Source organism: Streptomyces sp. NPDC026062, assembly GCF_055568375.1.
This window is the reverse complement of record NZ_JBVHOQ010000025.1, coordinates 68,841-126,511: the sequence shown is the minus strand read 5'-3', so window position 1 is coordinate 126,511 and position 57,671 is coordinate 68,841. Positions and strand designations below refer to the sequence as shown.

Annotated in this window: 47 protein-coding genes and 1 tRNA gene (1 of these 48 only partly in view); 29 read left to right on the top strand and 19 right to left on the bottom strand. The window is 70.8% G+C overall.

All coding sequences use genetic code 11. The features are described 5' to 3' along the window. Positions 1–620, bottom strand: partial view of a TetR/AcrR family transcriptional regulator gene (locus ACZ4LX_RS23040; protein WP_467647745.1) — the 5' portion only. 112 nt of this gene lie to the left of the window's left edge; 620 of the gene's 732 nt are visible here — the first part of the coding sequence; the start codon lies at positions 618–620; its stop codon lies beyond the left edge, outside the window. A gap of 101 nt (positions 621–721) precedes the next feature. Between ACZ4LX_RS23040 and ACZ4LX_RS23035 the strand changes: the two genes are divergently transcribed. The 4 genes from ACZ4LX_RS23035 to ACZ4LX_RS23020 all read left to right on the top strand — a co-directional run bounded on the left by ACZ4LX_RS23035 (position 722) and on the right by ACZ4LX_RS23020 (position 5,813). Further along, on the top strand, positions 722–2,251 hold the full coding sequence (locus ACZ4LX_RS23035) for an APC family permease (RefSeq protein ID WP_467647747.1): 1,530 nt from the start codon (positions 722–724) through the stop codon (positions 2,249–2,251). Between the two features lie 76 nt (positions 2,252–2,327). Then, on the top strand, positions 2,328–3,965 hold the full coding sequence (locus ACZ4LX_RS23030) for an amidohydrolase (RefSeq protein ID WP_467647750.1): 1,638 nt from the start codon (positions 2,328–2,330) through the stop codon (positions 3,963–3,965). Between the two features lie 133 nt (positions 3,966–4,098). Further along, positions 4,099–5,184 (top strand): S-(hydroxymethyl)mycothiol dehydrogenase, encoded by a 1,086-nt coding sequence (locus tag ACZ4LX_RS23025; protein WP_467647753.1) that lies wholly within the window; start codon positions 4,099–4,101, stop codon positions 5,182–5,184. Continuing rightward, positions 5,184–5,813 (top strand): MBL fold metallo-hydrolase, encoded by a 630-nt coding sequence (locus ACZ4LX_RS23020; RefSeq protein WP_467647758.1) that lies wholly within the window; start codon positions 5,184–5,186, stop codon positions 5,811–5,813. The genes ACZ4LX_RS23025 and ACZ4LX_RS23020 overlap by 1 nt, the downstream gene beginning before the upstream one ends. Positions 5,814–5,828: 15 nt before the next feature. Here ACZ4LX_RS23020 and ACZ4LX_RS23015 read toward each other — a convergent pair whose 3' ends face one another. The 3 genes from ACZ4LX_RS23015 to ACZ4LX_RS23005 form a co-directional block, all read right to left on the bottom strand. Then, positions 5,829–6,764 carry a pseudouridine synthase gene (locus tag ACZ4LX_RS23015; protein ID WP_467647761.1) on the bottom strand — a complete coding sequence of 312 codons (936 nt, stop codon included), beginning with the start codon at positions 6,762–6,764 and terminating at the stop codon, positions 5,829–5,831. 119 nt (positions 6,765–6,883) lie between these two features. Then, the gene (locus ACZ4LX_RS23010) at positions 6,884–8,182 is read right to left on the bottom strand and encodes a hypothetical protein (RefSeq protein ID WP_467647768.1); all 1,299 of its coding nucleotides are present in this window, start codon (positions 8,180–8,182) and stop codon (positions 6,884–6,886) included. A gap of 14 nt (positions 8,183–8,196) precedes the next feature. Further along, entirely contained in the window at positions 8,197–9,273 is a 1,077-nt protein-coding gene (locus ACZ4LX_RS23005; protein WP_467647771.1) for a hypothetical protein, read from the bottom strand. 238 nt (positions 9,274–9,511) lie between these two features. Here ACZ4LX_RS23005 and ACZ4LX_RS23000 point away from each other — a divergent pair, with 238 nt between their 5' ends. Continuing rightward, entirely contained in the window at positions 9,512–10,600 is a 1,089-nt protein-coding gene (locus ACZ4LX_RS23000; RefSeq protein ID WP_467647775.1) for a rhamnogalacturonan acetylesterase, read from the top strand. A 57-nt stretch (positions 10,601–10,657) separates the two neighbouring features. On the opposite strand, the gene ACZ4LX_RS22995 is transcribed toward ACZ4LX_RS23000, so the two are convergent. Both ACZ4LX_RS22995 and ACZ4LX_RS22990 read right to left on the bottom strand, forming a co-directional pair. Continuing rightward, complete coding sequence (locus ACZ4LX_RS22995) at positions 10,658–13,543, bottom strand: glycoside hydrolase family 2 TIM barrel-domain containing protein (RefSeq protein WP_467647778.1); 2,886 nt, start codon at positions 13,541–13,543, stop codon at positions 10,658–10,660. A 351-nt stretch (positions 13,544–13,894) separates the two neighbouring features. Further along, a tRNA-Leu gene (locus tag ACZ4LX_RS22990) sits at positions 13,895–13,979 on the bottom strand. A 184-nt stretch (positions 13,980–14,163) separates the two neighbouring features. Between ACZ4LX_RS22990 and ACZ4LX_RS22985 the strand changes: the two genes are divergently transcribed. The 3 genes from ACZ4LX_RS22985 (at position 14,164) to ACZ4LX_RS22975 (ending at position 16,775) form a co-directional block, all read left to right on the top strand. After that, positions 14,164–15,498, top strand: a complete 1,335-nt coding sequence (locus tag ACZ4LX_RS22985; protein ID WP_467647780.1) for a M20/M25/M40 family metallo-hydrolase — start codon at positions 14,164–14,166, stop codon at positions 15,496–15,498. 149 nt (positions 15,499–15,647) lie between these two features. Continuing rightward, the gene (gene chpH, locus ACZ4LX_RS22980; RefSeq protein WP_123528131.1) at positions 15,648–15,881 is read left to right on the top strand and encodes a chaplin ChpH; all 234 of its coding nucleotides are present in this window, start codon (positions 15,648–15,650) and stop codon (positions 15,879–15,881) included. A gap of 138 nt (positions 15,882–16,019) precedes the next feature. Then, a complete protein-coding gene (locus ACZ4LX_RS22975) occupies positions 16,020–16,775 on the top strand; it encodes a chaplin (RefSeq protein WP_467647785.1) in 756 nt (251 codons plus the stop codon). A 58-nt stretch (positions 16,776–16,833) separates the two neighbouring features. Here the strand turns inward: ACZ4LX_RS22975 and ACZ4LX_RS22970 are convergent, their stop codons facing one another. Next, positions 16,834–17,022 (bottom strand): DUF5703 family protein, encoded by a 189-nt coding sequence (locus ACZ4LX_RS22970; RefSeq protein ID WP_136328229.1) that lies wholly within the window; start codon positions 17,020–17,022, stop codon positions 16,834–16,836. A 47-nt stretch (positions 17,023–17,069) separates the two neighbouring features. Here ACZ4LX_RS22970 and ACZ4LX_RS22965 point away from each other — a divergent pair, with 47 nt between their 5' ends. Further along, complete coding sequence (locus ACZ4LX_RS22965; protein WP_467647794.1) at positions 17,070–17,729, top strand: hypothetical protein; 660 nt, start codon at positions 17,070–17,072, stop codon at positions 17,727–17,729. Between the two features lie 149 nt (positions 17,730–17,878). On the opposite strand, the gene ACZ4LX_RS22960 is transcribed toward ACZ4LX_RS22965, so the two are convergent. Both ACZ4LX_RS22960 and ACZ4LX_RS22955 read right to left on the bottom strand, forming a co-directional pair. Then, positions 17,879–20,215, bottom strand: a complete 2,337-nt coding sequence (locus ACZ4LX_RS22960) for a helix-hairpin-helix domain-containing protein (RefSeq protein ID WP_467647797.1) — start codon at positions 20,213–20,215, stop codon at positions 17,879–17,881. Next, positions 20,212–21,195 carry an aldo/keto reductase gene (locus tag ACZ4LX_RS22955; protein ID WP_467647800.1) on the bottom strand — a complete coding sequence of 328 codons (984 nt, stop codon included), beginning with the start codon at positions 21,193–21,195 and terminating at the stop codon, positions 20,212–20,214. The genes ACZ4LX_RS22960 and ACZ4LX_RS22955 overlap by 4 nt, the downstream gene beginning before the upstream one ends. Positions 21,196–21,335: 140 nt before the next feature. Between ACZ4LX_RS22955 and ACZ4LX_RS22950 the strand changes: the two genes are divergently transcribed. Together ACZ4LX_RS22950 and ACZ4LX_RS22945 are read left to right on the top strand one after the other, a co-directional pair. Continuing rightward, positions 21,336–22,385 carry an LLM class F420-dependent oxidoreductase gene (locus ACZ4LX_RS22950; RefSeq protein WP_467647805.1) on the top strand — a complete coding sequence of 350 codons (1,050 nt, stop codon included), beginning with the start codon at positions 21,336–21,338 and terminating at the stop codon, positions 22,383–22,385. 241 nt (positions 22,386–22,626) lie between these two features. After that, the gene (locus ACZ4LX_RS22945; RefSeq protein WP_467647808.1) at positions 22,627–23,415 is read left to right on the top strand and encodes a ferritin-like domain-containing protein; all 789 of its coding nucleotides are present in this window, start codon (positions 22,627–22,629) and stop codon (positions 23,413–23,415) included. Positions 23,416–23,448: 33 nt separating this feature from the next. Here ACZ4LX_RS22945 and corA read toward each other — a convergent pair whose 3' ends face one another. Next, positions 23,449–24,435, bottom strand: a complete 987-nt coding sequence (gene corA / locus ACZ4LX_RS22940; protein ID WP_467647811.1) for a magnesium/cobalt transporter CorA — start codon at positions 24,433–24,435, stop codon at positions 23,449–23,451. 66 nt (positions 24,436–24,501) lie between these two features. Between corA and ACZ4LX_RS22935 the strand changes: the two genes are divergently transcribed. The 4 genes from ACZ4LX_RS22935 to mshC all read left to right on the top strand — a co-directional run bounded on the left by ACZ4LX_RS22935 (position 24,502) and on the right by mshC (position 28,103). Beyond that, positions 24,502–25,224: a histidine phosphatase family protein gene (locus ACZ4LX_RS22935; protein ID WP_467647815.1), complete on the top strand. Its 723-nt coding sequence runs from the start codon at positions 24,502–24,504 to the stop codon at positions 25,222–25,224. A gap of 106 nt (positions 25,225–25,330) precedes the next feature. Further along, on the top strand, positions 25,331–25,921 hold the full coding sequence (locus ACZ4LX_RS22930; protein WP_467647818.1) for a DUF3090 domain-containing protein: 591 nt from the start codon (positions 25,331–25,333) through the stop codon (positions 25,919–25,921). Next, positions 25,885–26,724 (top strand): SCO1664 family protein, encoded by an 840-nt coding sequence (locus ACZ4LX_RS22925; RefSeq protein ID WP_467647821.1) that lies wholly within the window; start codon positions 25,885–25,887, stop codon positions 26,722–26,724. Before ACZ4LX_RS22930 ends, ACZ4LX_RS22925 begins: the two co-directional genes overlap by 37 nt. Before the next feature lie 149 nt (positions 26,725–26,873). Next, positions 26,874–28,103 carry a cysteine--1-D-myo-inosityl 2-amino-2-deoxy-alpha-D-glucopyranoside ligase gene (gene mshC / locus ACZ4LX_RS22920; RefSeq protein WP_467647824.1) on the top strand — a complete coding sequence of 410 codons (1,230 nt, stop codon included), beginning with the start codon at positions 26,874–26,876 and terminating at the stop codon, positions 28,101–28,103. Between the two features lie 330 nt (positions 28,104–28,433). Here mshC and ACZ4LX_RS22915 read toward each other — a convergent pair whose 3' ends face one another. After that, complete coding sequence (locus ACZ4LX_RS22915) at positions 28,434–29,525, bottom strand: PAC2 family protein (protein ID WP_467647828.1); 1,092 nt, start codon at positions 29,523–29,525, stop codon at positions 28,434–28,436. A gap of 255 nt (positions 29,526–29,780) precedes the next feature. Here ACZ4LX_RS22915 and ACZ4LX_RS22910 point away from each other — a divergent pair, with 255 nt between their 5' ends. The 5 genes from ACZ4LX_RS22910 (at position 29,781) to ACZ4LX_RS22890 (ending at position 35,648) form a co-directional block, all read left to right on the top strand. Further along, a complete protein-coding gene (locus tag ACZ4LX_RS22910; RefSeq protein WP_467647834.1) occupies positions 29,781–31,124 on the top strand; it encodes an enolase C-terminal domain-like protein in 1,344 nt (447 codons plus the stop codon). Next, entirely contained in the window at positions 31,121–31,900 is a 780-nt protein-coding gene (locus ACZ4LX_RS22905; protein ID WP_467647839.1) for an SDR family NAD(P)-dependent oxidoreductase, read from the top strand. The genes ACZ4LX_RS22910 and ACZ4LX_RS22905 overlap by 4 nt, the downstream gene beginning before the upstream one ends. A 138-nt stretch (positions 31,901–32,038) precedes the next feature. Continuing rightward, positions 32,039–33,079 carry a sugar ABC transporter substrate-binding protein gene (locus ACZ4LX_RS22900; RefSeq protein WP_467647844.1) on the top strand — a complete coding sequence of 347 codons (1,041 nt, stop codon included), beginning with the start codon at positions 32,039–32,041 and terminating at the stop codon, positions 33,077–33,079. A gap of 2 nt (positions 33,080–33,081) precedes the next feature. Further along, positions 33,082–34,599 carry a sugar ABC transporter ATP-binding protein gene (locus ACZ4LX_RS22895; protein WP_467647848.1) on the top strand — a complete coding sequence of 506 codons (1,518 nt, stop codon included), beginning with the start codon at positions 33,082–33,084 and terminating at the stop codon, positions 34,597–34,599. Continuing rightward, positions 34,596–35,648, top strand: coding sequence for an ABC transporter permease (locus tag ACZ4LX_RS22890; RefSeq protein ID WP_467647852.1), 1,053 nt, complete (start codon positions 34,596–34,598; stop codon positions 35,646–35,648). Before ACZ4LX_RS22895 ends, ACZ4LX_RS22890 begins: the two co-directional genes overlap by 4 nt. 81 nt (positions 35,649–35,729) lie before the next feature. On the opposite strand, the gene ACZ4LX_RS22885 is transcribed toward ACZ4LX_RS22890, so the two are convergent. The 5 genes from ACZ4LX_RS22885 to ACZ4LX_RS22865 form a co-directional block, all read right to left on the bottom strand. Next, positions 35,730–36,401 carry a FadR/GntR family transcriptional regulator gene (locus ACZ4LX_RS22885; protein WP_467647855.1) on the bottom strand — a complete coding sequence of 224 codons (672 nt, stop codon included), beginning with the start codon at positions 36,399–36,401 and terminating at the stop codon, positions 35,730–35,732. Positions 36,402–36,677: 276 nt separating this feature from the next. Next, positions 36,678–38,291, bottom strand: a complete 1,614-nt coding sequence (locus ACZ4LX_RS22880) for a glycerol-3-phosphate dehydrogenase/oxidase (protein ID WP_467647857.1) — start codon at positions 38,289–38,291, stop codon at positions 36,678–36,680. Positions 38,292–38,296: 5 nt separating this feature from the next. Further along, the gene (glpK, locus tag ACZ4LX_RS22875; protein WP_467647859.1) at positions 38,297–39,838 is read right to left on the bottom strand and encodes a glycerol kinase GlpK; all 1,542 of its coding nucleotides are present in this window, start codon (positions 39,836–39,838) and stop codon (positions 38,297–38,299) included. Positions 39,839–39,894: 56 nt separating this feature from the next. Further along, positions 39,895–40,686 (bottom strand): MIP/aquaporin family protein, encoded by a 792-nt coding sequence (locus ACZ4LX_RS22870; protein WP_467647862.1) that lies wholly within the window; start codon positions 40,684–40,686, stop codon positions 39,895–39,897. 229 nt (positions 40,687–40,915) lie between these two features. Continuing rightward, entirely contained in the window at positions 40,916–41,680 is a 765-nt protein-coding gene (locus tag ACZ4LX_RS22865) for an IclR family transcriptional regulator (protein WP_467647864.1), read from the bottom strand. A gap of 239 nt (positions 41,681–41,919) precedes the next feature. Between ACZ4LX_RS22865 and metH the strand changes: the two genes are divergently transcribed. From metH to ACZ4LX_RS22850, 3 genes are all read left to right on the top strand, one after another. After that, the gene (metH, locus tag ACZ4LX_RS22860) at positions 41,920–45,432 is read left to right on the top strand and encodes a methionine synthase (protein ID WP_467647868.1); all 3,513 of its coding nucleotides are present in this window, start codon (positions 41,920–41,922) and stop codon (positions 45,430–45,432) included. 118 nt (positions 45,433–45,550) lie between these two features. Next, positions 45,551–46,252, top strand: a complete 702-nt coding sequence (locus ACZ4LX_RS22855) for an HAD family hydrolase (RefSeq protein ID WP_467647871.1) — start codon at positions 45,551–45,553, stop codon at positions 46,250–46,252. A gap of 342 nt (positions 46,253–46,594) precedes the next feature. Beyond that, positions 46,595–48,193, top strand: coding sequence for an ABC transporter substrate-binding protein (locus ACZ4LX_RS22850; RefSeq protein WP_467647873.1), 1,599 nt, complete (start codon positions 46,595–46,597; stop codon positions 48,191–48,193). A gap of 31 nt (positions 48,194–48,224) precedes the next feature. Here the strand turns inward: ACZ4LX_RS22850 and ACZ4LX_RS22845 are convergent, their stop codons facing one another. Both ACZ4LX_RS22845 and ACZ4LX_RS22840 read right to left on the bottom strand, forming a co-directional pair. After that, a complete protein-coding gene (locus ACZ4LX_RS22845; RefSeq protein ID WP_148016141.1) occupies positions 48,225–48,896 on the bottom strand; it encodes a response regulator in 672 nt (223 codons plus the stop codon). A 9-nt stretch (positions 48,897–48,905) separates the two neighbouring features. Continuing rightward, positions 48,906–49,751: a RecB family exonuclease gene (locus tag ACZ4LX_RS22840; protein WP_467648116.1), complete on the bottom strand. Its 846-nt coding sequence runs from the start codon at positions 49,749–49,751 to the stop codon at positions 48,906–48,908. A gap of 172 nt (positions 49,752–49,923) precedes the next feature. Here ACZ4LX_RS22840 and ACZ4LX_RS22835 point away from each other — a divergent pair, with 172 nt between their 5' ends. From ACZ4LX_RS22835 to ACZ4LX_RS22825, 3 genes are all read left to right on the top strand, one after another. After that, positions 49,924–51,174, top strand: a complete 1,251-nt coding sequence (locus ACZ4LX_RS22835; RefSeq protein ID WP_467647878.1) for a site-2 protease family protein — start codon at positions 49,924–49,926, stop codon at positions 51,172–51,174. A 61-nt stretch (positions 51,175–51,235) separates the two neighbouring features. Further along, a complete protein-coding gene (locus ACZ4LX_RS22830) occupies positions 51,236–52,141 on the top strand; it encodes a tRNA (adenine-N1)-methyltransferase (RefSeq protein WP_467647881.1) in 906 nt (301 codons plus the stop codon). A gap of 265 nt (positions 52,142–52,406) precedes the next feature. After that, entirely contained in the window at positions 52,407–52,994 is a 588-nt protein-coding gene (locus ACZ4LX_RS22825) for a hypothetical protein (protein ID WP_467647885.1), read from the top strand. Between the two features lie 85 nt (positions 52,995–53,079). Here the strand turns inward: ACZ4LX_RS22825 and ACZ4LX_RS22820 are convergent, their stop codons facing one another. Next, complete coding sequence (locus ACZ4LX_RS22820) at positions 53,080–53,385, bottom strand: ferredoxin (protein WP_467647891.1); 306 nt, start codon at positions 53,383–53,385, stop codon at positions 53,080–53,082. A 246-nt stretch (positions 53,386–53,631) separates the two neighbouring features. On the opposite strand from ACZ4LX_RS22820, the gene arc reads away from it, so the two are divergent. The 3 genes from arc (at position 53,632) to ACZ4LX_RS22805 (ending at position 57,488) form a co-directional block, all read left to right on the top strand. Next, the gene (gene arc, locus ACZ4LX_RS22815) at positions 53,632–55,398 is read left to right on the top strand and encodes a proteasome ATPase (protein WP_467647895.1); all 1,767 of its coding nucleotides are present in this window, start codon (positions 53,632–53,634) and stop codon (positions 55,396–55,398) included. Between the two features lie 239 nt (positions 55,399–55,637). Next, a complete protein-coding gene (gene dop / locus ACZ4LX_RS22810) occupies positions 55,638–57,149 on the top strand; it encodes a depupylase/deamidase Dop (RefSeq protein ID WP_467647898.1) in 1,512 nt (503 codons plus the stop codon). Between the two features lie 120 nt (positions 57,150–57,269). Beyond that, the gene (locus ACZ4LX_RS22805; RefSeq protein ID WP_467647902.1) at positions 57,270–57,488 is read left to right on the top strand and encodes a ubiquitin-like protein Pup; all 219 of its coding nucleotides are present in this window, start codon (positions 57,270–57,272) and stop codon (positions 57,486–57,488) included. Positions 57,489–57,671 lie beyond the last annotated feature (183 nt).

The window sequence follows — 57,671 nt, the reverse complement described above, 5'->3', positions numbered from 1 at the left end:
ACGGGCGCGGTCGCCGCGATGTTGGGGTGGGTGTGCGCCGGCTGCCGGGCGTAGATCTCCGGCCAGGCCTTTGCCTCCAGGGTCCTGGCCTGATCCGACAGCACCAGCGTGGACGCGTCCAGCGCCGCGAACGACAGCGTCTGGTCGACGAAGACGTGATAGATCCGCACCGCCTCCGCGTCCGGGAATCCCGCACCCCGCAGCACACCCAGGATCGCCTCCACGGACCGGATCTCGTGGGTCCGGCCGGTCACCCGGGCACAGGTCAGCATCGCCGCGTGAGGGTGGGCCAGATAGTCCGCGTGCATCCGCAGCCCCAGCGACCGCAGATCGGCCCGCCAGTCACCCGTGGGCCGCCAGCTCCGCAGCGTCCGCCCGATCAGCTCGTCGGCCACCGCCAGCAACAGCTCGTCCGTGTCCCTGAAGTACCGGTAGAGCGCGCTCGGATCGCAGCCCAGGGCCGCACCGAGCCGGCGCACGGTGAGCGCGGCCGCCCCGTGCTCGCCGATGAGCCGCAGCGCCGTCTCCACGATCAGCTGCTCGGACAGCACGGTGCCCTGTTTGGTGGGACGTCTGCGGCGCCGCGCGCCCTCCGGCACCACCCGCTCGCTCGCGTTCATGGCGGGACCTTATGACAACAGCGTTGACGTGCGGAAGCCCCGGGGAGTTCGATGTGCCGCCAGCGGGCCGAAAAGGGCCCCTCGGCCAAGGAGCGACCGCGATGTCCTCTCGTAACCCCAACGGCGAGCCACCAGGAACGGCGCCGTCCCCGGCTGCCCTGCGCAAGAGCCTCGGTGTGGTCGACGGGGTCGCCATCGCGGCGTCGTCGACCGCGGCCACCACCAGCATCGGCATCGGGCTCGGCGTCACCGCGAGCGCGGTCGGACTGCACCTGCCGGTCATCATGCTGATCGCCTTCCTGCCGATCCTCGGCATCGCGAGCGCCTACTCCCGGCTCAACAGGGTCGAGCCCAACATGGGCAGCGGATACGTCTGGGTCGGCCGCTCGCTCAGCCCCTGGCTCGGCTTCCTCGTCGGCTGGATCGGCATCGTCTCCACGATCGTCTTCCTCGCCTACACCACCACCGTCACCGGCTCCGCCCTGCTCCAACTCGCCGTGGAGGGAGGGCTGGACCGGGTCGCCGGAGTCCGGATCGACCCCGACTCCACCGCCCAGTCGACCGGGCTCGGCATCGTCGTCCTCGTCGCCGTCACCTTCACCGCGGTGACCGGCCTGCGGTCGGCCGCCACCTTCCAGAAGTACCTCCTGGTCTTCGAGTACGCCGTCCTGCTCGGCTTCTGCGGATACGGACTGTTCGCCGGCACCCACCCCTTCAGCCTCGACTGGATCAACCCGTTCGCCATCCCCTCCGTGGAGCAGCTCGCCCAGGGGCTCCTGCTCTCGGTCTTCTGCTTCTGGGGATTCGAGTCCACCTTCAGCGTCACCGAGGAGATCCGGGACCCGCAGGACGCCTCCAAGGCCGGGTTCATCACGCTCTTCACGATGCTGGGCCTGTTCCTGCTCGGCTCCTTCGCCTTCCAGCGCGTCCTGTCGCTCGACGAGCTGACCGCCCACGGAGCCCAGGGGCTCACCTACTTCGGAGACCGGCTGGCCGACCAGCCCCTGGCCGCACTCCCGTTGATCGCCCTCACCCTGTCCGCCGTCGCCTCCCTGCAGTCCGGGGTGATACCGACCGTGCGCGGCATGTTCGCCATGGGCCGCGACCGTACGCTCGGACCCCTCTGGACCAAGGTCAGCCCCCGGTACGGCACACCCGCGGCCGGTACCGTCGTGGTCGGCTGCATCGCCGCCGCCATCGCCGTGCTCTCGCTCGTCATCCCGAAGGTCGGCGATCTGATCCTGGCCTCCGTGAACGCGATCGGCGTCGTCGTCGCGGTCTACTACGCGCTCACCGCGCTGGCTGCCGCCGCGCGCTTCGGCGGCGCGTTCCGGGAGAGCCCCTCGGCGGCCCTGCGCGCGGTGGTGCTCCCCGTGATCAGCGCCCTCGTCCTGCTCGCGCTCGGCGGATACCTCTGCTGGACCTTCGCCACCTCGGCCGACCACTTCGAGGTCAGCCCGGACAACGGCTGGTTCATGCTTCTCTGCCCGGCCGTCATCCTGCTGACCGGCTTTGCCGCGGCCGGGTGGGCCAAGTGGGGCCGGAAGTCCCCGTACTTCGTCACCGGCCGCTCCGTCGCCCCGGACGGACTGCCCGCCCCGCTCCCGGAGACCGCCCCCGACCCGGCCTGACCCTCGCGCACACCCCCGCCCGGCCCCATGCGCGTGGCCCGCCCCGAACCCCGCCCCACCGCAGAACGGATCACCCATGCACCACACCCGCGCCGACCTCGTGTTCACCGGCGGCCCCGTCCACACGACCGACGCCGCCCGCACCCGTGCTACCACCGTGGCCGTCACCGGCGACCGGATCACCGCCGTCGGCCACGACGAGGTACGCGCGCTCATCGGCCCGCGCACCGAGGTGGTCGATCTCGCCGGGCGCCTCCTGCTCCCCGGCTTCCAGGACGCCCACATCCACCCGGTCGCCGCCGGCCAGGAGCTCGCGCAGTGCGACCTCACGAACGCCGGCGATGCCGCCGCCACCATCGCCGCCGTACGGGCCTACGCCGACGCGAACCCGGACCAGGAATGGATCACCGGCGGCGGCTGGTCCATGGACGCCTTCGAGGGCGGCGCCCCCACCCGGGAGCAGCTCGACACCGCCGTGCCCGGCCGCCCCGCCTGCCTGGTCAACCGCGACCACCACGGCGCCTGGGCCAACAGCAGGGCCCTCGCCCTCGCCGGGATCACCGCGCGGACGCCCGACCCCGCCGACGGCCGCATCGAGCGCGACAGCCGGGGCGAACCCACCGGGCTCCTCCAGGAGGGCGCCATGGACCTGGTCGCCCGCCACACCCCGCGCTCCACCGCCGCCGACCGGCTCGCCGGCCTGCTCCGCGCCCAGCGCCTGCTGCACGCGTACGGCATCACCGCCTGGCAGGACGCCATCGTCGGCTCCTACGGCTCGATGGACGACGTGTCCGACGCCTACCTCACCGCGGACCGCGACGGATCGCTCACCGCCCGCGTCACCGGAGCCCTGTGGTGGGACCGCGAAAGCGGCACCGAGCAGATCCCCGGACTCGTCGCCAGGCGTGCGGAACTGAGCGGCCGGAACTTCCGCGCCGGATCCGTGAAGATCATGCAGGACGGGGTCGCCGAGACCGGCACGGCCGCCCTGCTCGCCCCGTATCTCGACGCCTGCGGCTGCGCCACCGCCAACAGCGGCACCAGCTTCATCGACCCCGTCGACCTGCGCGGATACGTCACCGAACTGGACGCCCTCGGCTTCCAGACCCACTTCCACGCGCTGGGCGACCGGGCGGTGCGCGAGGCACTGGACGCCGTCGAGGCCGCCCGCGCCGCCAACGGCCGCACCGACACCCGGCCCCACCTCGCCCACCTCCAGATCGTCCACCCCGACGACATCCCCCGCTTCCGCGCCCTCGGCGCCACCGCCAACATCCAGCCGCTCTGGGCCGCCCACGAACCCCAGATGGACGAGCTGACCATCCCCTTCCTCGGCGGTGAACGGGCCGCGCTCCAGTACCCGTTCGCCGCACTCCTGCGCTCCGGCGCCACGGTGGCGGCGGGCTCCGACTGGCCCGTCAGCAGCGCCGACCCGCTGCACGGCATCCACACCGCGGTCAACCGCGTCGTCCCCGGCGGCGAAGGCCCCGTCTTCCTCCCGGAGCAGCGCATCTCCCTGACCGACGCGCTGGCCGCGTACACGGCGGGCTCGGCGTACGTGAACCACCTCGACGACACCGGCACGATCCGGGCCGGCGCCCTGGCCGACCTGGTGGTCCTGGACCGCGACCCCTACGCCGCGCCGCCCGGGGAGATCGCCGACGCGAGGGTGCTGGCCACCTATGTGGGCGGCCGCCGGGTGTACGGGGACTGAGCGCGGCTTCCGCCGAGGGGGCGCGCGGGCGGTACGGCGGTGCGCGGGCACCGGGTGCTCCCGCCGCCCCCTCGCACCGCGTACGGTTGTTCGTGATCGATCGCGGAAATGTCGGAAAAGGGAGACCACGGGAATGGCGCAGCACGTACAAGGGGTCATCGCACCGGGAAAGAACGAGCCGGTACGGGTCGAGACGATCGTGATTCCGGACCCCGGCCCCGGTGAGGCCGTGGTGAAGATCCAGGCGTGCGGTGTCTGCCACACCGACCTGCACTACAAGCAGGGCGGCATCAACGACGAGTTCCCCTTCCTCCTCGGCCACGAGGCCGCGGGCGTCGTGGAGTCCGTGGGCGACGGTGTCACCGACGTCGCGCCCGGCGACTTCGTCGTCCTCAACTGGCGTGCGGTGTGCGGACAGTGCCGGGCCTGTCTGCGCGGCCGCCCGTGGTACTGCTTCGACACGCACAACGCCAAGCAGAGGATGACCCTGCTGGACGGCACCGAACTCTCCCCGGCCCTCGGCATCGGCGCCTTCGCCGAGAAGACCCTCGTCGCCGCCGGCCAGTGCACCAAGGTCGACCCCGAGGTCTCCCCGGCCGTCGCCGGCCTCCTGGGCTGCGGCGTGATGGCGGGCATCGGCGCCGCGATCAACACCGGTCAGGTCGGCCGGGGCGACTCCGTCGCGGTCATCGGCTGCGGCGGAGTCGGCGACGCGGCGATCGCGGGCGCACGGCTGGCCGGCGCGGCGAAGATCATCGCGGTGGACATCGACGACCGCAAGCTGGAGACCGCGAAGAAGATGGGTGCCACGCACACCGTCAACTCCCGCAGCGGCGACCCGGTCGAAGCCATCCGCGCGCTCACCGACGGCAACGGCGCCGATGTCGTCATCGAGGCGGTCGGCCGCCCGGAGACGTACAAGCAGGCCTTCTACGCCCGGGACCTTGCGGGCACCGTCGTCCTGGTCGGCGTCCCCACTCCGGAGATGCAGCTCGAACTGCCGCTCCTCGACGTCTTCGGCCGGGGCGGCTCGCTCAAGTCGTCCTGGTACGGCGACTGCCTGCCCTCGCGTGACTTCCCGATGCTCGTCGACCTGCACCAGCAGGGCCGGCTCGACCTCGGCGCGTTCGTCACCGAGACCATCGGCCTCGGCGACATCGAGCAGGCCTTCGCCCGGATGCACGACGGCGATGTCCTTCGTTCCGTGGTGGTCTTCTGATGGCCGCCCGCATCGACCACCTCGTCACCTCCGGCACCTTCGCCCTCGACGGCGGCGAATGGGACGTCGACAACAACGTCTGGATCGTCGGCGACGACGCCGAGGCGGTCGTCATCGACGCCGCCCACGACGCAGCCGCCATCGAGGCCGCGCTCGGCGGCCGTACGCTGCGCGCCATCATCTGCACGCACGCGCACAACGACCACATCGACGCGGCCCCGGCACTCGCCGCCGCCACCGGCGCACCGATTCTGCTCCACCCCGACGACCTGCCGCTGTGGAAGCAGACCCATCCGGACCGGGCCCCGGACGGTGAACTGACCGACGGCCAGGAGATCCGGATCGCGGGTACGGCCCTCACCGTCCTGCACACCCCGGGCCATGCCCCGGGCGCGGTCTGCCTGTACGCCCCCGAGCTGTCCACCGTCTTCACCGGTGACACGCTCTTCCAGGGCGGTCCCGGTGCCACCGGACGGTCGTTCTCGCACTTCCCGACGATCGTCGCCTCGATCAGGGACCGGCTGCTCACCCTGGATCCGGCGACCACCGTCCGCACCGGACACGGCGACTCCACGACCATCGGCGCGGAGGCCCCGCAGCTCGGTGAGTGGATCGCCCGCGGCCACTGAGGCCCGGCACTCGGTTCATCCCTCCGGCCACGCGGAGAGCCGCAGCCCGCTCTCGAAGCGGCGCGGCTCTCCTGTGACCGGATCGGTGAACTCCAGCACCCCGGCCAGGAGCTGCAACGGGTGCGTGAAGTCGTCGGGCGCCCCCTCCGCCTCGACCACGGGGTAGACCGGGTCGTGGAGGAGCGGCAGCCCGAGACTGTTCATATGGAGCCGTAGCTGATGCGTCCGCCCGGTGGCCGGCAGCAGCCGGTAGCGGCCGAGCCCGTCACGGTGCTCCAGCAGCTCGATCCGGCTCTCGCTGTTCGGCTCGCCGGGCTCCTCACGGGCGGCGATCACCCCGCGCTCCTTCACGATGCGGCTGCGCACGGTGCGCGGGAAAGCCAGCCGGGGTTCGTACGGTGCCACCGTCTCGTACTCCTTGCGTACGAGACGGTCCCGGAACAGCGTCTGGTACGCGCCCCGTTCCTCCGGCCGCACGACGAAGAGGACGAGCCCGGCGGTCAGCCGGTCCAGCCGGTGGGCGGGCTGGAGCAGGGGCAGCGTCAGCTCGCGGCGGAGCCTGGCCACCGCGGTCTCGGTGATGTGCCGACCGCGCGGTGTCGTCGCCAGGAAGTGCGGCTTGTCCGCGATGACCAGATGCTCGTCCCGGTACACCACACCGACCGGGAAGGGCACCGGCTCCTCCGGTGCGAAGTCCCGGTGGAACCAGATGTACCGGCCGGCCGCGTACGGCTCCTGGCCCGTCACCGCGCCCTGGACGGAGACGAACCGGCCCCCGGCCAGCATGGCGTCCACCCGCTCCGCGCCGATCGCGTCGGCGAACCGGGCCAGCAGATGATCACGGACCGTCGGCCACCGCCCGTCCGGATCCTCCGGGAGCCGCACCCGGACCGGATCGACTCCGTCGCGCTGGGGCAGTGGTGACGGCGGAGGCTTGGCGCGCCCTCTCACCGGGACTCGCGGGCCGGACGGCCGGGGGTGCCCGAGGTGCCCGAGGTGCCGGTGCCCGGCGTGCTGGTTCTCATGGTTCCGGGCATCCTTCCACAGCGAGCGGCGTCCACGGGCACGGCTCAGCCCTTGGGGAACGTGAGCTTCAGGGGCCCGCAGCCGATCCGTTCGGCCTCTGCCGCGGCGTAGCCGGGCAACAGGTCACGGGTGAGTGTGAAACCCCCGTCGCCCGTCTGCCGCAGCTGCTCCGCCACGAAAATCACCGGGCCGGTCTGGCAGATCGCCCGGAACACCGCCCGGTTCCCGCCGGCCTTCCCGTACCCCGTGGTGCCCTTGACGGACTCCCCGGAGCGGAGCACGTCCCAGGAGTAGATCTCCGCCAGCGCCGGGTCCACCACCGTGGTCAGCCGCACCGCGGTCTCCCTGTCGCTGCTGCCCGCCTCGCAGACCCGGGCAGGGCCCCCTTCGCCACCGATCCGGGTGCGCCGCAGATCCGCGCGGTACGCGGTGGGAAGGGCGAAGCCCTTGACGCCGCAGAGGGCCGCCGGCCTCACGTCCTTCCAGGTCACCACGGCGGGCAGGGCGCGAGGCGCCGGGTAGGTGCCGGAACAGCCGAAGGACCGGATGACGCCGTTGGCCGTCTCGACGAGGGCGCCGGCCAGGGCGGAGCGGTCCGCCCGGTCGTACTCCGGCGAGATGCTCAGGGCCGCCTGGCCCATGCCGATGTCCACCACGGTCGGGCCGCTGAACTCGCCCCGTCCGGTGCAGCTCTGCGGCAGTGCCAGCCAGCCGCGCGACGACGACACCATGCCGGGCAGTCCGTCGCCGAGCGACACCATGCCGGCCGAGAGGAACTCCTGCGGCCACCGCTGTCCGTCGGTGCCCCGGAGCCCGTCCAGCCGGTGCACCCTGAGCGTGACCTGGCGGCGGGCACGGTCGTCCCGATAACTGGTGACGCGGCACTGGCCGATGGACAGACCGTCCCCTTGCGGATCGCTCCGCAGGGCCTGCTCCTCGGCCTCGGTTCTGCGGTCGCCGAACAGCTCCGACAGGGTGGAGTCGCCGAGCGAGTCCCAGCAGGGCGCGGGCCCGAGCAGGGGGAGCGTGTCCGTACGCCAGGCCACGGTGCCGGCTCCGACGAGCGCCCCGGCGAGCGCGGCCGAGGTGGCGGCGCGTGCGGTACGGCTCCGGAGCAGGCGGCGCACGAAGGAAGGCCTGGCCTCTGCGGCGGGCGCCGGGCTCTCGGGGGAGGTGCTGGCAGGGGCTGGTGTGTGGGGGCCGGTGTTCTCGGGGGAGCCGCTGCCGGGGGCAGCGGCTGGGGGCACGCCGTTCTCGGGGGCGACGCCGCCCGGGGCAGCGGCTCGCGACCCGTTCTCCGTTCCGGCGTCCTTGGCCGCACCGGCGTCTCCGACGTCCGTCATGGACTGCTCCTCGCTCACGCGTCCTCACCGCTTCCGGTTTCGCATCCGACGCGCTTGCCGACGGACTCGGCGAAACGGTCGAACACCTGCCGGTCGCCCGGACGGCCCCGGTCCTTGAGGCCGGTGTCGACGTGTCCGTAGAACACCGTCTGCCGTCCGCCGCAGGTGGTGCGCAGCAGCCCCTGGGCAGGCCCCTCCGGGAGGCCGTCGAACAGTGCGACCATGCGCGGCCGGCGTGCCATCACGTACTGCGCGGACGGTTCGTCGGGCATGCGCAGCGTCTTCCACACCACGGAACACGTCTGGAGTTCATCGGTGACCACGCCCACCTGCTCCTCGTACCGCGAACCCTTGCCGAAGTCGAAGGCCATCCCCGGGATCCGGCACAGCGGTGACCGCGCCGCTTCCCCGTCCTCGGCCACCGTCACGATCGGAGAGGTCATCCGCAGCGGCCGGTCGGGCGCGCACCCCGCCCGCTCCATCCCGGTACCGGCGGCGTCGAGCAGCATCCGGCCGACATCCTCGATATTGCCGATCGTGAACGGCATGGCCACCTTGCCGAGATGGCCGTCGCCCGTGCTCTCGCTCCGGATCGTCACGGCGGAGGGCCTGCCGTCCTTCCCGTCGCACGACTCGGGCAGCACCAGCATGGCGCGGTCACCGGCGACCAGTCCGTCGAGTCCGTCCGGCAGCGGCGAGGCCGAACCATCGAAGTACTGGGATATCCAGGCCCTGCGCTCCTTGGCCCCGGCGGGCACGGGGCCGTACTCCAGGGTTACCTGCTCCTTGAAGGTGAGGGGCTGATCCGAATCGTCGTCCTTGATCTCCGAGTTCACGGCCACCGTGCACGAGGCGTGCTCCCGCCCGGCCGAGGGCGGAGCGGACTCGGTGGCCTTCCGCTCCGATCCGTCCTTGCCGAGGGCCCCCTCGCCGAGGAAGGACGGGCCGCTGTTCTGCTCCCACGCGCCCCAGCAGTAGCTCTCCCGGAAAGGCCAGCTGTCCGTCGCCCACAGGACGGTGCCGGATACGAGCACCGCCCCGGCGACCACCCCGGCGAGGATCGTGGTCCGTCGTCTGCCGCCGCTGCCCATGTCATTCCCCCTTGCGAACCGCGGAGATCACAGCAAAACGCCGATGCTACGTCGTCACCGCCCTTGACGGGACCGGGGGTTGGGGCGCGGGCGCGAGAGAAGGGCAGCGGACCGGTAGCTGACCGCCTGGGGAAATGAAAGGATTCAACGCCTGGGGAGTCGGGGTAGAAAGCGCTTGCGCCGTGCACGGGGACGGCCCGTGCGCGCATCGCACCCGCAGCTACGAAGGAGTCCCGCCGTGCCCTCTGTACGCAGAACCGGACCAGCCCTGCTGACCGCCCTGGCGGCCGTGACCGCCCTCGCCACGCCCGCCGTTGCCGGCACGGTGACGCCCGCTCCGGCGCCCGGCGTGCCTGTCCCGGTGTCCGGTTCGCCCGCCCTCGCCGCCTGTACGGGCACCACCCCCGTCGTCTGTCACTTCGACGTGGCCCCCGGCACCTATCGCGTCACCGCGCGCATCGGCGGTGCCGTCGAAGGGCGTACGACGGTCACCGCCGAGACGCGGCGCACCATGCTGGGCGAGACACCGACCGCCGCCGGCCGGACGGCGGTCCGCTCCTTCACAGTCGATGTGCGCGAGCCGGAGGGCGAGCCCACCGGGGCGAGCGGCAGCCCCGGTCTCGACCTCACCTTCGGGGGGCCGGCCCCGCTCCTCGCCGACCTGCGTGTGACCCCGGCGCCGCGCACCCCGCAGCTCTTCCTGATCGGCGACTCGACGGTCTGCGACCAGCTCGGCAGCCCGTACACGGGGTGGGGCCAGGAGCTCCCGCAGTTCCTCCGGGCGGGCATGTCCGTCGCCAACTACGCCGACTCCGGGGAGAGTTCACAGAGCTATCTCGACCAGCCCCAGCTCTTTCCCACCGTCCGCCCGCTGATCCGCCGGGGCGACACCGTACTCATCCAGCTCGCCCACAACGACAAGCAGACGACCGAGGCGGACTACCGCGCCAACCTCACCACCATGATCGAGGGGATCCGTGCCGAAGGGGGACGGCCCGTCCTGGTCACCCCGGTCGTCCGGCGCTGGTTCAACGCCGACGGCACGCTGGACAACGGCACCGCGCTCCTGGTCAACGGCCTCGGGGTCGACCTGCCCGCGCAGATACGTCTTCTCGCCGCCGAACGGGACGTGCCGCTCGTCGATCTGACCGCTCTCACCCGGCACCGCGTCGAGGAGCTCGGCCCCGACGGTTCCAAGGCGCTCTACCTCACCGACGAGAAGCGCGACAACACGCACACCTCCGAGCGTGGAGCCACGGAGTACGCCGGCCTGGTCCGCGACCAGCTGCGTGACCAGCACCTGCTGCCGGGACGCCTCTTCCGCTGACCGAAGCCGCCCCGTTCCGTCCCGGCGGGAGCCGCCGGGACGGAACGGGGCGCGGGATCAGCCCAGTGCCGAGAACAGATACGAGAACTCCGCCGGTGCCGCGTCGAGCCGGTGCTCCGGCAGCACGCCCGGCCCGCAGGACTGCGAGCCGATGCCCTGCATCGCATGGTCCAGGTTGACCCAGACGCGGTCCCCGGCCACCAGGTCCGGCAGGTGCTCCGCCGCGTCCAGCTGCTCGCTCGTCCAGCGCCGCGCGGTGAACCAGAACGGCGCACCGCCCTCCGCCCGCAGTCCGTTGCCTCCGGTGTCCGTCAGCTCCGCCCACCGGACGTCGGCCCGCGCGCCGTTCTCCTGGGGCCTGACGTACGGGGTCTGGAGCGCGTCCACCTCCCTCTGCCATGGCCCGAGCATCGCGGCGGCCCGGGTGTCCGGGTACGCCTCACCCGGCCCGCCGCCGAACCACCGCGCACCGCCGTACGACGCGGGCAGCCCGAACCGGATGCCCAGCCGAGGCAGTGGCACCCGCCAGTCGCCCTCCGGCACCACGGAGACCGTCAGCCCGAGCCGGTCCCCGGCGGCCGTCCACCGGTACGTGGTGCGCAGCCCCAGGTCCCAGCCCGCCGGCGCCACCCGGGTCCGTACCGTCAGCGCCTCCCCGTCCGTCTCGACCGCGTCGAGACGGTGCCGCATCCGGTGCAGCCCCAGCTCCCGCCAGCGCAGCCCGTACCGCTCGTCCGGCTGCCAGGCCGCCCCGTTGTCGTTGTCGGTGGGCGCCCGCCACACATCCAGCCGCAGCCCCTCCACCGGAACGTCCCCGATGCGCACCGGAGCGCCGGTCGCCGCGTCGAAGACGCCGGGCCCGAGCGTGATCACGCCACCGGACCGAACCGGCCGCTCACCGGCCGCCGGCGCCGGAGCGGCCGGTGTGCCCGTCTCTACCTGGCCCCATGCCACCACGTGCCCGCGTTCGGCCCAGGCGGTGTCCTCGGCGAGTACGGCCCGTACCGTCCACAGGCCGTCGCCCCCGGCATCGGGTGTCACTTCCGCCGAGGCGCCCGGTGCCAGCTCCGGCACCGCCAGGGTGCCCGAGGCGACCAGTGCGCCGTCCACCTCGTGCGACCAGAGGAACTCCAGATGCCCCAGCCCGGCGAAGTCATGGCCGTTGGTGACCGCGAACGAACCGGGAGCCCGTCCCGGGCCGATCCGCACGGGCTCGATGACCTTCTTGTACTCGACGAGCCCGGGGGAGGGCGTACGGTCCGGGAAGAGCAGCCCGTCGCAGACGAAGTTGCCGTCGTGCAGTTCCTCGCCGAAGTCCCCGCCGTAGGCGAAGCCGTGCTCCGGATGTGCGAAGCCGTGGTCGATCCACTCCCAGACGAAGCCGCCCTGGCAGCGCTCGTACCGCTCGAAGAGCCGCTGGTACTCGCTCAGACCGCCCGGCCCGTTGCCCATGGCGTGCCCGTACTCGCACATGATGAAGGGCATCGCCCGCCGCCGGGCGTCGAGTTCCGCGTCGTCCCAGGGTTCCTCCGCCCGCTTGCCGATGAGTTCGACCTCGGCGTGCGTCGGATACATCCGCGAGTACAGGTCGACATCCTTGCAGGAGAGGTCGCCCTCGTAGTGCACCAGCCGCTCCGGATCCCGCCCCCTGATCCACTCGGCCATCGCGGTCAGCCCCCGGCCCGAACCGCACTCGTTGCCCAGTGACCAGATGATCACCGAGGCGTGGTTCTTGTCGCGCTCGACCATGCGGGCCGCCCGGTCGAGCAGCGCCGGGGTCCACCGCTCGTCGTCGACCGGATTGCGCCGCCACTCCAGGTCCACGAAGCCATGGGTCTCCAGGTCGCACTCGTCGATCACCCAGAGCCCGAGCTCGTCGCACAGGTCGAGGAAGGCGGGGTGCGGGGGATAGTGGCTGGTCCGCACCGCGTTGATGTTGTGCCGCTTCATCAGCACCAGATCGCGCCGCATCGTCTGCGCGTCGACCGCCCGGCCCGTCTCCGGGTCGAACTCATGCCGGTTCACCCCGCGGAACAGCAGCCGCCGGCCGTTGACCTTGATGACGCCGTCCTCGACCTCGACCGTGCGGAAGCCGATCCGCAGAGGCGTCCGCTCGCCGGGCGTGACCAGCTCCGCGTCGTACAGCCGGGGCGTCTCGGCGGTCCACGGCTCGACGGGCAGGGTCACGGACTCGCCCGCGGCCATGTCGACACCCAGCTCGGGCACCAGGACCCGGCCCTCCGCGCCCTCGCACTCCACGCGCAGCGTCCCGGAGCCCGCTCGGTGGTCGTAGCCCGCGTGCACGAAGAAGTCCCGGGCGGCGCCCCGGGGGCGGTGCAGCAGGGTCACGTCACGGAAGATGCCCGGCAGCCACCACTGGTCCTGGTCCTCCAGATAGCTCCCCGACGACCAGGCGTGGACCCGCACGGCCAGGACGTTCTCGCCGGAGCTCAGCAGATCTCCCACGGCGAACTCGTGCGGCAGCCGGGACCCCTTGAAATCACCCAGCTCCTGCCCGTTGAGCCAGACCCGGGCGCAGGACTCCACACCGTCGAACCGGAGCACGAACTCGCCGTCCAGGGGGCGGTCCCCGGGCAGCGTGAACGTCCGCAGATGGTCACCCGTCGGGTTCTCGGACGGCACCCGCGGTGGATCCACGGGGAAGGGATAGACGACGTTCGTGTACGCGGGAGCGCCACCGGCCCCCTGGAGCACCCAGTGACCGGGCACCGCGACCGTCCCCCACGCGGAGGCGTCGAACTCCGGCCGAGCGAACGACTCGTCCTCGTCACCCGCCCCGGCCGAGAGCCGGAAGCCCCACTCGCCGTTCAGGGACATCCGCCAGGCATCGGACGCCCCGGACCAGGAGCGCGGCGCGAGCCCACCGGAACCCGGGCTCGGATCCTCGTACCAGGGCAGCGTGTCGGTGTCGGTGCGGCTCATGCTTCTCCTCGCTCGGAAACACCCCTTGTCGAAGCTGACGTTAACCAGCAATGAACCGTTTCAACAAGAGGTGGCGGCGCGTACGGCGAAGCAGGACGGGAGGACGGCGAGCGGCCGCCGGACCGGCTTGCGGGTCGTCCGGCCGGGAGCCGGGCAGAGCGCAGAGCGCCGGAAGGCCCGCGCCGGCCGTGCGCCCCGTATCCGGTGCGGTGGCCGACGGGGCGATCCGGCCGGGCACCTGCCGGTGAGGGATCCCGGTCCCGGACGATTCGTTGCACCGCTCCCCAGGCCGCGGCGGCCCCGGCAACGCAAAGTGCCGACCAGGATCTCTCCTGATCGGCACGTGCCTTGTGTCCGAGGGGGGACTTGAACCCCCACGCCCGATAAAGGGCACTAGCACCTCAAGCTAGCGCGTCTGCCATTCCGCCACCCGGACTAGGTGTCTGTCTCGCGGGCCTTGCCCGTTCCGACGTGGAAAACCATAGCAAACATTGGAGGGTGCTCGATCACGCCCCGTTCGGTGTGACGTGCGTGTGACGACGGGTGGGCGGCCTTGGGTACGCGGGCCGGGCGCGGGAGGATGAGGGGGAGCACCACAGCGACAGTGGAAGGGAACCAGCGTGAGCGAGACCAAAGGGGCCAGGACCGGCTCGGGCGAGAGCGCCGAGAACGAGGTCGTCGACCTCTGTCGTGACCTGATCCGGATCGACACCAGCAACTACGGGGACCACTCCGGGCCGGGCGAGCGGGCTGCCGCCGAGTACGTCGCGGAGAAGCTCGCGGAGGTGGGACTCGAACCGCGGATCTTCGAGTCCCACAAGGGCCGCGCCTCCACGGTGGCGCGCATCGAGGGCGAGGACCCCTCCAAGCCGGCCCTGCTGATCCACGGCCACACCGACGTCGTTCCCGCCAACGCCCACGACTGGACGCACCACCCCTTCTCGGGGGAGATCGCGGACGGCTGCGTGTGGGGCCGGGGCGCGGTCGACATGAAGGACATGGACGCGATGACCCTGGCGGTCGTACGCGACCGGATGCGCAGCGGCCGCAAGCCGCCGCGCGACATCGTGCTCGCCTTCCTCGCGGACGAGGAGGCGGGCGGTACGTACGGTGCCCGGTACCTCGTCGACAAGCACCCGGACCTGTTCGAGGGCGTCACCGAGGCCATCGGTGAGGTCGGCGGCTTCTCCTTCACGGTCAACGAGAACCTGCGGCTCTATCTCGTCGAGACCGCGCAGAAGGGCATGCACTGGATGCGGCTGACCGTGGAAGGCACGGCCGGCCACGGTTCGATGACCAATGACGACAACGCGATCACCGAGCTGTGCGAGGCCGTCGGGCGGCTGGGGCGGCACAACTGGCCGGTCCGGGTGACCAAGACCGTGCGCTCCTTCCTGGACGAGCTGTCCGACGCGCTGGGCACCCCGCTCGACCCGGAGGACATGGACGCCACGCTGGCCAAGCTCGGCGGCATCGCCAAGATGGTCGGCGCGACCCTGCGCAACTCCGCGGCCCCCACCATGCTCGGCGCCGGCTACAAGGTGAACGTCATCCCGGGACAGGCGACCGCGCATGTGGACGGCCGCTTCCTGCCGGGGTACGAGCAGGAGTTCCTGGCCGATCTCGACCGGATTCTCGGCCCGCGCGTCAGGCGCGAGGACGTGCACGGCGACAAGGCTCTGGAGACGGACTTCGACGGCTCGCTCGTGGACGCGATGCAGATCGCGCTCAAGGCCGAGGACCCCATCGCGCGCGCGGTCCCGTACATGCTCTCCGGCGGTACGGACGCCAAGTCCTTCGACGACCTCGGTATCCGCTGCTTCGGATTCGCTCCGCTGAAGCTTCCGCCGGAGCTCGACTTCGCGGGCATGTTCCACGGAGTGGACGAGCGCGTTCCGGTCGAGGGCCTGAAGTTCGGCGCACGGGTGCTCGACCGTTTCATCGACCACAGCTGAACCGGCGACATTCCGTCGACAATCGCCAGCCTGTACGTATCTAACCGGAACGAGTGAAAGGGAGGGATCGCTCGTAGCCCGATTACTTCTTCCTCGTTACAAGTCATGCGGTCCGCGGCTGGGGCCGCACTTGCCAACTAGGAGGAATAATGATCAAGAAGATCGTCGCAGCTGCGGCTGTCACCGGTGGTCTGGTGCTCGCGGGCGCCGGCATGGCCGTTGCCGACTCGGGCGCCCAGGGTGCCGCCATCGGTAGCCCCGGTGTGCTCTCGGGCAACGTCGTTCAGGTTCCCGTCCACGTTCCCGTGAACGTGTGCGGCAACACGATCTCCGTGATCGGGCTGCTGAACCCGGCCTTCGGCAACACCTGCGTCAACGCCTGACGTTGTGCGTCAACCCGTAAGGGTTTGAGCCCGCTCGGCCCCGGAGTGCTCGCCATGTGCTTCGGGGCCGTCGGGTCCTTTGCCTCCGCACGGTCAAGTCCGGGGGTATTCCGGAAGGCAGAAGGCAGGAAACAACCTATGCGACAGGTCACGCGTAAAGGCCTGATCACCATGGCGGCTGCGGGCGGTGTGCTCGCGCTCAGTGGCGGTTACGCGCACGCCGACGCGGGAGCGGCCGGCGGCGCATCGAATTCCCCGGGGGTGCTTTCAGGGAATTCGGTACAGATTCCGGTCGAGGTGCCGGTCAACGTCTGCGGCAATTCCGTGAGCGTGGTGGGACTGCTCAACCCGGCAGCGGGCAACGCCTGCGGGAACGGTGCGGCCGCAGGCCACCACGGTTCGGCCGCCGGGGCCTCGGGCAGTCACGTCTCGGACGGCCGCGGCCAGGGGGTGCGGGCGGGGACCGGCAAGCACCGGGCCGTCAGCAGTGAAAACGGGGGCGGAGCCACCGCGGAGGGGACCGCGAAGGGATCGCCCGGGCTGCTCTCGGGCAACCAGATCCAGGCACCCATCGACATCCCCGTGAACGCCTGCGGGAACAGCGTCACCATTGCCGGCCTGCTGAACCCGGCCACCGGCAACACATGCGAGAACGACAGCACGCCGCCGGTCGATCCGGTGGTTCCGGTCACCCCGGTGACCCCCGAGGTGCCGCCGGCGCCCGGACCTCGCACCATCCCCAACGCGCCCGAACCGCAGACCCTGCCGGCGAGCACGCCGCAGCTCGCGCACACCGGAGGGGGCGGGCTCGACCTGCTCATCCCGGCGGGCGCGGGTCTGCTGCTCGCGGGCGCGGGCGCAGTGCTCTACCGCCGCGCCAAGGCCGCCGCCTGACGGCAGCAGGCAGCACGGCGAAGGGAACGGGCCCCGCGGCAGCGGGGCCCGTTCCGTGTTACCAGGTGGCTCGCAGCTGGCGGATGATCCGTCGCCGCAGCCGCACCCGGCGGCTGCCGTCCAGGCGCAGCGTGAGTCGGTCCAACTCCCAGTGCCCGTACTCGGCATGGTCGGTCAACAGGCGGGCTGTCTCCTTCCGGGACACCCCGCGCGGCACGTACACATCGACAAATTCGTATTCCGGCATCGCATCTATTGTGCGGGCAGAGCCCGTGTACGGATAGCGTCTGCCCTATGTCTGATGCTGCGCAGCCCACCGCTGCCGAGGTACGCGCCGCCGCCGATGCGGTCAAAGCCGCGATCGACCACCACCTCGCGGCGGTCGAACGCCGGTCCGGGGACGACGACCCCGCTGTCTACGACGCGTTCAACGCACTGGCGGCCGCGGCGGAGGTCTACGACGAACTCCTCTACGACCGTCATGACGAGGTCACCCCGTTCGAGATTCCGGGTGTGGAGGACTCCCTGCCGCCGTACAGCGGTCCGGAGGAGCCGAACGCGCTGAGCGTGCTGATCCGCCGCGATTACGCGGTGGTGGAGCCGCAGCGGCTGCTCGCGCAGGCGCAGCGCCTTGCCGACGTGGATCCGGATGACCGAGGCAGCGAGACCGCGGCCGTGGTCGGCGGCAGCGTCCACGCGGCTCTGGGCGTGCTCTTCGGGGAGTACGAGGCGGACGAGATCGCCTCCCGGCACACCGAGTTCGGTCTGGAGGAGGGTGACTCGACTCTCTGGGTCGCGGCCGCGGACGAGCTGCCCGAGCCGGGGGAGTGGCTCGGCGCCCCGTTCGACGACGCGGATCCGCAGCTGGTGGTCTGCCGCTTCGATGTCAGCGCCGTCTTCGACGAGGACGACCTGGACGAGGAACTGGACGGTCTGGCGAAGGGCAGGAGCTGATCTCCCGCTTCTGGTCCTGGTTCCGCTCCTGGTCCTGGTCCTGAACGAGCTGTACCGGAGGGCTGGGCGGGCGCGTGACGCGCCCGCCCAGCCCTCCGCGGCTTTTCGGGGCGGCCCGGGGCAGCCAAGGCCGCTGCGGGCCCCGGAGGTCAGCCGTCGGACGCCTCCAGCAGCGTGCGCAGCCGGGTGGTGCGGTCCTGGGCGGGGGACTCGGCCACGGCGCGGGGCAGGGCCTGGTCGACGCCGTGCACCACGGACAGGTGCTGCTCCGCCCGGCCGAACGCGGTGTAGACCCAGGGACGGCTCAGCCCCTGGGCGGCGTCACCCGGCAGTACGACGACGACCGCGGGCCACCGCATCCCCGCCGCCTGGTGGGCACTGAGCGCCCAGGCGTGCCGGACGGAGGCCGCGACCAGCTCCTGCGGTACGACGACGGGGCTCCCCGCACAGTCCAGATGCAGTCCCTCGGCGTCGGCCGAGACGACGACACCGGGCACGGTCCTGCCCGGCGCGGGGACATGGGCCACCCTGTCCCCGGGATCGAAACCGGCGAAGCGGCCGGGGCCCGGGTTGAGCCGCTGCTTCAGCGCCTCGTTCAACGCCCGGGTGCCGGCCTGACCGCCGTGGCCGACGGTGATGACCTGGGTGTCCGAGGACGGTACCCCGATGGCGCGCGGCACGGAGTCGGCGACCAGCTGCACGGTGCGGTGAACGGCCTCGCCCGCGTCACGCACGGGGACGATCACGACCTCCTTGCCGGGCGCCTCCACCTGGTTGAGCTCACCGATACCGATGCCGGAGACCAGCTCACCGATCGGCCCCGGGTCCGGGGTGCGGGAGACGACCTGGGGGCACGCGCGGGCGGCCAGCACATCGGCGAACACCCGCCCCGCGCCTGCCGATCCGAGCACGCCGGGATCTCCGCTGAGCACCAGACGGGTGCCGTCGGCAAGGGACTCCACCAGCATGGCGCCGGTCTCGACGTCCAGCTGCGGGGCGTCCAGCACGACGAGCAGGTCGAGGGCGAGAGCTCCGTCCTCGTCCCGCCCGGGGCCCTCCGCGCCCGAAAGGAGCCCGGCGAGCGTGACGGCGGACAGCGGATCGCCGGAGCTGCCCGTGGCCGCGGCGAGGCGCTGCCGGCCGTCCACGCTGTGCGTGGCGCCCAGGGCTCGCAGGCCGAGAGCGCCGGCGGCGGCGATCAGCTCCGCGGGTTCGGCCTTCGCCGCCTCGCCGCCCGTGTGGGCGACCAGGCCGTGGGCCGCGGCGGTGCGGATCAGTTCGGCGGCCGAGGGGGAAGGCGCCGCAGCGGCGGCATCCGACCAGTCGGCGTCCTTCTCGCAGGCGTTGACCAGCCGGGCGAGCCCGTCGGCGAGGCTCTCCTCCGCCAGTGCGTACCGGTCGAGGCCGAGGAACACCTGCACCGGCTCCCGCTCGGCCGCAGGCTCCGCGCCCTCCCCGGTTCCGCCGTGCTCACCGGCCTCCCCGTCCCCGCCGCTCTCCCCGTCCTGCGGGCCTTCCTGCTCGGGGCCGTCCTGGAAGACCAGGACGACACCTTCGGCGACGGCGTGCTGGACCGCCGCGTCGGGGTCGGTCACCGCCCGCTCGGCGAGCGCGGCGCGGACCCGCTCCGCGTCCAGCGCGGTGTGGCCCCGCAGCGCGGCGCGCTCCAGCAGCCAGCCCACCAGGGCCGCGGTGCGCCGCTCGTCGTCGGGTCCGCAGCCGGGGCCGAGGAGTGCGCGGGCGAAGGCGTCGGCCTGTTCGGGGCTGACGCGCGGCAGGGACAGCAGCTGCCACGGGTCCTCGCGCAGGACCTCGTCCGCGCGGGCGCCCAGGGTGCCGGCCGCAGGACCGGCCAGCGCATCCGGAGCGCCTCCCCGGGCCAGCACGGCCGCCACGGCCGCGACAGCCTCCGCGGACGCGCTCGGGGACGCGTGGACGGGTTCGGGGGCCCGCTCACGCACGGGCGCCGGTGCGGGGGCGGTCCGGCGGGCGGGGGAAGGGGCGGGGGAGTCGAAGAACGCGGCGCCCGGCTTCTCCCCGCTCTCCACGGCCCGCACCGCGGCCAGCAGATCGGCCGCCGGGCCGCTCAGCTTGGAACCGGCGGCGATGGGACCCTCCTTCTCGGCCTTCCGCTTCTCGATCCGCTTCCGCAGCTCGCGCTGGGCCGCCAGCTCCGCCTCGGCCTCGGAAGGAGCCCCGGCAGCGGCCTCGCCGCCCTCGGCGCTCCCGTCCGCGTCCGCGACGGCGTCCGCCTCCGACGCGGCCTCGGCCCCGTCGCTCTCCTCCGCTCCGCCCGCCTCCTCGGGGCTGCCGGAAGCTCCGTGACCGCCGGGAGCACCGGCTCTCTCCCCGGCGGCGGGCGTCCCCCCGTCACAGGCCCCCGCAGCGGCCTCCTCGGCGGGCGCGGTGGCGGGCTCGTCCGCGACGACGCTGTCGTCGTCGGTGGCCGGGGAGCCGGGGGATTCCCCCCGGGGAAGCGCAGTCACAGCGTGCTCCAGTCCTGGTCCGGATAGCGGTGCACGGGCGCCGACACATCGTCGAGCGCCTGGCAGATCTCGTCAGGAAGACTAAGCGCCTCCACTGACAATGCCTCCGTGAGCTGCCGCGCGTTGCGCGCGCCGACGATCGGGGCCACCACCCCCGGCCGGTCCCGCACCCAGGCCAGTGCCACCTGGAGCGCCGTGGTGGCCAGCCCTTCGGCCGCGGTCGCCACGGCGTGCACGATGCGGCTCGCCGGGTCGTCGAGATACGGCTCGACGAAGGGGGCCAGCAGCTCCGACGCGCCCCGCGAGTCCGCCGGGGTGCCCGTGCGGTACTTCCCGGTCAGTACGCCCCGGCCCAGGGGTGAGGACGGCAGCAGCCCCACACCGAGGTCGAGCGCGGCCGGCAGCACCTCGCGCTCCACGCCGCGTTGCAGCAGCGAGTACTCCATCTGCGTACTGGCGAGCCGGGTCCGCGCCCCGGGCGAGGCGAGCTGCCAGGTCGCGGCCTTCGCCAGCTGCCAGCCGCAGAAGTTGGACACCCCCGCATAGCGGGCGCGTCCGCTGGAGACCGCTATGTCCAGCGCCTGGAGCGTCTCCTCCAGCGGGGTCATGGGGTCGAACGCGTGGACCTGCCACAGATCCACGTAGTCCGTGCCGAGCCGTGCCAGCGAGTCGTCCAGGGCGGCCAGCAGATGTCCGCGCGAGCCGTTGAACCGGCGGTACGGATCGGCCACGCTGCCCGCCTTGGTCGCGATGACCAGATCGTGCCGGGGCACCAGGCCCCCGACGAGCTGCCCGAGCAGATACTCGGCCTCCCCGCCCCCGTACACATCCGCCGTGTCGACCAGGGTGCCGCCCACCTCCCAGAAGGCCTTCAGCTGCTCGGCAGCGTCGTGCTCGTCGGTGTCCCGGCCCCAGGTGAGGGTGCCGAGCCCGATCCGGGACACTCGAAGGCCGGTGCGGCCGAGATGCCTCTGCTCCATGGGCGCTGAGATTACTGGCCGGAGCCCCGGGCGTCGCAGGCCCGGGGACAACCGGGGCCCGGGTGGCCCCTGCCGTATCGCCCTCCCGCGCGCTAGAGTCCGGAACACAGGGACGTTACTGATCAGTAAGGGGAGCGGCTATGCGGCTCGGCATCAATCTCGGTTACTGGGGCGCGGGAATGGACGGCGACAATCTCGCCGTCGCGCAGGAGGCCGACCGGCTCGGCTATGACGTCTGCTGGGCGGCCGAGGCGTACGGCTCCGACGCGCCGACCGTGCTGACCTGGGTCGCCGCGCAGACCGAGTCCATCGACGTCGGCTCCGCGATCATGCAGATCCCGGCCCGTCAGCCCGCCATGACGGCGATGACCGCAGCCACCCTCGACTCCCTCTCCGGCGGCCGCTTCCGCCTCGGCCTGGGAGTGTCCGGACCGCAGGTCTCCGAGGGCTGGTACGGCGTCAAGTTCGACAAGCCGCTCGCCCGCACCCGCGAGTACGTCGAGATCGTCCGCAGGGCGATGTCCCGGGAGCGCCTCTCGTACGAGGGACAGCACTGGACGCTCCCGCTGCCGGACGGACCGGGCAAGCCGATCAAGCTGACGGTGCACCCCCAGCGCGAGCACATCCCGCTGTACATCGCCGCGATCGGCCCCAAGAACCTGGAGCAGACCGGCGAGATCGCCGACGGGGCCCTGCTGATCTTCCCCTCCGCGGACCACCTGGAGGAGACCGCGGTGCGGCATCTGCGGGCCGGCCGGGAGAAGGCCGGGCTGACCATGGAGGGCTTCGACGTCTGCCCCACCCTGCCGCTCGCGGTCGGCGACGACGTCAACGGCCTCGCCGACATGTTCCGGCCCTACACCGCGCTGTACGTCGGCGGGATGGGCAGCCGCAAGCAGAACTTCTACAACCAGCTCGCCCAGCGCATGGGGTACGAGAAGGAGGCCGCCGAGATCCAGGAGAAGTACCTGTCCGGCGACAAGGCCGGTGCGGCCGCCGCCGTACCGCATCAGCTGATCGACCAGACCACGCTGCTGGGCTCGGTGGAGCGGATCGCCGACCGGATGCGGGCGTACGCCGCCGCGGGCGTCACCACCCTGACCCTGGCTCCCGCGGGGTTCACGCTCGACGAGCGGATCGCCGCGCTGCGGGCCGGGACGGACGCGCTGGAGCGGGCCGGGCTCGCGTAGCGCGTCCCGGGGCATGACTACGGCCGTGGTGGGGGCTCGGGGATCTTCCCCTCCACGGCCGTCACCGGGAACAACGCGGCCGGGCCCGATCGGGTTACGGGCTATGCGGAAACGGTTCGCCAGAACAGGTCCGCCAGGAAGCCGGTACCCGATCGGAGCAGTGCGGGACCCGTCGTGTTGCCCGCCGGGACCGGGCGCATTTGACTGTCGCTCGGCGGATGCCGGTACGGAGGTGGCAGTGATGCTCTCGGCAAGGAACCTGTTCCAGGAGATTCTCGACGACGACGAGTCGTTCCGGCTGTTCTGTTCCATCGCTGCCAGCGGGGAGTCGCAGGGCGGCTGGGAGAACGGCCGCATCGCGGCCCTCGTACCCGCGAGCCAGCGTGCGCTCGCACCCAAGATCGCCCGGCACGGCGCCGACGAGGACAAGCACGGGCGGATCTTCAACGCCCTGCTGAGGAAGCGCGGTCTGACCGCGGTCCCGGTCCCGTCCGAAACCGACTACACGATGCTGCTGGAGAAGCACGGCATCGGCCTCGCCCATGAGCAGCTGGGGCGCGAGGAACCGCTCACCGAGCGCGACATCATCACCTATCTCGCCCACAGCCGGGTGACGGAGCAGCGCGCGTCCGAGCAGATGCGGCTGCTGCGCAGGTACTTCGCCGACCATCCCGTGGTGGGCCGTGCGGTCAGGATGATCTCGAACGACGAGGACAACCACCTGGCGTACTGCCACGAGGAGCTGCTGCGCTTCGCCGCGGCCGGGCACGGACGGACGATCCAGCACATCCTGCGCGAGTGCGCCCTCGCCGAGATCCGGGTGTACCGCGACGTCAGCCTCGCCGTGATGGATCACATGGGCCGCGTCCTCGGCTGGTCCCGGGCGAAGGCCGCGGTACTGGCGGCGGGGATCCACGCGGTCTACGCGTACGAGCGGCTCATCGGCTGGCGGCGCATGGTCAGCCTGACGCCCCCCGAGCGGCGCGACGCGCTGGGCGGGCCCGCTGCTGCGGCCCCCGAGTTCGCCTGAGCGGGCCGGCGGCCGGGCCGCGGGCCGGGCGCGTCAGAGCCAGCCGCGCCGCTTGAACTGGCGGTACAGGCCGACGACGGCGCCCGCCATCAGCAGCACGACCGCCGGATAGGCCCAGATCCAGTCGAGCTCCGGCATGTGGTGGAAGTTCATGCCGTAGATCCCGGCCACCATCGTCGGCACGGCGGCCATCGCCGCCCAGGCCGAGATCTTGCGCATGTCGTCGTTCTGCCGCACCCCCATCTGCGCCAGATGCGCGGACAGGATGTCCGAGAGCAGCCGGTCCAGCCCCTCCACCTGCTCGTTGGCGCGTGTCAGATGGTCCTGGACGTCCCGGAAGAACGGCTGCGACTGCGCGTGGACGAAGGGCACCCCGGCGCTCGCCAGCCGGGCCATCGGCACCGCCAGCGGCACCGTCGCCCGGCGGAACTCCAGCACCTGGCGCTTGAAGGTGTAGATGCGGGCCGCGGTGTTCTTGGAGTCGCCGGTGCCGTTCGGGGCGAATACCTGCGTCTCCAGCTCCTCCAGGTCGACCTGGAGCTCGCCCGCGACATCGATGTAGTGGTCCACGACCGCGTCACTGATCGCGTACAGGACGGCCGTGGGCCCGTGCTTCAGGACCTCGGGCTCGGCCTCCAGACGGCGGCGGACCGCGGCCAGGGGCGCTCCCTCGCCGTGGCGGACCGTCACCACGAACGAATCGCCTATGAACACCATCAGCTCGTCCGCGCTGACCGCGTCGCTCTCGTGCTCGTACACGATCGGCTTGATCACCGCGAACAGCGAGTCGTCGTACACCTCGAGCTTCGGCCGCTGGTGTGCCGCCAGCGCGTCCTCCACCGCCAGCGGGTGCAGTCCGAACTCGCTGCTGACCAGGTCGAACTCCTTCTCCGTGGGCTCGTGCAGGCCGATCCACAGGAACGCGTCGCCGGCGGCCCGCGCCTGTGCGAGGGCGTCGGAGAGGTCGGCGGGGCCGTCGGTGCGGCGTCCGTCCCGGTAAATGGCGCAGTCCACGATCACGCGCGCATTCTCCCCCGCACCGGTCCCTGGCGCACCTTCGCGGGGCGTCGGCCTACGCTGGCCGGTATGCCGACCCTGATCCTCGTCCGTCACGGACGCTCCACCGCCAACACCTCCGGGGTGCTCGCCGGCCGCACCCCCGGTGTCGCACTCGACGAGCGCGGCACCGAGCAGGCCGCCGCTCTCCCCGGGCGGCTGGCCGCCCTGCCGCTCGTCGCCGCCGTCAGCAGCCCGCTGCAACGCTGCCGGGAGACCCTCGGGCCGCTGCTCGCCGCCCGGCCGGAGCTGCCGCTGCACACCGAGGAGCGGATCAGCGAGTGCGACTACGGCGACTGGTCCGGACGCAAGCTCGCGGAGCTCGCCGACCAGCCGCTGATGACGGTCGTGCAGCAGCACCCCTCGGCGGCGGCGTTCCCCGGCGGTGAGTCGATGCGGTCGATGCAGGCACGTGCCGTGGACGCGGTACGGGACTGGAACGCGAGGATCGAGGCGGAGCACGGCGAGAACGCCGTCTACGTGATGTGCTCCCACGGCGACATCATCAAGTCGCTCGTCGCCGACGCCCTCGGCATGCACCTGGACCTCTTCCAGCGCGTGCAGGCCGACCCGTGCTCCGTCACCGCGATCCGCTACACCAGGCTGCGTCCGTTCCTGCTGAGGCTCGGCGACACCGGCGATCTGGCCTCGCTGGCGCCCCGCGAACCGGGACCGGACGCGAGCGCCGGCACGGGGGCGGCGGCCGGCGGCGAAGGGAACGCGGCGGTCGGCGGCGGCGCTGGGGCGCCGTGATCGCTCCGCACAGTAGGGTGGACGCGCCGTAGACGCCTTTCCGGGAGACTCTTCCGGACCGGCCCGGCCGACCCTCATATACCGTCGATATCAAGGGAGACAGGACGTGTCCCGTCAGGTGTTCCTCTACGACCCCCCGGACCGTTTCGTGGCGGGTACGGTCGGTCTGCCTGGACGTCGTACGTTCTTCCTCCAGGCATCCTCGGGCGGACGCGTCACCAGCGTGGCCCTGGAGAAGACCCAAGTCGCCGCGCTCGCCGAGCGGGTGGACGAGCTGCTCGACGAAGTGGTGCGGCGCACCGGCGGGAACTCGCCCGTGCCGGCCATGGCCCCGATGGACGTCACCGACACCGCCCCCCTCGACAACCCCGTCGAGGAGGAGTTCCGGGTCGGCACCATGGCCCTGGCCTGGGACGGCGAGGAACAGCGCATGATCGTCGAGGCGCAGGCCCTGGTCGAGCTGGACGCGGACTCCGTCGAGGACCTCGCGGAGGCCGAGGAGCGGCTGCTCCAGGACGAGGAGAACGGCCCGCCGATGCTCCGCGTCCGGCTCAGCGGCGCGCAGGCCAGGGCATTCGCCAAACGAGCCCTGAACGTCGTGAACGCCGGCCGCCCCCCGTGCCCCCTGTGCAGCCTGCCGCTCGATCCGGAAGGACATGTATGCCCGCGCCAGAACGGATACCGTCGCGGGGCCTGACCGGCGACGGGCTGCTCACCCTGCTCGGCAAGGGTGAGCTCAGCGTCCTGGGGCAGGTCCGCGGGGCGTCCAACGCGGTGCTCTACTGCTCGGTGGCGTACGAGGGCGAGCAGGCCCACTGCGTCTACAAGCCGGTGGCCGGCGAGCAGCCCCTGTGGGACTTCCCCGACGGCACCCTCGCCCAGCGCGAGGTCGCCGCCTATGAGGTCTCCGAGGCGATGGGGTGGGGCCTGGTCCCGCCGACCGTGCTGCGGGACGGCCCGTACGGGCAGGGCATGTGCCAGCTCTGGATCGAGGCGGCCCCGCAGGACGAGGACGCCCCCGGGCTGCTCGCCCTCGTCGAGGAGGAGGAGCCGGGCGAGGGCTGGAAGCCCGTGGCCCTCGCCGAGGTGGGGGAGGGGAGGACGGCCCTGCTGGTGCACGCGGACGACCCCCGGCTGCGCCGGCTCGCGGTGCTCGACGCGGTGATCAACAACGGCGACCGCAAGGGCGGGCATCTGCTGCCCGCACCCGACGGCCGGCTGTACGGCATCGACCACGGTGTGACCTTCAACGCGGACGACAAGCTGCGCACGCTGCTGTGGGGCTGGGCGGGCGAGCCGCTGACGGCGGAGGCCGTCGAGGTGCTGGACCGCCTGGCCGCGGAACTGGAGCCCGGGGCCGCGCTGACCACCCGGCTGGGCGAACTGATCACCACCGCCGAGATCGATGCCCTGCGGGACCGGGTGGCGGCGCTGCGCAGCACGGGACTGCACCGGGAACCCAGCGGCGAGTGGCCGGCCATCCCCTGGCCGCCGGTGTGACGCGGCCCGTGTGACCGTCCCGGGTCCACCGGTGGCCCCCGGTCCTCCCGGGGGCAAGCACCTTCCGGCCCCGGACGCAAGAGTGCGACTTCGGACAGGATCCCCCCTCCGGTTCGTATCCGGAAGCCGCGTCCGGTTACGCTCGTGGCATGCATGCCTGGCCCGCTTCTGAGGTCCCCGCCCTGCCTGGCAAGGGCCGCGACCTTCGGATCCACGACACCGCGACCGGCGGACGGATCACCCTTGACCCCGGTCCCGTCGCCCGCATCTATGTCTGCGGCATCACGCCGTACGACGCGACCCATATGGGTCATGCGGCGACCTACAACGCGTTCGACCTCGTTCAGCGCGTGTGGCTCGACACCAAGCGGCAGGTCCACTACGTCCAGAATGTGACGGACGTGGACGACCCGTTGCTGGAACGGGCCGTGCGCGACGGACAGGACTGGACCGAGCTCGCCGAGCGCGAGACGGCCCTGTTCCGCGAGGACATGACCGCCCTGCGCATGCTCCCGCCGCAGCACTACATCGGAGCCGTCGAGGCGATACCCGGCATCGTGCCGCTCGTCGAACGGCTGCGGGACGCGGGTGCCGCCTACGAGCTCGACGGCGATGTGTACTTCTCCGTCGACACCGACCCGCACTTCGGCGAGGTCTCCCACCTCGACGCCGAGGCGATGCGGCTGCTCTCCGCCGAACGTGGCGGCGACCCGGACCGCCCCGGCAAGAAGAACCCGCTCGACCCGATGCTCTGGATGGCCGCCCGCGAGGGAGAGCCGAGCTGGGACGGCGGCTCGCTCGGTGCCGGCCGGCCCGGCTGGCACATCGAATGCGTGGCCATCGCCCTGGACCACCTCGGCATGGGCTTCGACGTCCAGGGAGGCGGCTCCGACCTCGCCTTCCCGCACCACGAGATGGGCGCCTCGCACGCCCAGGTGCTGACCGGTGAGCACCCGTTCGCCCAGGCGTACGTGCACGCCGGCATGGTCGCCCTGGACGGCGAGAAGATGTCCAAGTCCAGAGGCAACCTGGTCTTCGTCTCGGCGCTGCGCCGCGACGGCGTGGACCCGGCGGCGATCCGTCTCGCGCTGCTCTCGCAACACTACCGCTCCGACTGGGAGTGGACCGACCAGGTGCTCGCCGACGCGGTGGAGCGGCTCGCGCGCTGGCGCGCCGCCGTGTCCCGGCCCGACGGGCTGTCCGCCGACGCGCTGGTCGAGGAGGTCCGCGCGGCCCTCGCCGACGACCTGGACGCCCCGGCGGCGCTGGCCGCGGTGGACCGCTGGGCCGAGCGGCAGACCGCCGACGGCGGATCGGACGAGGGAGCGCCGGGGCTCGTCTCGCGCACCGTCGACGCCCTGCTCGGTGTCGCGCTGTAACCGACCCCCGTACAAAGTCCGTTCACCGGCCCCGAACTTCCTGGCGGAGTTCGGGGCCGGTCCCGTTTTGTCCGTGGTCAAATGCTCGGTGCTGCGCTAAAAGCTCTCTATGCAATCACCAACGCGCATCAGAGGGGCAGTAGTTGCCACGCTGCTGGGGCTGCTCGCGACGGTCTCGGGACCGGGCGGCGCCCAGGCGGCCGGCCCGGCCGGACCCACCGGCACCATGGTCGGCGGGCGAGTCCCGCGCGGCGCCGCACCGTTTCGCCACGGCCGGTGACGCCGGGGAGCCGGGCGGGTGCGCACCTGCCCGGCTCCGGGCTGCCCGGATCAGTCCTCCGAGGAGTCGTCCCGGGAGTCCTCCGACGAATCCGGCGGGGGAGCGCTCGTCCCTGGACCGCCTGCCGGGCCGGAACCCTCGCCGGAGCCGGTCACGGAACCCGACCCGGTCCCGCCCACCGGCCCGGGGCCGGAATCCGGCCTGGGCGGCTTGGGCGGCCTGGTCCGGCCGCTCGACGGATCCCGCAGATACGGGCCCTCGCCGCTCTCCGTGGCGTGCCCGCCGGGCGTCTGGCCGGCGCCGGGATCCCGGCGCCGCAGATAGCGCTCGAACTCGCGGGCGATGGCCTCGCCGCTCGCCTCGGGAAGCTCCGCGGTGTCCCGGGCCTCCTCCAGCGTCTGTACGTATTCCGCCACTTCGCTGTCCTCGGCGGCCAGCTGGTCGACGCCGAGCTGCCAGGCGCGTGCGTCCTCGGGCAGTTCACCCAGCGGGATGCGCAGCCCGAGGAGGTCCTCCAGGCGGTTCAGCAGCGCCAGGGTGGCCTTCGGGTTGGGCGGCTGCGACACGTAGTGCGGCACCGCCGCCCACAGGCTCACCGCGGGTACGCCCGCGTGCGTGCACGCTTCCTGGAGGATGCCGACGATGCCGGTCGGCCCCTCGTACTTGGTCTCTTCCAGGTCCATGGTCCGCGCCAGATCCGGGTCGGACGTGACGCCGCTGACCGGCACCGGGCGGGTGTGCGGGGTGTCGCCGAGCAGCGCACCGAGCACCACCACCATCTCGACGCCCAGTTCATGGGCGAAGCCCAGGATCTCGTTGCAGAACGAGCGCCAGCGCATCGACGGCTCGATGCCTCTGACCAGGACGAGATCGCGGGGCTTGTCACCGCCGATACGGACCACGGAGAGCCGGGTGGTCGGCCAGGTGATCTTGCGCACCCCGCCGTCCAGCCAGATCGTGGGGCGGTTGACCTGGAAGTCGTAGTAGTCCTCGGCGTCCAGCGCCGCGAACACCTCGCCCTTCCATTCCCGGTCCAGATGCGCGACCGCCGTGGAGGCGGCGTCACCGGCGTCGTTCCACCCCTCGAACGCGGCCACCATGACCGGGTCGATCAGCTCGGGAACCCCTTCGAGCTCGATCACCCAGGCCTCCTTCCGAAGTTCCCTTGCGTACGGAACAACCTTACGGCTTTTGGCCACTCGCTCCGCAGTCCTTGCGCAGGGCGGGATGAACCCGGGCCAGGGGACTGCGCCGGACCGGAGCGGGGCATCGTTCTCTCGATACATCCGAGCTGTATGGGGTCAATTTCCGTTCAACCCTGGACGTTGGGGCCTTCGGGGCGCTATACATCGGATGACCAGAGTAAAGGTCCGATGTTATTTCCCCTGGGGGCGCACATGAGTCAGACCGTCACGGACTTCGAGGTCCACGACATCCGTTTTCCGACCTCGGAACAGCTGGACGGCTCGGACGCCATGAACCCCGATCCCGACTACTCGGCCGCCTATGTCGTACTGCGTACCGACGCCGCGAACGGTGACGGCGGCGGTGGCGAATTCGAGGGACATGGCTTCTGTTTCACCATCGGGCGCGGCAACGAGGTGATGGCCGCAGCCATCGACGCGCTGCGGCCCTATCTGATCGGGCGTCCGGTGCCGCGGACCGCGGCCGACCTCGGCGAGCTGTACCGCGACCTCACCCATGATTCGCAACTGCGCTGGCTGGGCCCCGAGAAGGGCGTGATGCACATGGCGGCCGGCGCGGTCGTCAACGCGGCCTGGGACCTGGCGGCCAAGCACGCGGGAAGACCCGTCTGGCAGTTCCTGGCCGAGATGACGCCCGAGGAGCTCGTCTCCCTCGTCGACTTCCGGTATCTCACCGACGCGCTCACCCCCGAGGAGGCGCTGGCCATCCTGCGTGCCGCCGAACCGGGCAGGGCCGAGCGTGCCGCGCGGCTGCACGCCGAGGGATACCCGGCCTACACCACCTCGCCCGGCTGGCTCGGCTACTCCGACGACAAGCTGGTCGCCCTGGCGAAGGAGGCCGTCGCCGAGGGCTTCACCCAGATCAAACTGAAGGTCGGCGGCGACATCGGCGACGACGTCCGCCGGCTCGCGCTCGCCCGTGAGGCCGTGGGTCCCGACGTGCGGATCGCGGTGGACGCCAACCAGCGCTGGGACGTCGCCGACGCGGTGGAGTGGATGACCGCGCTCGCGCCGTACGACCCGCACTGGATCGAGGAGCCGACCAGCCCCGACGACATCCTGGGCCACGCCGCCGTGCGCGCCGGCCAGCCGGTCAAGGTCGCCACCGGCGAACACGTCGCCAACCGCGTCGTGTTCAAGCAGCTGCTCCAGGCAGGAGCCGTCGACTTCGTCCAGATCGACGCGGCGCGCGTCGCCGGAGTCAACGAGAACCTGGCGATCCTGCTGCTCGCCGCCAAGTTCGGGGTGCCCGTCTGCCCGCACGCGGGCGGCGTCGGACTGTGCGAGCTGGTCCAGCACCTCTCGATGTTCGACTACGTGTCGGTCTCCGGCACCTTGGAGGACCGGGTGATCGAGTACGTCGACCACCTCCACGAACACTTCGCCGACCCCGTCGTGATCGAGTCCGGGCGCTACGCCGCTCCGGCGGCACCGGGCTTCTCCGCCCGGATGCTCCCCGAGTCGATTGCCGCACACCGCTATCCGGAGGGCCCCGTATGGCAGGCCCGCCGCACCAATGAGGAGGACAGCCGATGACCGGCACACGCGACTTCGAGGGGATGAACGCTCTGGTGACGGGCGGCGCCTCCGGTATCGGGGCCGCCGTCGCGACCATGCTGCTGGAGCGCGGGGCCCGTGTGGCGGTCCTGGACCGGGAGACCGAGGGGGCGCCCGAGGGTACCCTCGCCGTCCGGGCGGACGTCACCGACGACGCCGCCGTCCGTGCGGCCGTCGACCACGCTGCCGCCGAACTGGGCTCCCTGCACACGCTCGTCTCCAACGCGGGCATCGGCTCCATCGGCAGCGTCGAGGACAACGACGACGCCGAGTGGACCCGGGTCCTGGACATCAACGTCCTCGGCATGGTCCGCACCGCCCGCCACGCGCTGCCGCACCTGCGCAGGGCCGCGGCCGAACGCCCCGGCGCCGTATCGATCACCCAGACCTGCTCGATCGCCGCGACCGCGGGGCTGCCCCAGCGCGCCCTGTACAGCGCGAGCAAGGGTGCCGTGCTGTCCCTGACCCTGGCCATGGCCGCCGACCACGTCCGCGAGGGCGTCCGCGTCAACTGCGTCAACCCGGGTACCGCCGACACCCCGTGGATCGGCCGACTGCTTGGCCAGGCCGACGACCCGGCCGCCGAACGCGCCGCCCTCAACGCGCGGCAGCCGCTGGGCCGGCTGGTCTCCGCCGACGAGGTCGCCGCCGCGATCCTGTACCTCGCCAGCCCCGCCGCCGGCTCCGTGACGGGAACGGCGCTGGCCGTCGACGGGGGAATGCAGGGCCTGCGCCTGCGCCCCGCCGACAGCTGACCGGAGAGGTGCGGTCCGGACCGGGACAGCCCGGACCGCACCTCTCACCGCATCCGCACACCTGCACCACGTGCCTCCGCATTGCCATCAGATCCTTCAGATCCTTCGAGCCGGTACTCAGCAAAGGACGGGACAACAATGAGAGTGCGTACGACAAGTGCGGCGGCCTGTGCCGTACTGCTGGCCGTCACCGCCCTCGCGGGCTGCAACCGCGAATCGTCGGACAGCGGCGCGGGCGGCGGAAAGGTCGGTATCGACCTGCCGCGCAGCGACAGCGACTTCTGGAACTCCTACCAGAACTACGTCGAGCAGGGGGTGAAGGACGGCGAGGTCAGCACACTGCCGCTGACCAACTCGCAGAACGACATCGGCAAGCTGGTCGCCAACGTCCAGACCTTCACCGACCAGGGCGCCAAGGCCGTGGTGATGGCCCCGCAGGACACCGGCGCGATAGCCGAGTCGCTCAACACGCTGAACGAGAAGAAGATCCCCGTCGTCAGCGTCGACACCCGCCCGGACAAGGGCAGCGTCTACATGGTGGTGCGCGCCGACAACAAGGCGTACGGGACGAACGCCTGCAAGTACCTCGGCGAGCAGCTGAAGGGCAAGGGCAAGGTGGTCGAGTTCCAGGGCGACCTGTCCTCCATCAACGGCCGCGACCGGTCCGAGGCCTTCAAGGCCTGCATGGACAAGGACTTCCCGGACATCGAGGTGTTCGAGCTGGCCACCGACTGGAAGGGCGACGTCGCCTCCGCGAAGCTCCAGTCGACCCTGGCCGCACACCCCGACATCAACGGCATCTACATGCAGGCCGGCGGCGTCTTCCTGCAGCCCACGCTCGCGCTCCTGGAACAGAAGAAGCTGCTGAAGCCGGCCGGGACGGCGGGCCACATCACCATCATCTCCAACGACGGCATCCCGGAGGAGTTCGACGCCATCAAGGCCGGAAAGATCGACGCGACGATCTCCCAGCCCGCCGACCTGTACGCGAAGTACGCGCTGTACTACGCCAAGGCGGCACTGGACGGGAAGACGTTCAAGGAGGGGCCGACGGACCACGACTCCACGATCATCAAGATCCCCAACGGCTTCGAGGACCAGCTCCCCGCGCCCCTGGTGACGAAGGACAACGTCGACGACCCGAAGCTGTGGGCCAACCAGCTGGAAAAGAAGAGCTAGTCATGGACCAGGCACCACCACCTGCCGTACAGGCGGAAGGCGTCGTCAAACGCTTCGGGCCGACCGTGGCGCTCGACGGGGTGAAGCTCCTGGTTCGTCCCGGCGAGTCGCACGCACTCGTCGGACGCAATGGCGCGGGCAAGTCCACGCTGGTCAGCGTGTTGACCGGCCTCCACAGGCCGGACGCGGGCACGGTCACCTTCGGCGGGGAGCCCGCGCCCTCCTTCGGGGACACCGCGGCCTGGCAGTCGAAGGTCGCCTGCGTCTACCAGAAGTCGATGGTCGTCCCCGATCTGACCGTCGCCGAGAACCTCTTCCTCAACCGGTTCGACGACAAGTCCCCCTGGATCGGATGGGGACGGCTGCGCAAGCGCGCGGAGCAGCTCCTCGCCGAGTACGGCGTCCAGGTCGACCCGAACACCCGGGCGCGCGATCTCGCGGTCGAGCAGCGGCAGTTCGTCGAGATCGCCCGCGCGCTGTCCTTCGGGGCCCGCCTGATCGTCCTCGACGAGCCGACCGCGCAGCTCGACGCCCGCGGCATCGGCCGGCTCTTCGGCAAGCTCCGGGAACTGCAGGACCAGGGAGTGGCGTTCCTCTTCATCTCCCATCACCTGCAGGAGGTGTACGAGCTGTGCACGGCGGTCACCGTCTACCGCGACGCCCGCCATGTGCTGACCGCCCCGGTCGCCGACGTCACCAAGACGGAGCTGGTGGCGGCCATGACGGGCGAGAAGTCCGCCGGAGCCGTCGCCTGGCACGCGGCCGGCACCGCGGCCCCCGACGCGTCGGCGGAGCCCGTCCTGCGTACCGAAGGGCTCACCCTGGAAGGCCGGTTCGAACCTCTGGACCTCCAGGTGCGCCCCGGTGAGGTCGTCGGTATCGCGGGCTCCGCGGCCAGCGGCAACACCGCGTTCGGCGAGGTGCTGGCGGGCATGCGCAAGGCGGACGGCGGTACGGTCCGGGTACGCGGACAGGCCGTCCGCCCGGGCAGCGTCCCGCACGCCCTGGCCGCCGGGATCGGCTACATCCCCGAGGACCGGCACGACCAGGGGCTGGTCCTGGAGCGCAGCGTCGCCGAGAACGCCACGCTCACGGTCACCGACCAGCTCGGCCCGTGGGGGACCGTACTCCCCTCCCGTACAAGGGAGTTCGCCCAGGGCATGATCGAATCGCTGGACATCAAGACCCAGGGACCGGAGCAGCCCGTCTCCGGCCTCTCCGGGGGCAACCAGCAGAAGGTGGTGGTCGCCCGCGCACTGGCCCGCGGGCCCGGCGTGCTGGTGGCGGTCCGGCCTACCGCGGGCGTGGACGTCAGGTCCAAGGACTCGCTGCTCGGGGTGGTGCGGCGGGTCGCCGACGAGGGCAAAGCCGCGGTCGTCGTCTCGGACGAGCTGGACGATCTGCGGGTCTGCGACCGGGTCCTCGCCCTGTTCCACGGCCGGGTCGTCGCAACATTCGCAAGCGGGTGGTCCGACGGGGAGCTCGTCGCCGCCATGGAAGGCGTGGGGGAGAGGGAATGACCGGCACGATACGGCCGTCGACGGCCGACGACATCAACGCGGTAGCGAAGAGCGGTGCGGGCCAGGACAGCCCGCTGAGCCGGCTCAAGCTGATCCGGTGGAGCGACTTCTCCCTGGTGCCGGTGATCCTGGTGCTGATGCTGATCGGCTTCATCGTCTCGCCGGTCTTCCTCACCTCCGACAACCTGATCAGTGTCGTCCAGCAGTCCTCCGAGCTGAGCCTGCTGGTCCTGGGGCAGGCGCTGATCCTCATCAGCGGCCGGATGGACCTCTCGCTGGAGTCGACGATCGGCATCGCGCCCGTCGTCGCCATGTGGCTGGTGCTGCCCGCCGAGGGCGGCCGCTTCGCCGGCCTCGGAGCGCTGCCCACCTGGTCGGCGATCCCGCTGTGTCTGCTGGTCGGGCTCGCCATCGGCGCCGTCAACGGCTTCCTGATGCTGAAGCTGCGGGTCAACGGCTTCATCGCCACGCTCGGCATGCTGACGATGCTGCGCGGCCTCCACATCGGCATCACCGAGGGCAAGTCCATCACCGACGTCCCGGAGTCCTTCCGCTACCTCGGAAAGACCTCGTGGTTCGGTGCCCCGGCCGCCGTCTGGATCTGCCTGGTCCTCTTCGCGATCGGCGGCGCGGCCCTGGCCTGGCTGCGCCACGGACGCTCGCTGTACGCGATCGGCGGCAACCCGGAAGCGGCACGCGCCGCGGGCATCCGGGTCGACCGGGTCACCTGGATCGTGCTCGCCGTCGGCGGTCTGCTGGCCGCGTTCGCGGGCATCCTCTACACCGGCCACTACGGGGCGGTCGCCGCGACCCAGGGCAACGGCTGGATCTTCCAGGTGTTCGCCGCGGCGGTGATCGGCGGCATCAGCCTCAAGGGCGGCCGAGGCACACTGTTCGGTGCGCTGACCGGCGTACTGACGCTGCAGCTCGTGGTCAACGTGATGACGCTCGGCGGCGTCCCGGCGCTGTGGAACCAGTTCCTCAACGGCGCCATCATCATCGTCGCCCTGGTGATCTCCCGCTTCGCGAGCGGCGAGAAGCAGGACTGAACCTCCGGTTCACTCACGCCGGACGGGCCGTGCGGGCCCGTCCGGCGTTCGAGGACCCGGGTCCGGGGCGGAGCCCCTGGGTCACAGCGTCGACCGCAGCCACTGCTCCACGCTCGCCACATGGACCGTCGCCCAGGCGCGTGCGGCCTCCGCGTCGCGGTCCCGCAGCGCCGAGAGGATCGCACGGTGCTCATGGAGTGTGCGGCTCACCGCGTCCTCCTGGGTCAGCCCGCGCCAGACCCGCGCCCGCGTCGTCGGCCCGGAGAGCCCGTCGAGCAGGGAGCAGAGCACCGAGTTGCCGGACGACTGCACGATGCCCCGGTGGAACTCCAGGTCGCAGGCGACCAGCTCCTCGACCGAGGGGCGTTCGCCCAGCGCGTCCAGCTGGGCGCTCAGCGCGTCCAGCTGTTCCTCGCCGATGCGGCTCGCCGCCATCGCGGTCGCGGCCGGCTCCAGGATCCGGCGGACCGCCAGGAACTCCAGCACCGTGTCGTCGCGGTGGAAATCCACCACGAAGCTCAGCGCCTCCAGCAGCAACTGGGGGTCGAGACTGGTGACATACGTCCCGTCGCCCTGGCGGACATCGAGAATGCGGATCAGCGACAGGGCGCGCACCGCCTCCCGCAGCGAGTTGCGGGACAGGCCGAGTTCGGCGGCGAGTTCGCTCTCCTTGGGGAGACGATCGCCGGGCCGTAGCGCACCGGAGACGATCATTCCCTTGATCTTCTCGATGGCCTCGTCAGTGACAGCCATGGGCGACCTCCAGACATCCGATGTATCGCCCCCATTATGCGTCCCCGGAGAGGGCCGACACGCCTTTCGGGGGGAGCCGGACCCCGGCGGAACCGGAAGGGCGCGCCGTTTCGCCCGGATCCATGCGGCGGAGTCCGAAACGGCCCCGGTGAAACGGCCCGGCGAAACGGCGCCGGCGAAGGGGCCCCGCCGAAACGGCCGGCTGAAACAGTCTGCTGAAACAGCGCACGCGGGTGGGGGCGGCATCCGGCCGGATGCCGCCCCCACCCGTATGTGTCAGCTCCTGCGGTCGCCCAGCACCGACTCGACGCCGGCCCGGATCTCGTCCGTCGCCAGTCCCCGGATCGTCAGCGTCGTCCGGCGCCGCAGCACGTCGTCCGCCGTCTCCGCCCACTCGTGATCGCGCGCATAGGCGACCTGCGCCCAGATCTCCGGCGCGTCCGGGTGGATGCGCTCGGCGAGCGCCGGGTTCTCGTTGGCCAGCCGGGCGATGTCGAAGGAGAGCGACCCGTAGTGCGTGGCCAGGTGCCGTGCCGTGTCGGCCGACATCCGCGGACCCGGCGTGCCGCCGTCGACCAGCAGACGGTGCGCCACCGCGTTCGGGTTGGCGATACCGGGCAGCGGCAGCTTCCTCGGCAGCCGGGCCATCGGCTCCATGTCCTCGGCCAGGGGGTGCCCGGGGAGCGCGGCCAGCTTGTTCATCACCGTACGGCCGATGTGGCGGAACGTCGTCCACTTGCCGCCCGCGACCGACAGCATCCCGCCACGGCCCTCGGTCACCACCGTCTCGCGCTTGGCCTTGGAGGTGTCGCCGGGCCCGCCCGGCAGCACCCGCAGCCCCGCGAAGGAGTACGTGATCAGATCCCGCGACAGCTGCTGGTCCCTGACCGAGAACGCCGCCTCGTCCAGGATCTGCGCGGTGTCCTTCTCGGTGACCGAGACGTCCGCCGGGTCGCCCTCGTACTCCTCGTCCGTCGTACCGAGCAGCAGCATGTCCTCCCACGGCAGGGCGAACGTGATGCGGTACTTGTCGATCGGGGTCGCCAGCGCGGCCTTCCACGGGCGGGTGCGCTTCAGGACCAGGTGGGCGCCCTTGGACAGGCGTATCGAAGGCGCCGCGTCCGGGTCCTCCATCTTCCGCAGGTGGTCGACCCACGGACCGGTGGCGTTCAGCACCAGCCGGGCGTTGACGCCGAACTCCGCGCCGTCCTGACGGTCCTCCAGATCGGCGCCGGTCACCCGGCCCTTGGTGAACCGCAGCCCGGTCACCGCCGCGTGGTTGAGGACGGTCGCCCCGGCATCGACGGCCGCGCGGACCGTCATCAGTGCCATCCGCGCGTCGTTCATCTGGTCGTCGCCGTACACCGCGACGGCCTTCAGGTTGTCCGTACGCAGCTCCGGCACATCACGCCGCGCCCTCGCCGGGCTGATCACGTGCCCGACCCCGTCGCCGAAGGCCGACAGCGCCGAGTACGCGAACACCCCCGCGCCGAGCTTCGCCGCGCCGTGCGGCCCGCCCTTGTAGACGGGCAGGTAGAAGGTGAGCGGATTGGCCAGGTGCGGGGCCACCTCGCGCGACACCGCCCGCCGCTCGAAGTGGTTCTCCGCGACCAGCTTCACCGCACCGGTCTGCAGGTAGCGCAGACCGCCGTGGAGCAGCTTGGAGGAGGCGGAGGAGGTGGCGCCGGCGAAGTCGCCGGCGTCCACCAGGGCCACCCGCAGCCCGGACTGCGCGGCGTGCCAGGCGGTGGAGATGCCCAGGATGCCGCCACCGATCACCAGGAGGTCGTACGTCGCCTTGGAGAGCTGCTCCCGAGTCTCGGCGCGGCTCGGAAGGGAGCCGGAGGCCGGGTGCGTCCCTAGGGCGGGGACGCTCTGCAGGGTGGTCATGTTGTCTACTCCTCGTCTTCGAGCCAGCCCATGGTCCGCTGTACGGCCTTGAGCCAGCTCTTGTACTCGCGGTCGCGGGTGTCCGCGTCCATGCGGGGGGTCCACTCGGCGGCCCGGCGCCAGTTGGCGCGCAGCGCGTCGGTGTCCGGCCAGAAGCCGACGGCCAGGCCGGCGGCGTAGGCGGCGCCGAGGCAGGTGGTCTCGGCGACCATGGGCCGCACCACGGGTGCGTCCAGGAAGTCGGCGAGCGTCTGCATCAGCAGGTTGTTGGAGGTCATCCCGCCGTCGACCTTGAGCGCGGTCAGGTCGACGCCGGAGTCCTTGGTCATGGCGTCGCTGATCTCACGGGTCTGCCAGGCGGTGGCCTCCAGCACGGCACGGGCGATGTGCGCCTTGGTGACGTAGCGGGTGAGACCGGCGATGACGCCTCGGGCGTCGGGGCGCCAGTACGGGGCGAAGAGGCCCGAGAAGGCCGGCACGAAGTACGCGCCGCCGTTGTCCTCGACCGATGAGGCCAGGGTCTCGATCTCGGCCGCGGACTGGATCAGGCCCATCTGGTCGCGCATCCACTGCACCAGCGAACCGGTGACGGCGATCGAGCCCTCCAGGGCGTAGACCGGCTTCTGGTCGCCGATCTGGTAGCCGACCGTGGTCAGCAGCCCGTTGTAGGAGTTGACGGGCGTCTCGCCGGTGTTCATCAGCATGAAGGTGCCGGTGCCGTACGTCGACTTGGCCTCGCCCTCGGCGAAACACGTCTGGCCGAACAGCGCGGCCTGCTGGTCACCGAGGGCGGAGGCGACCGGCACACCGTCGAGCACGCCGCCCTTGGTGGTGCCGTACACCTCGGCCGAGGACCGGATCTCGGGCAGCAGGGCCGCCGGGATGTCCATGGACGCGAGGATCTTCTCGTCCCACGCCATGGTGTGCAGGTTCATCAGGAGCGTGCGCGAGGCGTTGGTGACGTCCGTGACGTGGACGCCGCCGTCGGTGCCGCCGGTCAGGTTCCAGATGATCCAGGAGTCCATGGTGCCGAAGAGGATGTCGCCGCGCTCGGCGCGCTCGCGCAGCCCCTCGACGTTGTCGAGCAGCCAGCGGGCCTTCGGGCCGGCGAAGTACGAGGCGAGCGGCAGCCCGGTCTCGCGGCGGAAGCGGTCCTGGCCCACGTTGCGGCCGAGCTCCTTGCAGAGCGCGTCGGTGCGGGTGTCCTGCCAGACGAGGGCGTTGTGGACCGGCTCGCCGGTGTTCTTGTCCCAGAGCAGGGTGGTCTCGCGCTGGTTGGTGATACCGATCGCCTTCACGTCGGCGGCGGTGATGCCGGCCTTGACGATGGCGCTCGCCACGACCTCCTGGACGTTCTCCCAGATCTCGGCCGCGTCGTGCTCGACCCAGCCCGGCTTCGGGAAGATCTGCTCGTGCTCCTTCTGGTCGACGGAAACGATCCGGCCGTCCTTGTCGAAGACGATGCAGCGGCTGGAGGTGGTGCCCTGGTCGATGGCCGCGATGAACGGGCCGGTGCCGTGGGTGCCGGTGGTGTGTGCGTCGGTCACGGTGTGCTCCCGGAAGTCTGTGTGGTCGTGGGGGTGACGGCTCTGGGTCCTGTGGCTCACGCGAAGGCGAGGTTGTAGATCCCGCCCGCGATCGCGCCGCCGACGAGCGGTCCGACGACGGGGATCCAGGCGTAGCCCCAGTCGGATCCGCCCTTGTTCGGCAGCGGAAGCAGCGCGTGCACGATACGCGGGCCGAGGTCGCGAACCGGGTTGATCGCGTAGCCCGTCGGGCCGCCGAGCGAGAGACCGATGGAGACGACCACCAGCGCGGTGATCAGCGCGCCGAGGGTGCCGATGCCGTTGCCGTCGTTGTTGAGGCCCTGGGTGAGGATCGCCAGGACCAGCACGGTCGTGGCGATGATCTCGGTGACGACGTTCTGTACGGCGTTGCGGATCTCGGGGCCCGTGGAGAACACGCCGAGCACCGGTCCGGCCTTGGGGGCCGCGGCCTTGTCGACCATGCCCTCCTCACCCGTGTGGGCGCTCAGGACCTCCGGATCCGTGAGGTGGGCCCGGAACTGTCCGTAGTAGGCCAGCCAGACCAGTGCCGCGCCGATCATCGCGCCGAACAGCTGGGAGACCAGGTAGAGCGGTACGTCGCTCCACTCGGTGCCGCCCTCGATCGCCAGGCCGACGGTGACCGCCGGGTTGAGATGTGCCCCCGACACGCCGCCGACCATGTACGCGCCGGTCAGTACCGCGAAGCCCCACCCGAAGGTGACGGCGAGCCAGCCGGCGTTCTGTGCCTTGGAGTGCTTGAGCGTGACGGCGGCACAGACACCGGCGCCGAGCAGGATGAGTACGGCGGTACCGATGGTTTCGCCGATGAAGATGTCGGAGCTGGACACCCGCGACTCCTTTGTCGTTCGTCCAGGGAAGCCGAACCCCGGGTCCCTCCGGTGGTCCGCGCCCTCAGGTGAGGGCGTTGCGGCCAAGGCACCGTCACACCCTAACGCGTATTTCCGTTAGGTGTTCGACAATGCCGACCGATGAACGGCAGTGTTTCTCCCGGGTGAATGAGACGTCAAGGGTTGTGTGTTCTATAACTCGATCGTTACCGATGATCCCGCAGGGTGCTCAGAAGCGCCTGGCGCCCAGATCCCGGGAGACCGCGCGGGCGCAGTCCCGTACCGCCGCCACCAGCTCGGGCCGCAGTTCGCCGTCCGCGCACACCCGCTCCACCGCACCGGTGACCGCCACGGCGCCCACCGGCATCCGGCGCCGGTCGTGGATCGGGGCGGCCACCGCGGCCACCCCCTCCCAGGTCTCCTCCACGTCGGCCGCCCAGCCGCGCGCGCGGATCAGGTCGAGCATCGACTCGAACTCCTCCGGATCGGTGACCGTGTGGGGGGTGAAGGACTGCCGCTCGGCCTCCAGCGCCTCTGTGTGGGCCACCGGGTCGTAGGCCGACAGCACCTTGCCCAGGGCCGTGGAGTGCAGCGGCTGCATGGCCCCGACCTCCAGGACCTGGCGGCTGTCGTCGGGCCGGAAGACATGGTGGACGATCAGCACGCCCTGCTGGTGGAGGACGCCCAGATGGGCGCTCTCGCCGCTGGAGCGGGCCAGGTCGTCCGTCCAGACCAGGGCGCGGGCGCGCAGCTCGTGCACGTCCAGATAGCTGTTGCCCAGGCGCAGCAGCTCGGCCCCCAGCTGATAGCGGCCGGACGCCGCGTCCTGCTCGACGAAGCCCTCGTGCTGGAGCGTGCGGAGGATGCCGTGCGCGGTGCCCTTGGCCAGCCCCAGGGAGGAGGCGATGTCCGACAGCCCCAGCCGCCGCTCGCCGCCCGCCAGCAGACGCAGCATCGCGGCCGCCCGCTCAAGAGACTGGATGTTCTTGGCCATCGCGCCGTACTCCTCCACCTTGGTTCGACAATGCTGAACACTATCGGTCGATGCCGACCCGTGCTCGATCGCCAGGGAATTCTGCGGCACCCCGGCAGCCCGGACGGCCGTTTGCACAGCATGCAGTCCGATTCGTGGGACAGAGTGACGGCCCGGGGTGCTGCCCGGCTACCCTGGCCGGGTGCGCCTTCCGCCGAAGACGCAAAGCCGACAGCCGTCGCATCCCAGGGAGTACTTCCATGGCCTCGTCGCCGACCCCTTCCGCTGACAGCCGGACCCGAGCCGCAGCCCTCCGTGAGGCGCTTGCCACCCGTGTGGTGGTGGCCGACGGTGCTATGGGCACCATGCTCCAGGCGCAGGACCCCACTCTTGAGGACTTCCAGAACCTCGAAGGGTGCAACGAGATCCTCAACGTGACCCGCCCCGACATCGTGCGTTCCGTGCACGAGGAGTACTTCGCGGTCGGCGTGGACTGTGTGGAGACGAACACCTTCGGCGCGAACCACTCGGCGGCGAACGAGTACGAGATCGCGGACCGGATCGTCGAACTGTCCGAGGCCGGCGCCCGCATCGCCCGCGAGGTCGCCGACGAGTTCGCAGCGAAGGACGGCCGTCAGCGCTGGGTCCTCGGCTCCGTCGGCCCCGGCACCAAACTGCCCTCGCTCGGCCACGTCGCGTACGACGTGCTGCGGGACGGCTACCAGCAGAACGCCGAGGGCCTGCTCGCCGGCGGCGCGGACGCCCTGATCGTGGAGACCACGCAGGACCTGCTGCAGACGAAGTCCAGCCTCATCGGCGCGCGCCGGGCGATGGACGCCCTGGGCGTCGACGTGCCGCTGATCTGTTCGCTCGCCTTCGAGACGACCGGCGTCATGCTGCTCGGCTCCGAGATCGGTGCCGCGCTGACCGCCCTGGAGCCACTGGGCATCGATCTGATCGGGCTGAACTGCTCGACCGGCCCGGCCGAGATGAGCGAGCACCTGCGCTACCTGGCCCGGCACTCGCGTACGCCGCTGATGTGCATGCCGAACGCGGGCCTGCCCGTGCTGACCAAGGACGGCGCGCACTTCCCGCTCGGCCCCGAGGGCCTGGCGGACGCGCAGGAAGCCTTCGTGACCGACTACGGCCTGTCCCTGATCGGCGGCTGCTGCGGTACGACGCCCGAGCATCTGCGCCAGGTCGTCGAGCGGGCCCGCGCCCTCACCCCCGCCGTCCGCGACCCGCGCCCCGAGCCCGGCGCCGCCTCGCTCTACCAGACCGTGCCGTTCCGGCAGGACACCTCGTACCTCGCGATCGGTGAGCGTACGAACGCCAACGGGTCCAAGAAGTTCCGTGAGGCCATGCTGGAGGCCCGCTGGGACGACTGCGTGGAGATGGCCCGCGACCAGATCCGCGAGGGCGCGCACATGCTCGACCTCTGCGTCGACTACGTCGGCCGCGACGGTGTCGCCGACATGAAGGAGCTGGCCGGACGCTTCGCCACGGCCTCCACCCTGCCGATCGTGCTGGACTCCACCGAGCTTCCCGTGCTGCGGGCCGGCCTGGAGAAGCTCGGCGGACGCGCGGTCCTCAACTCGGTCAACTACGAGGACGGCGACGGCCCCGAGTCACGCTTCGTCCAGGTCACCCGGCTCGCCGCCGAGCACGGGGCCGCGCTGATCGCACTGACCATCGACGAGGAGGGCCAGGCCCGCACCGTCGAGCACAAGGTCGCCGTCGCGGAGCGGCTGATCGCGGACCTCACCGGCAACTGGGGCATCAGCGAGTCGGACATCCTCATCGACTGCCTCACCTTCACCATCTGCACCGGGCAGGAGGAGTCCCGCAAGGACGGCATCGCCACCATCGAGGCCATTCGCGAGCTGAAGAAGCGCCACCCGGCCGTCCAGACCACGCTGGGCCTCTCCAACATCTCCTTCGGTCTCAACCCGGCCGCCCGCGTCGTGCTCAACTCCGTCTTCCTCGACGAGTGCGTCAAGGCCGGTCTCGACTCCGCGATCGTGCACGCCTCGAAGATCCTGCCCATCGCCCGGCTGGACGAGGAACAGGTCAGGGTCGCCCACGACCTGGTCTACGACCGCCGCGCGGAGGGCTACGACCCGCTCCAGAAGCTCATGGAGCTCTTCGAGGGCGTCAACATGAAGTCGATGAAGGAGGGCAAGGCCGAGGAACTCCTCGCGCTTCCCCTCGACGAGCGCCTCCAGCGCCGCATCATCGACGGCGAGAAGAAGGGCCTGGAGACCGACCTCGACGAGGCCCTGCAGACCCGTCCCGCACTCGACATCGTCAACGACACGCTGCTGGAAGGCATGAAGGTCGTCGGCGAGCTCTTCGGCTCCGGCCAGATGCAGCTGCCGTTCGTGCTCCAGTCCGCCGAGGTCATGAAGTCCGCGGTCGCCCACCTGGAACCGCACATGGAGAAGTCCGACGCGGAGGGCAAGGGCACCATCGTGCTGGCGACCGTCCGCGGTGACGTCCACGACATCGGCAAGAACCTCGTCGACATCATCCTGTCCAACAACGGCTACAACGTCGTCAACATCGGCATCAAGCAGCCCGTCTCCGCGATCCTGGACGCCGCCGACGAGCACAAGGCCGACGTCATCGGCATGTCGGGCCTCCTGGTGAAGTCCACCGTGATCATGAAGGAGAACCTCCAGGAGCTCAACCAGCGCAAGCTGGCCGCCGAGTACCCGGTCATCCTGGGCGGCGCCGCCCTCACCCGCGCCTACGTGGAACAGGACCTGCACGAGATCTACGAGGGCGAGGTGCGCTACGCCCGCGACGCCTTCGAGGGGCTGCGCCTGATGGACGCGCTCATCGGGGTCAAGCGCGGCGTCCCGGGCGCCGCCCTGCCCGAGCTCAAGCAGCGCCGCGTGCCCAAGCGCGACACGGCCGTGCTGGAGGTCGAGGAGCCGGAGGAGGGCGTCCGCTCCGACGTCGCCGTCGACAACCCGGTCCCCACCCCGCCGTTCTGGGGGAGCAGGGTCGTCAAGGGCATCCAGCTCAAGGAGTACGCCTCCTGGCTCGACGAGGGCGCCCTGTTCAAGGGCCAGTGGGGCCTCAAGCAGGCCCGGGCCGGCGACGGGCCGACGTACGAGGAACTGGTCGAGACCGAGGGGCGCCCGCACCTGCGCGGCTGGCTCGACAAGCTCCACACCGAGAACCTCCTCGAAGCAGCCGTCGTCTACGGCTACTACCCCTGCGTCTCCAAGGGCGACGACCTGATCCTGCTCAACGAGGACGGCTCCGAGCGCACCCGTTTCACCTTCCCGCGCCAGCGCCGCGGCCGCCGTCTGTGCCTCGCGGACTTCTTCCGCCCCGAGGAATCCGGCGAGACGGACGTCATCGGCCTCCAGGTCGTCACCGTCGGTTCGAAGATCGGCGGCGAGACCGCCAAGCTCTTCGAAGCCAACTCCTACCGTGACTACCTGGAGCTGCACGGCCTGTCCGTCCAGCTCGCCGAGGCCCTCGCCGAGTACTGGCACGCCCGCGTCCGTTCCGAGCTCGGCTTCGCGGGCGACGACCCCGCCGATGTCGAGGACATGTTCGCGCTCAAGTACCGGGGCGCGCGCTTCTCCCTCGGTTACGGTGCGTGCCCGGACCTGGAGGACCGTGCGAAGATCGCCGACCTGCTCCAGCCGGAGCGGATCGGGGTCCACCTGTCGGAGGAGTTCCAGCTCCACCCCGAGCAGTCCACCGACGCGATCGTCATCCACCACCCCGAAGCGAAGTACTTCAACGCGCGGTAAGGCTCCGTTCGCCGCGCGTCAGCGGCACGAGTCGTACACTGGTCGGTCCAGTGCAGGCCGGTCGCCTCCCTCCGGGAAGGGCGGCCGGCCTTCTCGTCCCTCATGAAAGGTGTGCCGGATGACCAGTACGGTCCCCGCGTCCCTGACCCGTACGGCCGAGGGCGCCGCCCTTCAGGCCGTCTTCCTCGACATGGACGGCACCCTGGTCGACACCGAGGGGTTCTGGTGGGACGCGGAGGTGTCGGTCTTCGCCGATCTTGGGCACCGGCTGGACGAGGCGTGGAAGGACGTGGTCGTCGGCGGTCCGATGACCCGCAGCGCCGGATACCTCATGGACGTCACCGGGGCGGACGTCACCCTGGAGGAACTGACCGTGCTGCTCAACGACCGCTTCGAGAAGCGCATCGCCGACGGTGTGCCGCTGATGCCGGGCGCGGCGCGGCTCCTCGCCGAACTGGCGCGACACGAGATCCCCACCGCCCTCGTCTCCGCCTCGCACCGGCGCATCATCGACCGCGTCCTGGACTCGGTGGGCCGCCACCACTTCGCGCTCACCGTGGCGGGCGACGAGGTCACCCGTACCAAGCCCCACCCGGAGCCCTATCTCACGGCGGCGAGCGGCTTCGGGGCCGATCCCCGGCTCTGCGCCGTCATCGAGGACACCGCGACCGGCGTGGCCGCCGCCGAGGCCGCGGGGTGCCGGGTGGTCGCCGTACCGTCCGTGTCCCCGATCGCCCCGGCGGCCGGCCGGGTGGTCGTCGGCTCGCTCGAAGAAGTCGATCTCGCGTTTCTCAGGGAGCTGATCACCGGCACGCGGTGACCCGCTTGGCGGGAGCGGGCTCTCGCATGCGGGCGTTCTCCCCCGGCCGGCTCCGGGTGTGAATGGATGAGGGCATGTCAAGTTCGCGGAGGTTTCCCCCGCGTGACCTCCGCCACTCGTTCGATCATCGGTGGGTCGGCAAGCTCTGCCGCACGGCCTGTTTCACGTACCGAAGTGTCCCGATTGGTGAATCCCTGTACGAATCATGCCGGGAGCCGGGAACCGCTCCGCCGCTGGTCTTCCTGACCTGGTGATGACGTGGGGAAGGTGGCCGGTCCGGCAGCGCGGGCGAGTCCTACTAATGTCGTTTTCTCCACAACCGCGTGAGGGAGAACGCCCACGATGAACCCCAGGACTCCGGTGCTTCCGGCCGTCGTCGGCCTGCTCGCCCCCGTACTCGCCGCCTGCGGCGCTTCGGACGTCGGGGGCGGGGCCGACGGTTCCGTCGTCGGGGTCACGGACCGGTTCGTCGCCTCGAAGGGTTCTCCCGCGCCCTTCGACCCCGCCACCGGCTATGAGGACGGTGCCTGGAACGTACTGCGGCAGACGGTGCAGACGCTGATGCACATCCCGCGCGACGGCGGCCGGCCGGAACCCGAGGCGGCCGAGAGCTGCTTCTTCACCGACACGGCCAACGAGAGCTACCGCTGCAAACTGCGCGGCGGCCTGACTTTCGCGGACGGCAGCCCGCTCACCGCCGAGGACGTCAAGTACTCCCTCGACCGCGTACTCCGGATCAAGTCCACCAACGGTCCCGTGTCCCTGTTCCACAACATCGACACCGTCGAGACCAAGGGCGACCGCGAGGTCGTATTCCACCTCCGGACCCCGGACGCGACCTTCCCGTACAAACTCGCGACGCCGCCCGCCGGAATCGTCCAGCGGGCCAAGTACCCGGCGGACGCGCCGCGCAGCGGCTTCCAGGTGGACGGGTCGGGTCCGTACACCATGAAGCCGGAAGTGAGCGACGGCCGCGTCGAGAGAATCGTCTTCACCAGGAACCCCCGCTACAAGGGGGATCTCAAGGTCCTCAACGAGAAGGTCGAACTGCGTTCCTTCCCCGACGCCACGGCCATGGGCAAGGCGCTCGACGAGAAGAAGATCGACCTCATGACGCGCACCCTGTCGCCGAAGCAGGCCCAGCAGATGGCGGAGCACCCCAAGGACGGCATCAAGCTGACCGAGATGCCCGGACTCGCCATCCGGTACCTCGGCTTCGACACCGAGGCCCCTGCCGTGAAGAACAAGGCGGTCCGCCGGGCCATGGCCCAGATCATCGACCGGGGCGAGATCACGAGCGAGGTGTACCGCACCACGGCCGAGCCGCTGTACTCGCTGATCCCGCCCGGCATCGCCGGACACACGAACTCGTTCTACAACAGGTACGGAGAGCCCAGTGCGGCCAAGGCCGCGGCGATCCTGAAGGCCGCGTCAATCGACACTCCGGTGAAGTTCACGCTGCACTACACGAGCGACTACTACGGCGATACCACCGCCGACGAGTTCGAGACGCTGAAGCGGCAGCTCAACAGCACCGGGCTCTTCGACGTCACGGTCAAGGGCACCCCCTGGGCGGAGTACCGTTCTGCCGAGAAGCGCGGCGACTACGCCGTGTACGGCATGGGCTGGTCCCCCGACTTCCCGGACCCGGACAACTACACGGCGCCGTTCCTCGGCCAGGACAACGTCCTCAACTCGCCCTACCGGTCGGCCGCGGCCGAGAAGACACTCATCCCCGAGTCCCGCCGCGAGCCCGACCGCAGCGCCACCGCCAAGACCTTCCAGCAGCTTCAGGACATCGTCGCCGAGGACGTCCCCGTCCTTCCGCTCTGGCAGGGCAAGCAGTACGTCGCCGCCCGCGAGGGGCTCGCCGGTGTCGAAGGGGCGGTCACCTCGTCCGCCGACCTCCACCTCTGGGAACTCGGCGCCGACGCCTCCTGAACCGCCGGCGCGCCGACCGCCCCGCAGACGATCACTGGGCGCCGGGGCGCACCAGGCCGCTCTCGTACGCGTACACAGCGGCCTGTACCCGGTCGCGCAGGCCCAGCTTCGTCAGCACATGGCCCACATGCGTCTTGACCGTGGTCTCGCTGACGAAGAGGTCGGCGGCGATCTCCGCGTTCGAGAGGCCGCGTGCCACCAGCTTCAGGACCTCCACCTCGCGGTCCGTGAGCGTGTGCAGTGTGTCCGGCACCGGCTCCTCGCCGGACGGCAGGTGGTCCGCGTACTTGTCGAGCAGCCGGCGCGTGATGCTCGGGGCGAGCATCGCCTCGCCGCCCGCGACCACGCGGATCGCCTGCACCAGCTCATTGGCCGGGGCGTCCTTCAGCAGGAAGCCACTGGCGCCGGCGCGGAGCGCCTCCACCACGTACTCGTCGAGATCGAACGTGGTGAGCACCAGCACCTTCGCCGGGCCGTCCCGGCCCGGACCGGTGATCTGACGCGTCGCCTCGACACCGTCCATCCGCGGCATCCGGATGTCCATCAGCACCACATCGGGCTGGAGCGCCCGCACCTGGTCGAGCGCCTGGAGACCGTCACCGGCCTCGCCCACCACCGCGAGATCGCCCTCCGCCTCCAGAATCATCCGGAAGCCGGTGCGCAGCAGCGGTTGGTCGTCGACCAGCAGGACGCGGATTGCCACAGGATCTCCTCAATGTCCTTCAAGGGCCACGGACCGGCCCTCCTCGGCCCGGACCGGGTCCATTCTGCCCTGGCCATCCTGCGCCGGGTCCGTCGCCCGGACCGGCAGCGGATAGACCGGGGGAGTCCCGCCGAATTCGGGACAGAGCGCCTGGTGGTCGCACCAGCCGCACAGCTTCGTCGGCCGAGGCCGCCACTCACCGGTCTCCGTGGCCAGCGAGATCGCGTCCCAGAGCGCCAGCAGCTTGCGCTCCACCCGCTCCAGGTCCGCCACCACCGGGTCGTACGTCATTACGTCGCCGCTGCCGAGATAGACCAGCTGGAGCCGGCGTGGCACCACACCCTTGAGCCGCCAGATCACCAGCGCGTAGAACTTCATCTGGAAGAGCGCGCCCTCCGCGTACTCCGGGCGCGGCGCCTTCCCCGTCTTGTAGTCCACGATCCGGACCTCGCCCGTCGGCGCCACATCGATCCGGTCGATCACCCCGCGCAGCCGCAGCCCCGACTCCAGCTCGGTCTCGACGAACATCTCCCGCTCGGCCGGCTCCAGACGCGTCGGATCCTCCAGCGAGAACCAGCGCTCCACCAGCCGCTCCGCCTCCGACAGCCACTGCGCGAGCCGCTCGCCCTCCGGATCCTCGGCGAACAGCCCCGCCAGCTCCGGCTTCGACTCCAGCAGCCGGTCCCACTGGCCGGGGACCAGCGACGTGGCCCGGTCCGGCGTGCGCTCCGCCGCCGGATTGTCGAAGAGCCGCTCCAGAACGGCATGCACCAGCGTGCCCCGGGTAGCCGCCTCGCTGGGCTTCTGCGGCAGTCTGTCGATGACGCGGAAGCGGTACAGCAGGGGGCACTGCATGAAATCACTCGCCCGCGACGGCGAAAGGGACGAGGGCGGCTGAGGCGGCCGCGGTACGGAGGTCATGACGAAGACCCTACGACCCGCTACTGACACCGATCGGCATACCATCGACCACAGAGCCTCGAACACTGCATGACCGTGCCGGAACGGCACCGACCGAAGGGACCCCGTGGACGAGAGCGGCGACAGCGGGCGGCCGCGGCCCGGCGCAGGGGGCAAGGCCCCCGGCGACGGTCCCGGCAAGGGCACGCCGGGACGTGGGGACGAGCCGGGCGGCGGCATCCTCATGGGCCGCCCCTTCGGCGTGCCGGTCTATGTGGCACCCAGCTGGTTCGTCGTGGCAGCCCTGATCACCTGGGTCTTCGGCGGCCAGCTCGACCGGGTGCTGCCCGACCTCGGCGCGGCGCGCTACCTGGTCGCCCTCTTCTTCGCGATCGCGTTCTACGCCTCCGTGCTCGTCCATGAACTCGCGCACACGGTCGTCGCCCTGCGCTACAAGCTCCCGGTCCGCCGCATCCAGCTCCAGTTCTTCGGCGGCGTCTCGGAGATCGAGAAGGAATCCGAGACCCCCGGCCGCGAATTCGTCCTCGCCTTCGTCGGCCCGCTGCTCTCCCTCGTCCTCGCGGGCGTCTTCTACGTACCGATGAAATTCGTCGAAGCCGGCACCGTGCCCGGCGTCCTGCTCGGCGGACTGATGATCTCCAACCTCATCGTCGCCGCGTTCAACCTGCTGCCCGGTCTCCCGCTCGACGGCGGCCGGATGCTGCGTGCCGTCGTCTGGAAGATCACCGGCCGTCCGATGAGCGGCACCGTCGCCGCCGCATGGGTGGGCCGTGCCCTCGCCGTCATCACCCTCGTCGGCCTGCCCCTCCTCACCCACACCGAGATCCTCGGGAGCGGCGACCGCGATATCAGCGGCATGGACACCGTCACCGACGCCCTGCTCGCCGCGATCCTCGCCGCCATCATCTGGACCGGCGCGGGCAACAGCCTGCGCATGGCCCGGCTCCGCGAACACCTCCCCGACCTGCAGGCCCGCGCCCTCACCCGGCGCGCGGTCCCGGTCGAGGCCGACACCCCGCTCTCCGAGGCCCTGCGCCGGGCCAACGAGGCGGGTGCCCGCGCCCTCGTCGTCGTCGACGGATCCGGCGAGCCCACGGGGCTCGTCCGGGAGACCGCCATCGTCGCGGTCCCCGAACACCGCCGCCCCTGGGTCGCTGTCAGCGGTCTCGCCCAGGACCTCACCGACGGCATGAGGGTCTCCGCCGGACTCGCGGGCGAAGCCCTGCTGGACCGGCTCAAGGCCAGCCCCGCCACCGAGTACCTCGTCGTCGAGGACACCGGTGAGATCTACGGGGTGCTGTCCACCGCCGACGTCGAGCGCGCGTTCGTCGCGGCCATGGCCCGTCCCGCCGCCTGAGAGCGGCGGCCGCGCTCCGGGCGGCGGTCGGAGCCCCCTGAAACACCGGTACGCTGGTCGCATGTCTGAACCGACCGGTGCCGCCCGCCGACGTGGGCCCTTCAAGGTCGGGGACCAGGTCCAGCTCACCGATCCCAAGGGACGCCACTACACCTTCACGCTCGAAGCCGGAAAGAACTTCCACACCCACAAGGGTTCTTTCTCGCACGACGAGCTGATCGGTGCTCCCGAGGGCAGCGTTGTCCGTACCACGGGAAACGTCGTCTACCTGGCGCTGCGCCCCCTGCTCCCCGACTACGTCCTGTCCATGCCCCGCGGCGCCGCCGTGGTCTACCCCAAGGACGCGGGTCAGATCCTGGCCTTCGGCGACATCTTCCCCGGCGCCCGCGTCGTGGAAGCCGGCGTGGGATCCGGCGCACTGTCCACCTTCCTGCTCCGCGCCATCGGCGAGCAGGGCATGCTGCACTCCTACGAGCGCCGCGAGGACTTCGCCGAGATCGCCCAGCAGAACGTCGAGCGCTACTTCGGCAGTCCGCACCCCGCCTGGCAGCTCACGGTCGGCGACCTCCAGGACAACCTCACGGAAACCGACGTGGACCGCGTCGTCCTGGACATGCTCGCGCCCTGGGAGTGCCTGGACGTCGTCTCCAAGGCGCTCGTCCCCGGCGGCATCCTCTGCGCGTACGTCGCCACCACCACCCAGCTCTCGCGGACGGTCGAGTCCATCCGTGAGATCGGCTGCTTCGCCGAACCGCAGCCCTGGGAGTCGATGATCCGCAACTGGCACGTCGAGGGTCTCGCGGTCCGTCCGGACCACCGCATGATCGGCCACACGGGATTCCTCGTGACAGCCCGCCGGCTGGCCGACGGAGTCCAGGCCCCGGCGCGCCGCCGCCGCCCCTCCAAGGGCGCCTACGGCGAGGACTACACGGGCCCCGGCAGCCGGAGCGGCTCCGACCGCGACTGAACCCACGGGCGGGGTCTTCCCCGTGCGCCCCGGCCTGCCGGCGCCGCCGCCTAGTTCCCGGACCGACCCGGGAACTCGGCGGCGGCGCCTTTGCGTTGCCCCTGTGCGGGGGACGTACGGAGAGCGGGATCCGTAACGACCCCACCGTTCCACTGCCGTGTGAGGTGTGGCACGATGCTGGCCACCCCACCCCGCCGCCGACCTCCCGCCGACGGCGCCTCCTTTTCCGGCATTCCGCACCACAGGACCACAGGAGACCACCCGCGTGCAGACCTCCGCGCTCCCGGACCTCGCGCACACCGACACCACGCCGATGCACTGGCTCGCCACGGCGGCAGCCATGGCCGCCGTCGTCGCGGCAGCCGGTCTGCTCCAGCCCGACGCGAGCGCTTCGGCCTCCACCCCGCACCGCACCGTGGCACAGCACGGCACGGCGCCCGTGGCCGCCCCCGACCCGGCCCGTGCGGCCTTCCCGCTGGAATGCGGCGGGGTGGGCAACACCGTGGCCAAGGAGGCTCCGGGCGACCTGGACGGCGACAGCCGTCCGGAAACCGTCGCGGTGGTCCACTGCGCGGCCGGATCGGGCACCCCGCCCAGCGGTGTCTACGTCCTGACACAGGGAAGCGGGGCCGCACCACGGATCGTCGCGACCCTGGTGGACCCCGCTCAGAAGATGAGCGTCGGCGACTTCGATGTGCGTGACGGCGTCGTCTCCGCCACGCTGCTCGGCTACTCCTCGTCCGCCGTGCCCTCCTGCTGCCCCGACGAGCAGGAGAAGGTCACCTGGCAGTGGCAGAACGGCGCCTTCGTGCGCAGCAGCCAGTCCGAGAAACCCGCCGGCGCGGGCATCTGACCATCACCGCAGGCGCAGGCGCAGGCGCAGGCGCCGAGGTCCGACCGTCACCCGGCGTGCCCGCCGTCCCGCTCCGGGAACGCGGTCAGGCGGCCTCGGGTCCGAAGACCTCGACCCTGTCCGAGACGCGCCGTACATGAATGCAGTCGCCCGGGCACTCCTTGGCCGAGTCGACCACGTCCTGAAGGATCGGCAGCGGGACGGGCGTGGTCGCGCCCTTGTCCTGGAGCAGCTCGTCCTGATCGCTCTTCACATACGCGAGACCGTCGATGTCCAGCTCGAAGACCTCCGGGGCGTACTGCACGCAGATACCGTCCCCCGTGCAGAGGTCCTGGTCGATCCAGACCTCCAGGTCCTGCGTCTCGCCACCGGTGGGAGCGTCCTGCTGCACGGTATTTCTCCTGCCGTTTCCTGCGTATCCGAACCAAAAAAAGCCAGCCCTGGCGGGTGTTGAACAGTTCGACGATACAACCGGCCGCTTTCCGATGTTGAAGGGTGGGTATTCCCCTGGGACGAGGGAGAGCGCAAGGGTGAAGATCGGACACACCTCAGAGTCTTTGTGATCTAGGGGTTTCAATCATCACCCACCCAGGTAGGGTCAGGAAGCGTCCAGCTCCCCTTGGAGGAGGTGAGGACCGTGGCAGCCCACGACGACGACATCAACCGCGGCATCCGGCCCGGGCGGGGGTCCGATGACCCAGCCGGCCAGGTCGCCTATCTCGAGCAGGAAATCGCCGTCCTGCGACGTAAGCTCGCCGACTCTCCGCGTCATACGAGGATTCTCGAAGAGCGGATCGTCGAGTTGCAGACCAACCTCGCAGGCGTGTCCGCGCAGAACGAGCGGCTCGCCGGCACACTCCGCGAGGCCCGAGACCAGATCGTGGCCCTCAAGGAAGAGGTCGACCGGCTCGCACAGCCGCCGGCCGGCTTCGGTGTGTTCCTGCAGGCCAACGAGGACGGCACCTGCGACATCTTCACCGGGGGCCGCAAGCTCCGGGTGAACGTCAGTCCCAGCATCGAGCTGGAGGACCTCAGGCGTGGCCAGGAGGTCATGCTCAACGAAGCGCTCAACGTGGTCGACGCCATGGAATTCGAGCGGGCCGGGGACATCGTCACCCTCAAGGAGATCCTTGAGGACGGCGAACGCGCCCTGGTGGTCGGGCACACCGACGAGGAACGGGTGGTGCGGCTCGCCGAGCCGTTGCTGGACATCACCATCCGCCCCGGCGACGCCCTGCTGCTCGAACCCAGGTCCGGCTACGTCTACGAAGTCGTCCCCAAGAGCGAGGTCGAGGAGCTCGTCCTCGAAGAAGTCCCCGACATCGACTACGACAAGATCGGCGGACTGGGCGACCAGATCGAGCTCATCCGGGACGCGGTCGAGCTCCCCTACCTCCATCCGGACCTCTTCAAGGAGCACGAGCTGCGGCCGCCGAAGGGCATCCTGCTCTACGGTCCGCCCGGCTGCGGCAAGACACTCATTGCCAAGGCCGTCGCCAACTCCCTTGCCAAGAAGGTCGCCGAAGTCACCGGCCAGCCGGCCGGCAAGAGCTACTTCCTCAACATCAAGGGCCCGGAGCTCCTCAACAAGTACGTGGGCGAGACCGAGCGCCACATCCGCCTGGTCTTCCAGCGCGCCCGGGAGAAGGCGAGTGAGGGCACCCCCGTCATCGTCTTCTTCGACGAGATGGAGTCCCTCTTCCGTACCCGGGGATCGGGCGTCAGCTCGGACGTGGAGAACACCATCGTCCCCCAGCTGCTCGCCGAGATCGACGGTGTCGAGGGCCTGGAGAACGTCATCGTCATCGGCGCCTCCAACCGCGAGGACATGATCGACCCCGCGATCCTGCGACCCGGCCGCCTCGATGTGAAGATCAAGATCGAGCGTCCCGACGCGGAGGCCGCGAAGGACATCTTCGCGAAGTACCTCACGCCTTCGCTGCCCCTGCACGCGGACGATCTCGCCGAGCACACCGGCTCCAAGGAGGCCGCGGCTCACGCCATGATCCAGTCGGTCGTCGAGCGGATGTACACCGAGTCCGAGGAGAACCGCTTCCTCGAGGTCACGTACGCCAACGGCGACAAGGAAGTCCTTTACTTCAAGGACTTCAACTCCGGCGCGATGATCCAGAACATCGTCGACCGGGCCAAGAAGATGGCCATCAAGGCATTCCTGGAGCAGGGCCAGAAGGGCCTGCGCGTCTCCCATCTCCTCCAGGCCTGTGTGGACGAGTTCAAGGAGAACGAGGACCTGCCGAACACCACCAACCCGGACGACTGGGCCAGGATCTCCGGCAAGAAGGGGGAGCGGATCGTCTTCATCCGCACACTCGTCACCGGAAAGCAGGGCGCGGACACCGGTCGCTCCATCGACACGGTGGCGAATACCGGGCAGTACCTCTAGAACGCGGATCGGCTGCGGATGCCCGGCCGGGCATCCGCAGCCGGTTGCTTTCCGGACAGCTGCCACGACACCGCAGGTAATGACGTGATTGATCTCCCCACCGGCACAGAGGCGCTCTAGGCTCTGGCATAACCGCCCGGTCGCGCAGTGCGGGAACGGGCGAACCGCGCACGCACCGGAAAAGCAGCGGTACTTGAGCGCCGCCCCGGAAGGGAGCGCCGCCGGGCAAGGAGGGCCGCATGACCGTACGGCGAGTAATGGGCATCGAGACCGAGTACGGGATTTCCGTGCCAGGCCACCCCAACGCCAATGCCATGCTCACCTCGTCCCAGATCGTCAACGCGTACGCGGCGGCGATGCACCGGGCGCGCCGCGCCCGCTGGGACTTCGAGGAGGAGAATCCGCTGCGCGACGCGCGAGGCTTCGACCTCGCCCGTGAGACCGCCGATTCCAGCCAGCTCACCGACGAGGACATCGGCCTGGCCAATGTCATCCTCACCAACGGGGCACGGCTCTATGTCGACCACGCGCACCCCGAGTACAGCTCGCCGGAGATCACCAACCCCAGGGACGCGGTCCTGTGGGACAAGGCCGGCGAACGCATCATGGCCGAGGCCGCCGAGCGCGCGGCCCAGCTCCCGGGCGCCCAGCCGATCCATCTCTACAAGAACAACACCGACAACAAGGGCGCCTCGTACGGCACGCACGAGAACTACCTGATGAAGCGCGAGACCCCCTTCTCCGACATCGTGCGCCATCTGACGCCGTTCTTCGTCTCGCGCCAGGTCGTCACCGGCGCGGGCCGGGTCGGTATCGGCCAGGACGGCCACGAGCACGGCTTCCAGATCAGCCAGCGCGCCGACTACTTCGAGGTCGAGGTCGGTCTGGAGACCACCCTCAAGCGCCCGATCATCAACACGCGCGACGAGCCGCACTCCGACGCCGAGAAGTACCGCCGGCTGCACGTGATCATCGGGGACGCCAATCTGTCCGAGATCTCCACCTACCTCAAGCTGGGCACCACCTCGCTGGTGCTCTCCATGATCGAGGACGGGTTCATCAACGTCGACCTGGCCGTCGACCAGCCCGTACGCACTCTGCACCAGGTCTCCCACGATCCGGATCTCCAGCAGCTGATCACTCTGCGCAGCGGCCGGACACTCACCGCGGTGCAGCTCCAGATGGAGTACTTCGAGCTGGGCCGCAAGTACGTCGAGGAGCGGTACGGGGCGGATGCCGACGAGCAGACCAAGGACATCCTGATCCGCTGGGAGGACACGCTCAACCGGCTGGAGAGCGATCCGATGAGTCTCTCCCGCGAGCTGGACTGGATCGCCAAGCGGGAACTCATGGAGGGCTACCGCCGTCGCGACAACCTGGACTGGGACGCGGCCCGTCTGCATCTGGTGGATCTGCAGTACGCCGACGTACGGGCCGAGAAGGGCCTGTACAACCGTCTGGCGGCCCGAGGCAGGATGAAGCGCCTGCTGGACGAGAACGAGGTCGAGAAGGCCCGTACGGCGCCTCCGGAGGACACCAGAGCGTATTTCCGCGGTCGCTGTCTGGAGCAGTACGCGGACGACGTCGCGGCGGCCTCCTGGGACTCGGTCATCTTCGACCTGCCCGGCCACGACTCCCTTCAGCGGGTTCCCACCATGGAGCCGCTGCGGGGCACCCGTGACCACGTCAAGGCCCTCCTGGACCGCTGCCGTACCGCGGAAGAGCTGGTCCAGGTGCTGTCGGGCGGCTGAAAGGGCCGACGACGGGGAATCATTCCGATGACCTCCGGACGTTGAGACAAGTACCGGGCCAATGTCGGACCCCGTAGGTAGGGTCTGATCAAGTGCTTCGAACCGAGCGGGGTGAGCTATATGGCGACCAAGGACACCGGCGGCGGACAGCAGAAGGCGACGCGCTCCACAGGAGAGGCCGAGGAGCAGGCGCAGGACGCGCAGGGCTCCGAGGACCTCAAGGAGCGACAGGAGAAGCTGAGCGACGACGTCGACGACGTCCTCGACGAGATCGACGATGTCCTGGAGGCCAACGCCGAGGACTTCGTTCGCTCATTTGTGCAAAAGGGCGGGGAGTAACGGCCCCGCGCCACGACCGGTCGTGGGGGGGGGGGGGGGGGGGGGGGGGGGGGGGGGGGGGGGGGGGGGGGCGGCCGCGGGGGGGGGGGGGGGGGGGGGGTGCGTGGGGGGGGGGGGGGGGGCCGGGGGGGGTGCGGGGGGGGGGGGTATCGATGTGGTGGAGGAGTTGGCGGGCCTGGTCCC

Coding starts and splice junctions, on each gene's coding strand:
- ACZ4LX_RS23035 (WP_467647747.1), top strand. CDS start 722: ATGTCCTCTCGTAACCCCAACGGCGAGCCACCAGGAACGGCGCCGTCC.
- ACZ4LX_RS23030 (WP_467647750.1), top strand. CDS start 2,328: ATGCACCACACCCGCGCCGACCTCGTGTTCACCGGCGGCCCCGTCCAC.
- ACZ4LX_RS23025 (WP_467647753.1), top strand. CDS start 4,099: ATGGCGCAGCACGTACAAGGGGTCATCGCACCGGGAAAGAACGAGCCG.
- ACZ4LX_RS23020 (WP_467647758.1), top strand. CDS start 5,184: ATGGCCGCCCGCATCGACCACCTCGTCACCTCCGGCACCTTCGCCCTC.
- ACZ4LX_RS23010 (WP_467647768.1), bottom strand. CDS start 8,182: ATGACGGACGTCGGAGACGCCGGTGCGGCCAAGGACGCCGGAACGGAG.
- ACZ4LX_RS23005 (WP_467647771.1), bottom strand. CDS start 9,273: ATGGGCAGCGGCGGCAGACGACGGACCACGATCCTCGCCGGGGTGGTC.
- ACZ4LX_RS22995 (WP_467647778.1), bottom strand. CDS start 13,543: ATGAGCCGCACCGACACCGACACGCTGCCCTGGTACGAGGATCCGAGC.
- chpH (WP_123528131.1), top strand. CDS start 15,648: ATGATCAAGAAGATCGTCGCAGCTGCGGCTGTCACCGGTGGTCTGGTG.
- ACZ4LX_RS22975 (WP_467647785.1), top strand. CDS start 16,020: ATGCGACAGGTCACGCGTAAAGGCCTGATCACCATGGCGGCTGCGGGC.
- ACZ4LX_RS22970 (WP_136328229.1), bottom strand. CDS start 17,022: ATGCCGGAATACGAATTTGTCGATGTGTACGTGCCGCGCGGGGTGTCC.
- ACZ4LX_RS22965 (WP_467647794.1), top strand. CDS start 17,070: ATGTCTGATGCTGCGCAGCCCACCGCTGCCGAGGTACGCGCCGCCGCC.
- ACZ4LX_RS22955 (WP_467647800.1), bottom strand. CDS start 21,195: ATGGAGCAGAGGCATCTCGGCCGCACCGGCCTTCGAGTGTCCCGGATC.
- ACZ4LX_RS22950 (WP_467647805.1), top strand. CDS start 21,336: ATGCGGCTCGGCATCAATCTCGGTTACTGGGGCGCGGGAATGGACGGC.
- ACZ4LX_RS22945 (WP_467647808.1), top strand. CDS start 22,627: ATGCTCTCGGCAAGGAACCTGTTCCAGGAGATTCTCGACGACGACGAG.
- ACZ4LX_RS22935 (WP_467647815.1), top strand. CDS start 24,502: ATGCCGACCCTGATCCTCGTCCGTCACGGACGCTCCACCGCCAACACC.
- ACZ4LX_RS22925 (WP_467647821.1), top strand. CDS start 25,885: ATGCCCGCGCCAGAACGGATACCGTCGCGGGGCCTGACCGGCGACGGG.
- mshC (WP_467647824.1), top strand. CDS start 26,874: ATGCATGCCTGGCCCGCTTCTGAGGTCCCCGCCCTGCCTGGCAAGGGC.
- ACZ4LX_RS22910 (WP_467647834.1), top strand. CDS start 29,781: ATGAGTCAGACCGTCACGGACTTCGAGGTCCACGACATCCGTTTTCCG.
- ACZ4LX_RS22905 (WP_467647839.1), top strand. CDS start 31,121: ATGACCGGCACACGCGACTTCGAGGGGATGAACGCTCTGGTGACGGGC.
- ACZ4LX_RS22900 (WP_467647844.1), top strand. CDS start 32,039: ATGAGAGTGCGTACGACAAGTGCGGCGGCCTGTGCCGTACTGCTGGCC.
- ACZ4LX_RS22895 (WP_467647848.1), top strand. CDS start 33,082: ATGGACCAGGCACCACCACCTGCCGTACAGGCGGAAGGCGTCGTCAAA.
- ACZ4LX_RS22890 (WP_467647852.1), top strand. CDS start 34,596: ATGACCGGCACGATACGGCCGTCGACGGCCGACGACATCAACGCGGTA.
- ACZ4LX_RS22885 (WP_467647855.1), bottom strand. CDS start 36,401: ATGGCTGTCACTGACGAGGCCATCGAGAAGATCAAGGGAATGATCGTC.
- ACZ4LX_RS22880 (WP_467647857.1), bottom strand. CDS start 38,291: ATGACCACCCTGCAGAGCGTCCCCGCCCTAGGGACGCACCCGGCCTCC.
- ACZ4LX_RS22865 (WP_467647864.1), bottom strand. CDS start 41,680: ATGGCCAAGAACATCCAGTCTCTTGAGCGGGCGGCCGCGATGCTGCGT.
- metH (WP_467647868.1), top strand. CDS start 41,920: ATGGCCTCGTCGCCGACCCCTTCCGCTGACAGCCGGACCCGAGCCGCA.
- ACZ4LX_RS22855 (WP_467647871.1), top strand. CDS start 45,551: ATGACCAGTACGGTCCCCGCGTCCCTGACCCGTACGGCCGAGGGCGCC.
- ACZ4LX_RS22850 (WP_467647873.1), top strand. CDS start 46,595: ATGAACCCCAGGACTCCGGTGCTTCCGGCCGTCGTCGGCCTGCTCGCC.
- ACZ4LX_RS22840 (WP_467648116.1), bottom strand. CDS start 49,751: ATGCAGTGCCCCCTGCTGTACCGCTTCCGCGTCATCGACAGACTGCCG.
- ACZ4LX_RS22830 (WP_467647881.1), top strand. CDS start 51,236: ATGTCTGAACCGACCGGTGCCGCCCGCCGACGTGGGCCCTTCAAGGTC.
- dop (WP_467647898.1), top strand. CDS start 55,638: ATGACCGTACGGCGAGTAATGGGCATCGAGACCGAGTACGGGATTTCC.
- ACZ4LX_RS22805 (WP_467647902.1), top strand. CDS start 57,270: ATGGCGACCAAGGACACCGGCGGCGGACAGCAGAAGGCGACGCGCTCC.